We start from the raw sequence: 55,493 nt of genomic DNA, 5'->3' as shown, positions 1-55,493 counted from the left end.
GGAGCCGGACCAGACGACGAACCCGGACTCCCCGCTCACGCCCCCTCCGGTCGACCCCGACCTGCCCGGTCAGCCCGACGAGGACGCGAACACGTCGGGCGAGGCCAGCGGCAACGTCGAGGCCGACACCGCCTCCGGGGGTTCCCCGGATCGGTGAGGCGCGGGGGCGGGCAGACTCCTCCCAGACTGCTCGCCTCCCGTGGCTTGGCGTCAGCCTCGGCGTCAGCTCTCTCGGAGCGCCTCGACCAGCTCGGACTTCTTCTTGCCCGAGTACCCGGTGAGGCCGATCTCCTTGGCCCGCTTGCGCAGCTCGGGCACGGTCCAGTCCTCGTACGAACCGGATTCACCGCCCTTGCGACCCACGGCCGACCGACCGCGTTTCGCGGCCGCGTTGCTGATGCGGGCCGCCTTCTGCTTGCTGGCGCCGTCGGCGCGGAGCTCCTCGTAGAGTTCCGGGTCCTTCAGCGTCGAGTTGCGTTGTCCGGGCATCCCGATCTCCTTCCTTCTTCAGACCGTCACGTTAAGCCGGGCATCCGGCGCACGAAAGGGGCTTGAACTCATGGCCAAGACACTCGATGATGACCCGCGCAGCCGCTACCGCTCGGAGGCGTTCCCGAAGCAGGAGCAGGAGCAGCCCGGCCTCACCGGGGCGACCGAACCGGCGCCCGACCATGGCGAGGAGACGTACGTGGGCGCGGGCCGCCTGAGCGGCAAGCGCGCCCTCATCACCGGCGGCGACTCCGGCATCGGTCGCGCCGTCGCGATCGCCTTCGCGCGGGAGGGTGCGGATGTCGCGATCGTCCACATGCCCGAAGAGGAGGAGGATGCCCAGTCCACCGCCGCCCTCGTCACCGACGCCGGCCGCACCGCACTCACTCTCGCGGGCGACGTGCGCGACGAGGAGTTCTGCGTCGACGTGATCGCGCGTACCGTCGAGGGCCTCGGCGGTCTCGACATCCTCGTGCTCAACGCCGCGTATCAAAAGAACCGCGACGGGCTCGACTCGATCCCGACGGAGGAGTTCGACCGGGTGTTCCGTACGAACATCTACTCGATGATGTGGCTCGGTCGCGAGGCGATCCCGCACCTGCAGCCCGGGTCGTCGATCATCTCGACGACCTCCATCCAGGCCTTCAACCCCTCGCCCGGGCTCATCGACTACGCGATGACGAAGGCGGCGCAGGTCGCCTACACGAAGGCTCTCGCGGAGGAGCTCGGGCCGAAGGGAATCCGGGTGAACGCCGTAGCACCGGGGCCGATCTGGACACCGCTCATCCCCGCGACGAGCTGGCCCGACAAGCTGCCGACGTTCGGCCAGGACACTCCGCTCGGCCGCGCCGGGCAGCCCGCCGAGCTCGCGCCGGCGTACGTGCTGCTCGCGTCCGCCGAGGCGTCGTACATCTCTGGCGCGATCCTGCCGGTGACGGGCGGTAAGGGGCTCTAGCTGGCCTCGCACCCGTGGATTAACTCTCGAACGTGTGTTCTAATGAACGCATGCGGTGGAGTGGTCAGTCGGTAGGGGATGCAGCACCCGGTCTGTTCGGGATGGCGGGGCTCGTGCGCAGCGTGCGCACCCCCGAGTTCGCGGGGATGACGTTCCACGAGGTGCTCGCCAAGAGCGCGCTCAACCGCGTGCCGGCGGCGAGCGCCATGCCGTTCGAGTGGACCGTGAACCCCTACCGCGGGTGCTCGCACGCGTGCGTGTACTGCTTCGCCCGCAACACGCACACCTACCTCGACCTCGACGCGGGCAAGGATTTCGACAGCCAGGTCGTGGTCAAGGTCAACGTCGCGGAGGTGCTGCGCGCGGAGGTGTCGAAGCCGAAGTGGTCGCGGCAGCCCGTCGCGCTCGGCACCAACACCGACCCGTACCAGCGGGCGGAGGGGCGCTACCAGCTGATGCCCGGCATCATCGAGGCGCTCTCCGACAGCCGCACTCCATTCTCGATACTCACCAAGGGCACGCTGCTGCGGCGGGATCTCGGGATGCTCGTCGCCGCCGCGGACCGCGTGCCTGTCCACCTCGCGATGTCGATCGCCGTCTACGACGACGAGTTGCAGCAGCGGGTGGAGCCCGGCACCCCGACGACGGCTGCCCGACTAGCCACGGTACGAGCGGCGGCCGACGCCGGCTTCGACGTCGACGTGTTCGTGATGCCCCTGCTGCCGTACCTCACCGACACGGTCGACCACCTCGACCGCGCGTTCGCGGCAATCAGGGAGGCGGGCGCCGCGTCGGTGACCTACGGCGCGCTGCACTTGCGGCCCGGCGCGAAGGAGTGGTTCCTGCAGTGGATCGACCGCGAGCATCCGCAGCTCTCCGCGCGGTACCGCGCGATGTACCGCTCATCGTCGTCGGCACCCGAGGCCTACCGGCGGTGGCTGAAGGAGCGGGTGTCGGTGATCAAGAGACGGCACGGGTTCAGCGGCAAGCCGGGGTTCGAGCGGATGCGGTCGGCGCCCGCCCTCAAGTTGGCACCTCAGCCGACGCTGTTCTAGCTGCTCGGGTCAGCCGTCGATCCAGAACACGGGGTCGACCGCACGGGGTCCGTCGGCGGTCCCGATCACGGTGACCTCGTTGGTGAAGGGCGTACCGTCGACGTAGGTGCCGGAGAAGGTGAGGCGGTGCGTGCCATCCCCGACCGCCTCGATCTCGACCGTGACGGCGTCGAGGTCGGGCATCGGGGAGTTCTGCATCTCCCAACTCGCCCACGAGTTCTCGCACACGCCGACGTCGGCGGCGAGCACCTCGCACAGGCGATCGTCGTCATCCGACTCGATGGCGAGCTTCGCCGCAGAGGTCAAGGATGACGCGACGATGCGGGCCTGGGCGTCGGTGACGGGAGCCGCCCCGGAGCAGCCGCCGAGCAGCACGACGACAGCGAGCATCGGACCGCAGACCACCCCACCGCGCATTCCGACAGTGAATCAGCTTCGCGCGTTCTCACGACACCCCTCAAGCGGGGGGCGACAGATGCTTCTAGGGGAAACCGCCTCACTTCCATTAGGCTGTGTGGATTCCGCTCACATTCGAAGGATCTCCTATGCGCTCGTCCCTCGGACTCGGCCTCCTCGCCGGTACCACCGCCCTCGCGTTCGGAACGCTCGTCGTCGCCGCCCCCGTGGCCGCCGCAACCATCGCGAGCGGACAGAAGATCACCATCGTCGAGTACATCGACTCCTCCGACCCCGGGGAGGGCCAGTTCTACGGTGTGAACCCGGCCGATGCCGCATCCACCCCCGTGGGCACGGCGACGGACCAGGTCATCATCGGCCTCGAGGTGGGGGACGACGGGCTGGGAGCCGCCATCGGGCAGCTCGACAGCGAGTCCACGATCTGGACGGCCGACGCCAACACCGGCACCGTGAGCAACCCGCAGGCCATCACCCTCGGCGGCGACAACGTGCTCGACTCGTGCGGCGGCATCGACCTCGTCAATGGCACGTTCATCATCTCGTGCGTGCAGCCGGGCGACCCGGGGACGAGCTACGTCGGCCAGGTCAACCCCGCCACCGGCGACTTCATCCCCTTCCTCACCCTCACGGACGAGGACTACATCGAGTTCGATGCGCTCGCCAACGACGTCGTCACCGCGCAGCTGTGGGGCTTCGCCGAGATCGGCGGCGCCACGCACTCCTTCACGATCGACCTCGAGAACGACGTCGTCGAAGAGGTCGCCCTCATGGACGAGGACGTCTTCGCCGCCGACTTCGACCGTGATGGAAAGCTCTTCGTCAGCACGGAGGAGCTCTTCGGCGAGATCTGGCTCCCCGCCCTGGCGGTGGCCGACCCGTTCACCGGCACCTTTGCGTCGTCGGACGTCTACGTGTCGACCACGACGGAAGCGGCACTGATCTTCGTCGCAGCCCTCACGATCTGGGGTGCGGAGCCCGGCCCGGCCCTCGCTGCTACCGGCTCGGAGGTCGCCCCGGTCGCGATCGGCTCGGCCCTGCTCCTGCTCGCCGGCGGCGCGGTCGTGCTCCTGGCGCGCCGCTCGCGCCGCACCGCGTAGCCCACGACCGCCTGAGGATTCAACCCCGAGACAACCGGGGAGCGCGGAACTACCGTGAAGCCACATGGCCATCGGTTTCCACGCGTCGCATGAGCAAGTGCATCCGACCGCGCTCCTCGAGGCGGTGCAGCGCGCCGAGCAAGCGGGCTTCGCGGCTGCGATGTGCTCGGACCACCTCGCCCCGTGGAGCGAGCGGCAAGGGGAGTCCGCGTTCGCGTGGTCGTGGCTCGGCGCCGCCCTGCAGTCGACGAGCCTGAGATTCGGCATCGTCACGGCCCCCGGCCAGCGCTACCACCCGGCGATAACCGCGCAAGCGATCGGCACCCTCGCCGCCATGTATCCGGATCGTTTCTGGGCCGCGCTCGGCTCCGGCGAGGCGGCGAACGAGCACGTCACCGGTGGCGGCTGGCCGCGCAAGGAGCTGCGCAACCGGCGACTGCTCGAGTGCGCGACCGTCATCCGCGCCCTGCTCAACGGCGAGGAGGTCAGCCACGACGGGCTCGTGACCGTGGACCGCGCCCGCGTGTGGACCCTGCCGGAGCATCCGCCCGCCCTGCTCGCCGCCGCGGTCTCCCCCGAGACCGCAGGCTGGGCCGCCGGGTGGGCCGACGGGCTCATCACCGTGAACCAGCGACCGGATGCCCTCCGCGAGGTCATTGCGGCCTACCGCGGCAGCGGCGGCACGGGCCGCGTCGCCCTCCAGCTGCACGTGAGCTACGCGGCCAGCGACGAGGAGGCCCTCGACATCGCCTTCGACCAGTGGCGCAGCAACGTCTTCCCTCCCCCGCTGTGCTGGGACATCGACTCCGTCGAGGGGTTCGACGCGGCGTCCGAGACCGTCACGCCCGAGCGGGTGCGCGAGAGCGTGCTCGTCTCCGCCGACCTCGAGGTGCACGCCCGAGCCATCCGGGATGCCCTCGATCTGGGCTTCGACGACGTGTACGTGCACCACGTCGGCCAGCAGCAGCGCGAATTCATCGAGGCCTACGGTCGGGAGGTGCTGTCGTGAGGATCACCGACACGAGCGACCTGTGGTGGAAGACCGCTGTCGTGTACTGCCTCGACGTCGAGACCTTCATGGACTGGAACGACGACGGCGTCGGCGACTTCGAGGGCCTCGCGCACCGCATGGACTACCTCAACGAGCTCGGCATCACGTGCCTGTGGCTCATGCCCTTCTATCCGAGCCCGGGCCGCGACGACGGGTACGACGTGTCCGAGTACTACGGGATCGACGAGCGCCTGGGCAACTTCGGCGACTTCGTGGAGATGATCCGGATGGCTCGGGACCGGGGCATCCGCGTCATCATCGACCTCGTGGTCAACCACACCTCCGACGAGCACCCGTGGTTCGTTCAGTCGCGCTCGAGCCGGGACAACCCGTACCGCGACTACTACGTCTGGCGCGACACGCCGCCGCGCGGGAAGCAGGATGTCGTCTTCCCCGACGTCGAGGACAGCGTGTGGGAGCTCGACGAGACGACCGGGCAGTACTACCTGCACCACTTCTACTCGTTCCAGCCGGACCTCAACGTCACCAACCCGAAGGTGCGCGACGAGGTCGCGAAGATCATGGGGTTCTGGCTCGAGCTCGGGGTGTCGGGATTCCGGGTCGACGCCGTGCCGTTCCTCATCGACCCCACGGGGGTGGAGCACGCGGAGGGCGCCCTCGAGGACCCGCTCGACTTCCTGAAGTCGCTGCGCGCGTTCCTCGGCCGACGCTCCGGCGACGCCATCATGCTCGGTGAGGCCAACCTCCCGCACCGCGAGCAGGTGCGCTACTTCGGCGGCCGCGACGCCGATGGGCTGACCATGCAGTTCGACTTCATCGCCATGCAGAACCTCTACCTGTCGCTCGCGCGCGGCGACGCGAGGCCCCTCACGAAGGCGCTCCGCGGGCGCCCGCGCATCGCCGTCGAGGCGCAGTGGGCGAACTTCGTTCGCAACCACGACGAACTCACCCTCGACAAGCTGAGCGACGAGGAGCGGCAGGAGGTGTTCGCCGCGTTCGGCCCCGAGCCGCAGCAGCAGGTCTACGGCCGCGGAATCGTGCGCCGACTGCCCGGGATGCTCGGCGGCGACCCGCGCCGCATCCGCATGGTCTACAGCCTGATGTTCTCGCTCCCCGGCACCCCGGTGCTGTTCTACGGCGAGGAGATCGGCATGGGCGAGGACACGCGCGTGCACGACCGCACCTCGGTGCGCACGCCGATGCAGTGGACGAACGGCCCCAACGGCGGCTTCTCCAACGCCGACCCGGGTGCCCTCGCCGCCGCCATCCCCGACGACGGGTTCTCCCCGGCCCACGTCAACGCCTCCGAGCAGCGCCACGACCCGGACTCGCTCCTCCATTTCATGAAGCTCCTCATCCACCGCTACCGGGCGTCCGCCGAACTCGGCTGGGGCGAGCTCGAGATCCTGCGTCAGGGCTCGGCGTCCGTGCTCGTGCACACGGTCAGCGGAGGGGAGGGGCGGATGCTCGCCCTCCACAACCTCGCCGGCGACCCCGTCACCACCTCCTTCGTGCTCCCGGACTCCGGCCCCGACGACGTGCTCGTCGACCTCCTGGTGGACGGCCGCACGCTCACCCCCGGCGAGGGCGGGAAGCTGAGCATCCCGCTCGACGGGTACGGCTACCGGTGGTTCCGGGTGCTCCCCACGGGGAGCAAGCGGCTCGGCTAGCCCCCGGTAGAATGGGCAGTGGTGCGCCGGGAAGCCTGGTCGGCGGGCCGCCCAGTCCGGCGGCTCCGACCACCGACCCGTGCCGGGAGGCCGCACCATGAGCACGAAGCCCGACCCCACGCCGCAGCACCAGGCTCCGCACTCGATATGGCGGGGTATCCACCAGACACTGCAGAGCGACACGATCGGCGGCGCGCTGCTCCTCGGGGCGACGCTGCTCGCGCTCGTGCTCGCCAACACGCCCGCGGCCCCCGTGTACGAGGCGGTGCGCGACTTCACGTTCGGCCCGGAGCCGCTCCACCTCAACCTCAGCGTCGGGGCGTGGGCCGCGGACGGACTGCTCGCGATCTTCTTCTTCGTCGTCGGGCTCGAGCTGAAGGAGGAGTTCGTCGCGGGGGCCCTGCGCAATCCGCGCACCGCGGCGCTGCCCATCACGGCCGCGGTCGGCGGCGTCGTCGTGCCCGCCCTCTTCTACGTTCTCGTCAACCTCACGGCGGGCGGTGACGCACTCCGCGGCTGGGCGATCCCCGCCGCGACCGACATCGCGTTCGCGATCGCCGTACTCGCCGTCGTGGGGCGGTTCCTGCCGCCGGCGCTGCGCACGTTCCTTCTCACGCTCGCCGTCGTGGACGACCTGCTCGCGATCTCGATCATCGCGATCTTCTACACGGACTCCCTCGACCCGCTGCCGCTGCTGCTCGCGATCGTCCCTCTCGGGATGTTCGCGATCGCCGTCCGGCGCGGGGTGCGCAGCATCTGGGTGCTGCTGCCGCTCGGCATCCTCGTCTGGGCGCTCGTGCACGCGTCGGGCATCCACGCGACGGTCGCGGGGGTGGTGCTCGGCTTCGTCGTGCCGGTCATGGCGACCGAGAAGGCCCGTGTCGAGGTGGGCAAGGATGCCGACGGGGAGCCGCTGTACGACGGGATGGCCGCGCACTTCGCCGACCGCTGGGGCGTCGTCTCGACGGCGTTCGCGGTGCCCGTGTTCGCGTTCTTCGCCGCGGGCGTCTCGGTCGGCGGACTCGAGGGACTGCGGGAATCGTTCACCGACACGATCGCGATCGGCATCATCGTCGGGCTCGTGCTCGGCAAGGCGATCGGCATCACAGGGACGACGTTCCTCATGACCAGGCTGCCGGGGCTCCGGCTCGATCCGTCACTGCGCTGGATCGACCTCATCGGCATGTCGTTCGTCGCCGGAATCGGCTTCACGGTGTCGCTCCTCGTGGGGGAGCTGTCGTTCGGCGCCGGGAGCGAGAGCGACGACCACGTCAAGGTCGGGGTGCTCGCCGGGTCGTTCATCGCCGCCCTCATCGGTGCGGCGATCCTCGGCATCCGCAACCGGCGGTACGCGCGGCTGACGAGTTAGCTGCCGTCCTCAGCCTCGAGCCCGGCGTCGGCGAGGCGTTGGGCGAGAACGCGGTCGTAGTCCGCTTCGGAGATGTGGCCGACCGAGACATCCTGCTTCGTCTGCTCGACGATGCCGGCGCGCTTCTCATCGTCTGTCGCGTCGGTGCTGCCGTCTTCGACCGGCTGGTCCTGGATGCTCATGCGGTGCTCCATTCGGTCGGGGATTCCCACGCTCGCACCGGCGACGGGCTCGGCGCTACCGCTTGATTTCCCAGCTACGGGGTCGTCAGGATCACGAGCTCCTGCGTGGCCCGGGTCATCGCGACGTACCGGTCGACGGCGCTCCAGCGCTCGGGATCGACGAGGACGACGAGGTCGAACTCGAGCCCCTTCGACAGCTCCGGGGTGAGCGACCGCACGCGGGGGCGCGGCCCGGCGTCCTGCCCGCCGATGACGCACGCGACGCCGTCGGCGTGCGTCGCGAGCCAGGAGTCGAGGATGCCCGCCAACTCGCCCGGCGAGCCGTGCCGCACCGCGACCCCCGTCGAGCGCACCGATGTCGGCACGTTCGCGTCGGGGACAGCCGCCCGGATGACCGGTTCCGCCGCCGCCATCACCTCGGCCGGCGTGCGGTAGTTGATGGTGAGCTCGCTCACGGTCACCCGGTCCACGCCGACCCGCGCGAGGCGCTCCTGCCACGACTCGCCGAAGCCACGGCGGGACTGGGCACGGTCGCCGACGATCGTGAAGCTGCGCGAGGGGCAGCGGCGCACGAGCATCCCCCACTCCGCATCGGTGAGCTCCTGCGCCTCGTCGACGACGATGTGGGCGAAGGGGCCGGCGAGCTCGTCGGGCGCCGACACCGGGAGGGCGGTCTCGTCGATGAGCACCTCCTTGAGGTCGCCCGGGCGGAACATCGAGATGAGGTCCTCGCCGTCGTCCGCCGCGGCGACGAGGGTGTCGATGACCTGCTGGTAGCCCTCGTCCTGGGCGGCTCGGGCGGCACGGCGCTCGGCGCGGCGACGCTCGGCGAGGGGGTCGCCGATGCGCTGCCGGGCGGCGTCGAGCACGGGGAGGTCCACGTCGGTCCAGGCCCGGGCGTCCTCCCGCTGCAGCGCCCGGATGTCGGCCTCGCTCCACCCCGGGATCGAGCGCAGGAGCGCGGGGTCCGAGCGGAGGGCGGCGACGAGCGCGACGGGGTCGAGCAGCGGCCACGCCCGGTCGAACGCCGCTCGGAGCGCGTCGTCCTCGGCAATCGCGTCCGCGGGCACGCCGCTGCGCGAGGAGAGCAGCTCGAGCAGCTCGTCCCAGACCTGCTCGCGCGACTCGTTGTGCGGAATCGAGCGATCCGCCGCGTCGAACGCGTCGGCCCACTCGTCCGGCGTCACCTCGATCTCGGCCCAGTCCGTCTCCACGACGAGACCCCGGGTCGGCGGCTGCTCACGGCGGGCGACGAGGGTCTCGACCGCGTCGACCAGGGCGCCGGATGCCGCGAGCTCGCGCACTCGCGGGTCATCCTCGATCCCCGCCGAGCGTCCCTCGGCCACGAGGTCCCGCAGGGTGCAGATCTGCACACCGTCCTCGCCGAGGTTCGGCAGCACGTCCGAGACGTAGGCCAGGTACCCGGGATTGGGGCCGACGAAGAGCACTCCGCCGCGCGCGAGGCGCTGATCGGAGTACAGCAGGTACGCGGTGCGGTGCAGGGCGACGACCGTCTTGCCAGTGCCCGGCCCGCCGTCGACGACGAGAGCGCCGTGCGCGCCGGCGCGGATGATCGCATCCTGGTCGGCTTGGATCGTGCCGAGCACGTCGCGCATTCGTGACGACCGCGCGCCGCCGAGGCTCGCGAGGAACGCGGACTGGTCGTCGAGCGCGGCGTGCCCGGCGACCTCGTCGGTGAACACCTCGTCCCAGTAGTCGGTGATGCGGCCGAGGGTCCAGCGGTAGCGGCGGCGGCTCGACAGGCCCAGCGGGTTCGCGTGGGTGGCCCCGAAGAACGGCTCGGCGGCGGGCGAGCGCCAGTCGACGAGGATGCTCTCGCCCGAGTCATCCGTGAGCCCGATCCGACCGATGTACACGGTGCCGCTGCCTGAGACGATGCGGCCGAGGCACACGTCGAGGCCGAACCGCTGCAGCGTGCGCAGCCGAGCGCTCACGCGGTGGACCTCGATGTCGCGCTCCAGGGCGCGCTGGCCCCAGCCGCCAGGGGCGCTCAGCAGTCGCTGGAGCCGCTCGCTCGCCGTGCGGATCGACGAGTCGAGGGTCGCCGCGATCGTGGCGAAATGCCGCTCGTCAGCGGCGATGAGACGGGGGTCGGCCTTCTCGGAGAGGCGGTCGGGCAGGGCGAAGACGGAAGCGGCAGCAGACACGGTCGTCGATTCTGCGCCACGAGGGGGACCTTGCGGCAAGCCCCTCCCTGCCTCATAGTGTTAAGTAGGGAGAGGACATCGGTCCTCTCTTTTTCGTTGCGCCGCCTACTGCGAGATGGGCTCGTGGTGGTAGCCGAGCTGCGACACCCAGTCGCGCACGACCTGCGCCTGGTCGGCGTTGCACGTGTAGCCGTAGCCGACGCTGACCTCCCAGTACTCGTAGTCGCTCACCCAGATCGTGTGGTCGAGCGTCCAGCCGGGCAGGTAGGTGAGGGCGTAGCAGTCGGCCATCGTCTCCCAGTCGCCGCCGAACGCCTCGGCCGCCGTCTCGGTCGGCTCGGGGTTGGTCATCTGCAGGACGTGCGCGTACTCGTGGTACGCGAGACCGGTGCGCAGGAAGTCGTTCATGTACGGCTGGCCAGCGGTCTCGGCGTTGTCGTAGTGGATGGTGAACGGGTCCTCGCCGCTCACGCAGCCCCAGACATCCTGCTCGCACGCGGCGTCGGCCGTGTCGAGCGACGTGGCGACGAAGCCGGAACCGAGCGAGTCGGTGAGGGACTCGAAGATCGTGCCCGTGGCGTTCGAGGATGCTTGTGCCTCAGCCGCGGCGAGGGTGTCCTCGAGCTCGGCCGTCGCCGCCTTCACGTCCTCGGTGTCCTTGTCGAGGGCCGGACCGTTCCAGCGGTGAGACCAGCCGCGGCCGATGAGGCTCGCGTAGTAGTCGGGGGTGACGAGGGTCGCGTACGGCAGTCCGTCGAACTTCGCCGCCGTCGCCTGCAAGTCCTCGGCAGCCGAGGCGAAGGTCTCCTTCTTATCGATGAGCTCTTGCTGCTCCTCGATCTCCTGGCGGGCCTCCTCGAGCCGCTGCAGCGCGAGGTAGAGGAAGACGCCCGTCGCGATGAGGGCGATCACGAGCAGCACGACCGCGATCACCCAGCCGATGATGCGGCGCTTCTTCGGCGGCGCCGGAGGCGGGGTGTCGGCCGAGGCGATGGTGTCCGCCTCGGGGGCGGCTTCAGCCGGCGCGGCGGGAACGGCGGCGGGATCGGCGACGCCGGGGGTGGGGGTGGCCGTGGGCGCCGCGACCGGCGGGGTCGCAGCGGGCGGAACCGCAGGCGGTGGGAATGCCGGCGGCGGGAACTCGGCCTGCGGCGTCGGGTCCGTGGGCTCGGTCGGGTCGGTCGTGGAGATGATGAGTTCCTCTCGTCGTTACCCCGAGCCTAACCGCTCACACCCCGCGGCGGTACACGCGAGAGGCCCGCCCCGGGTGGGGGCGGGCCTCTCGACGACCGGACTGCGTCGCTACGCGCGCTTCGGCTCGCCTCCGAGCGAGCGGGGCACGAACGTCGATCGAGCGATCCGGGGCCCCGCGCCGGGAGTGAACCGGCGCTTGAGGTTCGGCAGCGCAATGCCCAGGGCATCCCGCCTCCGCACTGCGGGGCGCGGGCTCGGTACTGAGAACGTGGTCATGTCGTCGCCTCCTTGACTCGGTCAGTCGGGGTGGTGCACTTCTCATTCGACCGGATTGCGGGGGCGCGCAACCACCCGTTGACGCGCGACGGGCTCATCCGCTATCGGGCGGACGAGCCCCGCTCGACGTCCAGGTGCTCCCGCAGCGCGCGAGTGATGCCGTCGATGGCGTCGAGCTGCTCGGGCGAGAGGGCGTCGAGGAACAGCTCGCGCACGGCCCGAAGGTGCGGCACCGAGGCGGCGCGGAACAGCGACGCACCCGTCTCGGTGAGCACGACCTCGGCCCCCCGGTTGTCCGTCGCGCACGCCTCGCGACGCACGAGGCCCCGCGACTCCATCCGGCCCAGGTGGTGCGAGAGGCGGCTTCTCTCCCAGTCGATCGCGGCAGCCAGGTCCGACGAGCGGATGCTGCGGCCGTCCGCCTCCGAGAGCGCGAGCAGCACGGCGTAGTCGCCGCTGGAGAGCTGCGACTGCGACTGCAGCCGGGACGACAGCAGCGACCGCAGCCGGTCGCCGGTCTCGACGAACTCCCGCCAGACGACGAGATCCCGGCTCGTGGGCGATCGGCGCATGCTCTCCCCTAACTAATTGACATATCAATCATATCGGCGCATTATTGACACGTCAATTACTGAGGAGGACACCGTGAGCACCTTCGAGATCGGGCTCAACTCGTTCGGCGACGTGCCGAGCCGCGACGGACAACTCATCACCGACGCCGAGACCGTGCGACTGCTCGTCGACGAGGCGCGCCTAGCGGAATCCGTCGGACTCGATGTGTTCAGCGTCGGAGAGCACTACCGCGAGGGATTCGTCGACTCGGCGACGCCCGTGCTGCTCGCGGCGATCGCGACAGCGACGTCGACCATCCGGCTCGGCACCGCCGTCACCGTCCTCAGCACCAATGACCCCGTTCGGCTCTACCACGAGTTCTCGACACTCGATGCGGTCTCGAACGGTCGGGCCCAGGTGGTGCTCGGCCGGGCATCCGCGACCGAGTCGTTCCCGCTGTTCGGCTACGACCTCGCCGACTACGAGGAGCTCTTCGAGGAGAAGCTCGAGCTCTTCGTCCGGCTCCAGCGCGAGGAGTCCGTCACCTGGTCGGGGAGCACGCGGGCACCCCTGGCTGCGCAGACGCTGCACCCGAGGATGCGGGAGGGGGGCATCCCGACCTGGATCGGAGTCGGCGGCAGCCCCAACTCGGTGATCCGCGCGGCGCGCTACGGGCTGCCCCTCATGCTCGCGATCATCGGCGGGCAGCCCGAGCGCTTCGCGGGGCACGTGGACCTGTACTTCCGGGCGCTCGAGCAGTTCGGGATGCCGGTCCAGCCGGTCGGCCAGCATTCGCTCGGCCTCATCGCCGACACCGACGAGGAAGCCGTCGAGACCTGGTGGACCTCATGGCAGCCGATGGTGGAAAGGATGTCGCGCGAGCGCGGGTTCTACCCGCCGAGCCGCGAGCGCTACGAGCTCGAGGTGGCGACCGGCGCTCTGTTCGTGGGCTCGCCCGAGACGGTCGCGCAGAAGATCGCGCGGGTCGCTCGGTCGCTTCGCCTCAACCGCTTCGACCTCAAGTACGACGTGCTCGGTCTCGACGTGGCCGCGCGATCGCGCACCATCGAGCTCCTCGGCACCGAGGTCGCCCCGCGCGTGCGCGAACTGCTCACGGCGGAGGCGGCGGCCGCCTGAGGCCGGGACTAGATCGGCTCCGCCCCCGACGAGTGCCGACCGTGTCGGCGCCCGAGCCGCCCGTCGCGGATCTCGAGGATGCGGTCGGCGTGCGCCGCCATCCGCGGGTCGTGGGTCGAGACCACCGCCGCGACCCCGCGCTCGTGCACGAGCGACGAGATGAGCGACATCATCGCCTCCGCGTTGAGGCTGTCGAGCTGGCCGGTGGGCTCGTCGGCGATGATCACCCGCGGGCTGTTGGCGAGCGCGCGGGCGATGCCGAGGCGCTGCTGCTGGCCGCCCGAGAGCTCCCCCGGCCGCTGCTGCGCGTGGTCGGCGAGCCCCACGACCGCGAGGAGCTCGGCGGTGCGTTCGGCCCGCTCCGCGGCGGGCAACCCCACGAGTCGCATCGGAAGCTCGACGTTCTCCGCCGCGGAGAGCGGCGACAGCAGCGCGAACGTCTGGAAGATGTAGCCGATGTCCCGGCGACGGAGTTCGACGAGGTCGCGCTCGCTCGCGCCCGACACCTGCCTGTCGCCCAGCCACACCGCGCCCGAGGTCGGGGTGTCGAGACCGCCGAGGAGGTTGAGGAGGGTCGTCTTGCCCGAGCCCGACGGCCCGCGCAGCACGACGAGCTCACCCGCGTGCACCTCCAGCTCGGCGTCCACGAGTGCGTGCACCTCCGTCTCGCCCCGCCCGTAGGTGCGGGTGAGTCCCTCGCAGCGGAGTACGACGTCGCCGCTCATCGCTCGGCACCCTTCTGCTGGTCCGTCGGATGCACTTGCGCGTGATCATCCGCGAGCTCCACTCGAACGAGCCCCGCGAGCCCGAGGGTCTTCACGTACTCCTGGGGAAGCTGGAGCCGGCCCACGCGGTCGAGCACGACGAACTCCTGGGAGCGGTGCTGCTCCTCGCCGAACTCGTCGGTCTCGGTACTGCGATGGACCTCGGTCGAGAGGCGGCCGTCGCGGATCTGCACGGTGCGGCGCACCTTCGACGACACCTCCTCGTCGTGAGTCACGATGAGCACCGTGACGCCGAGCTCCCGGTTGACCGCTCCGAGCGCGTCGAAGACCACTTGCGAGTTCACGTCGTCGAGCTCGCCCGTGGGCTCATCGGCGAAGAGCACCTCGGGCTGGTTGACGAGCGCGACGGCGATCGCCACCCGCTGCTGCTGCCCGCCGGAGAGCTGCGCCGGTCGGCGACCCGCGAAGTCGCCGATGCCGAGCAGGTCGATGAGCGACTGAACCCGCTCCGCCCGCTTGGCGCGAGGCACCCCCGCGAGCGCGAGCGGCATCGCGATGTTCTGCGCGGCGGTGTAGTACGGCAGCAGGTTGCGGGAGGTCTGCTGCCACACGAAGCCGACGGTCTCGCGCCGATAGCGAGTGCGCTGGGCGGCGGTCATGGTGAGCAGGTCGTGGCCGGCGACGCTCGCCCGTCCGGCGGTCGGGATCTCGAGCCCGGTGAGGATGGCGAGGAGCGTCGATTTGCCGGAGCCCGATGCCCCGACGATCGCGGTGAGCTCCCCGGACTCCACCCGCAGGGTGAGTCCCTGGAGCGCCTGCACCTCCACCCCTTCGGCGGAGAAGATCTTGACCAGGTCGGAGCAGTCGATCTGGGGGGTCATGCGTCTCCCATCTTCAGGGTGGATGCCGGGGCGAAGCGCCGCCCGAGTGCCGTGGCCACGAGCACCGCGGCGAGCACGGCGAGGGCGTAAGCGCCGACGGCGACGATGATCCACAGCGGGTCGATCGTCGGTCGCGGCAGCGACGTGCCGCCGAAGAAGCCGCGGAGGTCGAGCACCGCGGTCACGAGGTACGGCAGGGCGAAGCCGAGGGCGACGCCGACGAGCATCGACCCGACCGCGACCGGCCCGAACTCCCACGCGACGAGGGCGCGCACCTGGCGCGGGCTCATCCCGAGGATGCGCAGCACGCCGACCACGCGGTTGCGGGTCGCCGCCGAGGCCGCCGCCGCGAGCGCGACGACGAGCATCGTGAGGGCGAGCGTCGCACCGGCGACGATGAGCAGGGACCATTCGAGCCCCGAGGTGATGGGCGCCGACCGGGCCCGCCCGAGCTCGGTCGCGATGTCGACGATCTCGGCGGAGCCCGCGAACTGCTCCGGCTGCACGGCGAGCACGGCGGCGCGAATCGCGTCGGCGGTCTCCGGTGGGGAGTCGTCGGCGAGGTCGATGAGCAGCCGCGAGGGCGGTTTGCCGTCGAGGTCGAGCGCGTCGATGGCGGAGGCGTCCGCGATGAGCCAGAGGCCGAGCATCCCGGGCATCGCGGTCTCGGGCACGACGCCGGCCACGGCGACCGGCGTATCGCCGAGCCGGAGATCGGTGCCCTGCAGCCGCGCGGCGAGCTCGGGCGACACGGCGATCGGGAGCGAACCGGATGTCGCGGGCCCGAGCGGCGGCAGGTCGGGCCGCACCGCCGCGAGGTCGTCGGAGTCGGCCAGCACGACGCCGACCTTCGTGCCCCCCGCGTCGTCGGTGAGGGTGACGCTCGCCCGATAGGTGAGGGCGACGACGCCGTCGACGCCAGGGATCGAGCGAAGCTCGTCGAGCAGTTCCTGCGGGAGGTCGTGCGCGTACACCTGCACATCGGCTCCGACCTCCTCGGCCGCTGCCCGCTGCAGGGCGGTGCCGACGGTGCTCACCATGATCGTCGAGAAGACGACGATGGCGACGCCGACGACGAGCGCGAGGCTCGCGATGGCACCGATCGCCGGCTCGCGGATGGCTCGAGCCGAGCCCACCTCGGCGACCGGGGCGGCACCGCGGCGGACCGCCCCCCGCAGCGCGCGCAGCGGGATCGGGTAGAGCCGCAGGGCGATCAACCCGACGGTCGCCGCGAGCAGCACTGGCGTAGCCGCGAGCAGCGGGTCGACTCCGACGACGTCGCTGGACGCGACGAGACCGCGCCGCTGCAGGAGCACGAGGGAGACGACGGCGGCGCCCGCGACGGCCGCCTCGAGCACCCAGCGGCCGCGCGAGCTCGACCGCACCGCGAGGTCCTGCCGCTCCTCGCGCAGGCTGCCGGGAGCCACGAGGACGGCGGCGAGGATGACCGGGACGACCGCCAGGACGACGGGCGCGAGCCATCCCTCGAGTCCGATGCGCTGCGGGACGAGCGCCGCCGCGACGACGATGGCGACCGCGGAGCCGGGCAGTGCGAGCACGGCCGCCTCGATCACCATGACGACGCGCAGCTGGCGCAGGGATGCCCCGCGCGCCGCCGCGAGCGAGAGCGAGGAGCGACGCCGACGGACGAGCGCCTGGATGCTGAGCGCATAGCTCGCGAGCAGCACCCCGAGGAGGCCAGAGGCGGAGAGCGCCACGAGGGCCGTCATCGCCGCGACCGAGGACTCGGTGCGGTCGAGCACCTCCGTGAAGGTCGTGTCGAGCGCGAGTGCACCGAAGTCCGGGAGGGGCGCGGGCGTCGCCGTCGCGTTGCGCACCTGGGAGCCGAGCGTCTGCAGGTCGGCGAACTCGTACACGGTCGGATCGATCGGCACCCACGCGGTGAGGATGCCCAGAGCGAACTGCTCGGGCAGGGCGACGGCCGTCTCGGGCGGCACGAACACGCTCGACTGGATTCGCGGCGGCTGCCCCGTGACGCGGATGACGGCCGCGCGGTCGAGGTCGTAGGCATGGCTCCAGTAGCTGAGGGACTCGTCGACCGGCTCGTAGAGACCGGTCACGAGGAGCGGCCCCTCGGAGTAGGTGATGACCGTGCCGACGGGGGCGTCCATCGTCTCGGACGCGCTCACCGAGAGGGCGACGGGGATCGGGTTGTCGACCGGCTCGACCTCCGGGTCGAACGCCCAGGGGCCGGGCTCCTCCCCCTCCACGAAGCGGATGCGGTCGGTCCAGCCGAGATCCATCGCCAACCGCAGGCTCAGCACGTAGGGGCTGCCCTCGATCGACCCGGTGCCGCTCGTGCTCTTGAGGATCCAGGTGGCGTCGCCCGCGCCATCCCGCAGCGGTCGGGGCAACGAGGCGGGAAGTCCGGTGATGGCCTTGTCGGTGCGGCCGAAGACGGCCTCCGGCGGCACCCCCTCGGTGTCCGCGGTGGGCCAGCCGATGCGACCCTCCCCGTGCAGGTCGAGCTGGGCGGGCACCTCCTGCGAGAGCTGGTAGCGCAGCTCGGCGGTCGCGACCTCGGCGAAGGCGCGCGGTACGAGCGCGACGACGAGCACGGTGAGCGTGACGAGGAAGGCGACGAGCGCCGACGCGCGCACGCCGGCGCGGAGGTGGTCGACGAGCAGCCGACCGGTCGAGAGGAGGTCGGTCACTCGCCCACCTCCCCCGGCAGCGCCGTTGCGGCGATCGACCGCACCCGGCGCGCGAGCGAGAGGAGCACGAGGCCGATGCCCGCGGCCACTGCGCCGAGCATGGCGCTCCAGCCGACCAGGTCGAGGGCGACGCTGAACTGAAGAGCGAGGTACGCGCGGTCCACGGCGGCGCGCGCGAGCTCGGCAACGGTGAGCAGGGTGACCGCCGCCCCCGCGAGGATGCCCGCCACCGCCGCGACTCCGAGCACGATGCCGAGCTCCCTCAGCGGCACCCCGGACTGCTCGCGCGGGCTCAGGCCGATCGCACGGAGCGAGGCGATGTCGTTGCGGCCCCACCGCAGCCTCGACCCGGAGGCGGAGCCGACGGCGACGACTGCGATGATCACGCAGCACGCGGCGGCAGCCCACAGGGCGATCGCCGCGGCGCCGAGCACCTGGCGTCCCACGGGGTCTGCCCGGGAGTCGATCCGCGTGTTGGCCGGGAGGAGGGAGCGCAACTCGGCGCGCACCTGCTCGGGCTCGTCGGTGGTCACCCACGCGTCGGTGAGCTCGAGCGCCTTCTGGCTGTTGCGCTGGTGCAGGTGGTTGGTGACGGCGAGGTCGATAAGCAGGGCCATGTCGGTGCGCGACCCGGGGATCGACGGCACGATCCCGGTCACGAAGGCGTTCACGTTCTGCGGGCTGTCGCGCAGGGCGAACACCACGAGGTCGCCGCTCTCGAGCTCGAGGAGGTCGGCGAGCCGCTGGGTCACGACGACACCCGGGCGCAGCACGTCGGCGCCGGTCCCATCGAACGTGGCCGTCATCCGCACGATCGGCAGCGGCGACTCGAGGGTGAACCCGTCGCCGTCGGGGAGGGGGATCGGCGGGTAGAACTGGCCGCGCAGAGAGTCGGTGATCCAGTACTGGTCGAGCTCGAGCTCGGTGCCGTCCGCCTGCATCGACAGCAGCCGGAACGTCGCGGGCTCCTCGAGCGACGGGGTCCCCGCCCGCACGTCGATCGACAGGAGCGTGCCGGATGCCCCGCTCGCGTCCGCCGGATACACGAGCACCCCGTCCGGCTCTGCCTCCGGCTCGCCGAACTCGACCGAGCGCAGGCTCCCGAACGAGTCGGCGACCCACGCGGTCAGTCGCGGCGCCTCGTCGAAGCCGATCGCCTCGACCCGCAGCTCGAGACCGCTCGTGCCCTCCGGCACGACGGGCCCGGGCTGGTCGACGGCGATCGCGTCGGCGGCATCGTCCGGCGAGAACGACCCGCCCGCGGTCGTCGCGAGCTCGCGGATCGTGTCCGGGGCGGCACCGAGCGTCACGCCCGTCACCGTGCCGATGCTGAGGTTCTGCACGTCGAAGGGCGCGGCCCGGCGCACGCCGTCGGCTGCGGCGATCGCATCCAGCTCGCTCGCGGAGAGCGGGTCGAAGCGCGAGGAGATCCGCAGGTCGGAGCCGGCGTGCAGGTCGGCGGTCTGCGTGAAGAGGCGATCCCAGGTGGCGGCGAACGCGGCGGCGAACGTCGCCGAGCCGACGGCGAGCGCGACGATGACGAGGGGGGCGGCGACGCGGCCGGTGTAGCGCGCGAGGGTCCGGAGGGCGAGGTGGGCCGGGACATCCGTTGCCCCGGCACGGCGCGCGAGCCGCCGCACGATCCACGGGAACGCGGCGAGGGCGGCGAGCACGATCGCGATGAGGGCGGCGGCGGGCGCGACGACCGCGACGGGGTCGATGCTCGGAGCGCCGGTCGCACTCGGAGTGACCGGCGACCCGTAGAGCCGCAGCTGCCAGACGGCGAGCGCGGCCGCGACCGTGACGAGAACGACAACCCCGGGCAGCGCAGCGCGGCGGACCCGGGCGCTCCCGCGACCGCCCTTGCTCGGGGTGGTGACGCTCACGACGGAGCGATAGGAGGCCGCCCCCGCGAACACGATCGCCCCGAGAACCACGACCGCGGGCACGATGACGCCGCTCGAGCGCACGGCGAGCAGCTCCCGCACATCCGACGCGATCGCGAAGCCCGCCGCGACCGCGCCGACGCCCAGTGCCGCACCGAGGAGGGAGCTCGCTCCAACCTCGACGGCGGTTCGCCGCGCGATCCCGAGGGGCGACTGGCCGCGCGCCCAGTAGAGCGCGCTCTCCCGCTCGCGCGTGGCGACGAGCAACTGCACGAGCTGCGACAGCACCACGAGCGCACTTCCCGCGACGAGCACCGCCGCGACCGGCTCGATGGCCCGCAGGCCCAGGATGCGCCCCGCGAAGTCCCCGAGCGTACGGGTGAGCCGTCCCTGGACCACGAGGCTCGGGTATTCCGGGACCTCGCCGCGCCACTGCTGCTCGACGCCCTGCCAGGAGATCACGACCGAGTCGCTGTTGGTCGCGGTGAACTCGTCGACCGACCTCGGCACGACTGTCCAGGTCGCGGTCGGCGCGGACTCGAACCGCTCCCACGCCTCCTCGGCGACGGCGAAGGGTCCGGCGCGCTCGGCGCCGCCCGTCACCACGGAGTCGTCGCCGTACCACCGAGGGTCGAGGGGGTCGAGCGCTGTCCACGTCCCGGAGACCGTGAACCCGACGTCGTTGAGCACGATCGAGTCCCCCACGTCGATGCCGAGAGACTCGGCGGCCACGGCCTGCACCGCCACCTCCGCGGGGCCCTCGGGCGCGCCGCCGCTGCCGAACTCCGCGCGAGCGGCAAGGTCGGGGATCGTGGCGAGCTGGGCGGGTCCGTCCAGCTCGTCGAACCGGTAGTAGGCCTCCGTGTCGATGGAGCGGGTGACGTCGAACGCGATACCCGTGGGCTGGAACGTGCGGTCGAGGGCGGCGCGCACCGCGTCATCCTGCGCCGCGGCATCCTCGGCCAGGTCGAAGGATGCCCGCAGCGCGAGGTCCGCGCCCGCCCGGGTCTCGAGCTCCGCGCGCAGCCCGGCGGTGCCCTGGTGGTCGATGTAGACGGTCATGGCGAGGGAGAGCCCGCACAGGAGCGCGACGACGGCCACGATCGCCGCCAGCATGGGAGCGCTCCCACGGAGTCTCGACAGTGACACCCTCGTCCCCCACATCCTCGCGCCCGCCTCGGTGCAGGTCGTCAGGAGAGTCTATGTTTCGTCACGTCCGGGCGCACCCCGGTTGACTCTCGGCACCGCGGAGCGAACGCAGCCATCCGCGGTGTTCGGCGCGATCCGCGCGCCGCGGCACACGGATACCGCCGAAAGTTGCAGGATGAGACTCAGAACGTCGAGCTCCGACTCACGCCGCGAGGCGGAACGTGCTCGCGAACCGGTCGAGCAGCGCGACCTCCCCGTGGGTCACCTCGACGACGCCGCTGGCGATGGCGCGATCGGCTGGCAGCTCCCCGAGGATGAGTCGACGGATGCCCGCGCCGGCCGTGAACCCGAGGTCGGCGGGTCCGTCGTCGCTCGAGACATCCAGTCGCGAGCCATCCACTCGCACCAGCAGCTCCGCTCCGCCGACGCGCGCCGCGTAGGCCGTGGGAGGCAGGCCGGCCGCGACCGACGCGCGGAACGCCGACCGCAGGTCGATCGTCATCGACTCGGGGGTGATGAGTTGCTCGTCGCGTGGGTCGTCGAGGGCGCGGTAACCCCACGCGCCGAGCGCGAGGACGACGGGCTCCAGTTCGCGGCCGTACTCGGTGAGCTCGTACACGATGACTCGGGAGCGGGGCATCCGACGGATGACCCCCGCGGCCTGCAGCTCCTTGAGGCGCGACGCGAGGATATTGCTGGGGATGCGCGACAGGCTCGCGGCGAGCTCGCCGTAGCGGCGCGGGCCGACGAGCAGGTCGCGCACGATGAGCATCGCCCACCGCTCGCCGACGAGTTCGAGGGCTCGCGTGATGCCCGAGTACTGACCGTAGTCACGCGCCGCCACGCGCTAGGCCTGCTGGGCGGCGAACGCCTCGGGACCCTGCTCGGCGGCGACGGGGTCCATCCAGCCGAACTCGATGAGGTTGCCGTCAGGGTCGGTGAGCTGGCGCTGGTACATGAAGCCGTAGTCGGCGGCCGGGCGCGCCTCGGTGCCGCCCGCGGCGAGACCCGCTTCGGCGGCGGCGTCGACCTCGGCGCGGGAGTCGACGAAGATCGCGGTCGCGACCGACGGCGACGTCGCGTTGTCCCCGAGCGGGAGGTCGGTGAACGTCTGGAAGAACTCGCGGGTGAGGATCATGAAGTAGTTGTGGCCCTCGTCGACGACGACGCACGCGGCGTTGTGGTCGGTGAACGCCGGATTGATGGTGAAGCCGAGCGCGGTGTAGAACGTCTTCGCGCGCTCGAGGTCGGTGACGGGCAGGTTGACGAACATCTGGGCCATGGGGTTCCTCTCGACGATGTGCGTTAACACTTGCAAAAAACAAGTAGATCGTCAATGCCGAGCGGCTGGCTCCGTGGCGGCGGGTTCCAGGGTTGCGGACGCGCTCCCCGTGGTCCGCACCCGCGCGAGGAGAACGATCGCCACCGCGAAGAGCGCGATCCCGAGCCAGTACGGCGCCGAGTGCGCGATGCTCGCGTAGAGGGCTCCCGCGAGCAGCGGCGCGACAACCCCGAGCCCCGAGTTGAGGGACTGGATGGCCCCCGCGATCCACCCCTGCTCGTCGTGCCCGACAGCGGTGGAGAGCACGGCGTCCATGGTCGCGGTCGCGGCGCCCTGGCCTGCGGCGAGGACGAGCGTTCCCACGATGAACACGAGCGGCTCGGCGAGCACGGATGCCACGAGCGCGAGCCCGAGCATCCCGACGCCCTGGGCGGCGATTCCCGCGATGAGCACGCCGCGCTCGCCGATGCGCTTGACGAGGATGCCCAGCAGCAGCCCCTGGATGACGATGTCGATGATTCCGACCGCAGCCGTGACGAGGCCGACTTGGGTGGCCGTCCAGGCGATCGAGTCGATCGCCAGCACACTGAAGTTGTTCACGAAGAACAGGAAAGGCACGGTCGTGAACACGAGGGCGAGCATGAGCGGCCGCAGCTCGCGGCGCGCGAACACCTCGCGGAACACCCGGAGCGGGTGCATGTCGCGCACCGTCAGCTCCGTGGCACGGTTCTCAGGGGCGAGGCTCTCGGGCAGCAGAACGAGACTGAGCACGGCGATGACGGCCGCGAAGCCCGCGGTCGCGAAGACGGGCAGCGTGACATCCACCGCGGCGAGCAGTCCTCCGAGGGCCGGACCGACCATGGTGCCGATGCCCGCGAGCGCGCCCAGGAGCCCGAAGCGCTTGGCGCGCTGCTCCGGCGGAGTGATGTCGGCGAGGTACGCGAACAGGGCCGGGAGGTCGCCGGCCGTGATGCCCTGGATGACACGGCCGAGGAGCAGCACCCAGATCGAGCCGCCGATGCCGAACAGGAGGTAGCCGACCACGGCGCCGAAGGCGGCGATCACGATGATGGGACGGCGTCCGACGCGGTCGGAGAGCCGGCCGAGGAAGGGCGCGACGAGGAACGCGCACAGCGCGTTGACCGCCTCGAGCACACCCACCCAGACGGCGAGGTGCGACTGATCGGGCACGTACCGCTGCACGACGAACGGCAGCACCGGGAGCACGACGGTCATGCCCGCCGTCGTGAGCATGGTGATGGCGATGAGCATGAACCAGGCCCGACGCCCGGTGCGAATGTCTTGAGTCATACCGTAACTGTACTCGTACCAGTTTTGTTGTCAATCCAGGTTTGCTATCCTGAGGGCATGGATGCTCAGCCCGGCCGCCGCGAGCGCAAGAAAGCCGCGACGCGCAAGGCGATCTCCAATGCCGCAACCGAGCTCTTCCTCGAGCGCGGCTTCGACAACGTGTCGATCCGCGAGATCGCCGACAAGGCCGATGTCTCCCCCACGACCGTGTTCGCGCACTTCCCGCAGAAGGAGGCGCTCGTCTTCGACGAGGACGACGAGCAGCGCGACGAGCTCGTGGCCGCCGTGCGCGACCGCGCGGAGGGCACGAGCATCCTGCAGGCACTCCACGCGCACTACCGCGCGGGCCTCCTCGAGCACGGCGACCGCGACGACCAGGTCAAGCGCTTCTGGGCCCTCGTCGACTCCACCCCCGCGTTGAGCGAGTACGCGCAGCGCATGTGGATCCGATACGAGGATGCCCTCGCCCAAGCCATCGCCGACGACCGCGGCATCCCCGAGCCCACGGACGAACAGCGCGCGTTCTCCCGCTTCGCGCTGCAGGTGCAGAACCTCATCGCGGAGTCGCCGCGCCCGTTCGACATGCTCGACGCGAGCTTCGCGATCCTCGAGCGCGGGTGGCTGGAGCGCTAGAGCGCCTGCGCCTTGCCCCGCAGCACCGCGGCTTCACGGGTGTTCGACGTGAGCGCCGCCGCCTCGAGCAGTGCGGCCCGGGCGTCCTCCGTGCGCCCCAGCCGTGACAGCAGTTCGCCGCGCACGCTCGGCAGCAGGTGCGAGCCGCGCAGCTGGCCGGCGTCGGCGAGGGCATCCACGATCCGCAGCGCGGTCGCCGGGCCGGTGGCCATCGAGACGGCGACGGCGCGGTTGAGCTCCACGACCGGGTTGGGAGCGAGGCGGCCGAGCGCCTCGTAGAGCAGCACGATGCGCTCCCAGTCGGTCGCCTCGACACTCGGCGCGACCGCGTGGCACTCGGCGATGGCGGCCTGGAGCGCGAACGGTCCGCGGCCGCGGCCCAGGGCATCCGCCCGCTGCAGCGCTGCTACGCCACGGGCGATCTGAGCGCGGTCCCAGCGGGTGCGGTCCTGGTCGGCGAGGAGGATCGGGCTGCCGTCGCGCGCGACGCGGGCGCCGAACCTCGACGACTGGAACTCCATGAGCGCGACGAGCCCGTGCACCTCCGGCTCACGCGGCAACAGCTCCGCGATCACGCGGCCGAGGCGCAGCGCCTCCCTCGCGAGGTCGGTGCGGATCCACCGGTCGCCGGATGTCGCGGCATACCCCTCGGTGAAGATCAGGTACACCACGCCCAGCACGCCGCCCAGCCGCGGCCCCCACTCGCTGGGGTCGGGCGCCTCGAACGGCACGTGAGCGGCGGCGAGTGTCTTCTTCGCGCGGGTGATGCGCGCCTGCACGGTCGCGACGGGGACGAGGAGCATCCGCGCGATCTCCTCACTCGTGAGCCCGCCGACGACGCGCAGGGTGAGCGCCACCTGCGACTCCCGCGACAGCACCGGGTGGCACGCGGTGAACACGAGGCGCAGCACGTCGTCGTCGATGGGCTGCCACTCCTCGGCGCCCTGGGTCTCAAGGTCGTGCGCGAGCGCGCGGTAGCGATCGTCGAGGCGCTCGCGCCGCCGCCACCCGTCGATCGCACGGCGCTTCGCCACGGCCGTGAGCCAGGCTCCCGGATTCTGCGGGATACCCGACTCCGGCCACTGGCGAAGTGCATCGACGAGCGCCTCTTGGGCGAGATCCTCCGCGAGACCCACGTCGCCGGTCATCCGCGTGAGGGCGCCGACGATGCGGGCGCTCTCGATGCGCCACACCGCGTCGACCGAGCGGGCGATGTCGGTCATGGTCTCGGAACCGAGCGGCTCAGAGGCCCTGGGCCCGCCACTCCGCTTCCTTCTGGATGTACTCGTTGTCGGCGAACGACTCGAAGTCCGACTCGTCGGTGATGCGCCGCACCTCGAGCTTCGAGCCGGGCCCCAGAGGAGCGCGGGATGCCCACTCCACGGCTTCCTCCTTGCTCGAGACATCCACGATCCAGAAGCCGTTGAACAGCTCGTGCGTCTCGCCGTAGGGGCCGTCGGTGACGATCGGCTTGTCGCCGGAGAAGTCGACGACGACACCCTCGGTCGCGGGCGCCAGCCCGTCCCCGCCCGCGAGCACGCCCGCCTTGATCATCGACTCGTTGTAGGCGCCCATGGCGTTGATGACCTCCTCGAAGTCGATCTCCTTGCTCGCCTCGAGTGCAGCGTCGGTGGTGCGCATGATCAGCATGTACTTCATGAGTGTTCTCCCTGTTCGGCGGGGCCGCGATTCGACCCTGTCATAGAACACGTCGAACGGGCAGGGGTGGAATCGACATCCGTGTGGGAGAAAGGCCGCCTAGTTCTGCATGCTGACCTGCTGGCCCATCACGAGGGGGAACGAGACGAGCTCGGTCGCGTCCAGGTCCTCCTTGTGCATGTCGACTCCGGTGATCTGGCTGTTCTCGTAGGTCGTGTAGTAGTAGATCCCGCGATCTGTGTTGCAGCACGAGGAGTAGATCGTGATCTCGAAGCCGTCCCCGACGCGAACGCAGCCGCGCTGTTGCGCGACCGAGCCGAGGATGTGGAAGAACTGACTGATCGACTCCGACTCCGACGAGCCCGCCACGGAGTTCACTCGCGTGAACACCGCTTTCGCGAACCGGGACGCGGACGAGAGGTCGCCCGGGAGGCCGATGGCCCCCATCCCCCGGCTGTAGGTCTCGAGCGGGATGCCCGGCGCCAAGCGATTCTCGGGCGGGTCCACCGACAGGTGCACGTAGTCGTTGATCCGGAAGGCCTGCATGTCGAACGGGGGATTGTTCGTCAGAACTCCGAAGGGGTTGTCGTGCACCCGCAGCCCCTCCTTCACGCTCTCGACCACGATCGAGCGGCTCTTGTCGGAGATGATCCAGTGCAGCGGAGAGAGGGGGAAGCGCTCGCTGAACGGGATCTCGACGAGAGTGACATCTGCCAGGGCCTCCTCCGCCTCGTCGACCGATGCGAAGCGACCGAGCACCCAGGGGATGAACTCGAACGGGGTGACGTTCGTGCCGCCAGGCGACTCGGGCTTGTAGTCCGCGGAACCGGGGAAGTTCAACCCGGCCATGCCCAGGCCCTTCTCATTGACCGCGTCGTAGTAGAGCGGGTACCCCTCCGAGACCGTCGCGATGCCGATGATCGCGTGGTGGCTGGAGAGCGGTTCCGTCCGGCGGAACTCGAAGGGAAACTGGCGAGGCGTCACCACGACGGTCTCGTGGTACGAGATCTCGAGGTCGAGGTTTCTGCCGAAGTAGTGATCCTGAGTGGTGTAGCTGACTGCGGTGCACATGGAGCGCCCTCTCGTCGTCCGGTCGTTGGTTGCTTCTCCCCCCGGTCTACCGCCCGGAGCATCCCCGATTAGGGGCTTTCGGCCCATCGGCGGCCTCCGTGCGGTGAAGGTCGGTCCGCTGTCCGTAGAGTCGGACCATGGCCGAACTCCTTGAAGGGACCCTGGACCGCGATGGCGCGACACTCGCCTACGACGATCGACCGGGCTCGGGTCCCGCCGTGATCGCCGCGCATGGACTGACCTCCTCGCGAGCCGCCGACGCGGCCGGCGGAGTGTTCGACTGGTCGCCCGTCTCCGCCGGGGGTCGCCGCCTCGTGAGGTACGACGCGCGTGGGCACGGTCATTCCACGGGCCGCCCGGTGCCTGCGGACTACGGGTGGTCGCGGCTCGCCGACGACCTGCTGGCCCTGCTCGATGTGGTGTCCCCGAACGAGCCCGTCGACGCGATCGGAGTATCGATGGGGGCGGGCACGATCCTGCACGCCATCGTCACGCGGCCCGACCGGTTCCGCCGCCTCGCCCTCGTCATCCCGCCGACCGCCTGGGAGACGCGGGCCGCCCAGTCCGCGAACTACCGGCAGGTCGCCTCCGTCATGCGGGAGCACGGCGTCGCCGCGGTCGCCGCGGCCGCGGCATCCCTCCCTCCCCTGCCGATCCTCGACGCCGGCGGCTGGGTCCTGCCGCCGTCGGAGATCGACGAGAGCATCGCCGCCGAGGTGATGCTCGGGGCGGCGGATGCTGACTTCCCGAGCCCGGACGCGGTCGCCGGCATACAGCAGCCCGTGCTCCTTCGACCGTGGGTCGGCGACCCCGGGCATCCCGTGTCGACGGCGGAGCGACTGCACGAGCTGCTGCCGAACTCGACGCTCGAGGTGCAGCGAACGCCCGACGACCTGCGGGGGCTCGGCGCCCGCATCGTGGACTTCTTCAGCTGACCGTCGCGCGACAGCGAGAAACCCCCGCAAGCAGTGAGGCTCCGGGGGTTTCGATCTGCGGAGACGGAGGGATTTGAACCCTCGGACCCCAATAAAGGGGTCTCCACCTTAGCAGGGTGGTGCACTCGACCGGACTATGCGACGTCTCCTGGCGTTAGCCACCAGCCATCATATGCGGTCGGCGCGGGGAGGGCGAACTGCTCCCTTGGGGAGCCTGAGGGAAGGGGGCATGCCTCAGGGAGCGAGCGTCCCGCCCGCTTACTCGTTCGCGACCGAGCAGGTGTACTGGGCGGCGGTCTGACCGCTCACGCCTTCGAGCACGGGGAGGCCCGTGTTGTCGACGGGCGGCGTGGTCGCGTTCGGGTCCGGCGCCGGCGCGTTCGGGTCGACCGTCGAGCCACGGTCGTCGCCCGCGGCGGTGAGTACGAAGGGCTGGTCGGCGCGGACGTAGGCCATGAGCTGCTCGCCCGCGTAGGTGTCGGGCTGCACCTTGCCGAGGTACACGCCGTCGCCGCCGGTCGTGCCCGGGTACTGGACGAACGTGACGCGCTCGACGGGGATGTCCTTGAGCGCGAGGGCGATCGACGCCATCGTGTCGAGGTTGCCGAGACCCTGCGAGAGCTGCATGTTCGTGAGCGCCGCCTTGGCGAGGTTGTAGACGCGCGTCGGGTCAGACAGAGTCTCGTCGGCCTGGAGCTTGCGCACGAGGGCGGACATGTAGACCTGCTGCGACGAGATGCGGGTGAGGTCCGAGCCATCCCCGACACCGGCACGGGAGCGCAGGAACGCGAGCGCGTCGAGTCCGCGGAGCTCGAAGGTGCCGGCCTGCGGGATGAGCAGACCCGTGTTCGGGTCATCGATCGGGCCCGTGAAGCACACCGGGACACCGCCGATCGCGTCGCCCATCGCGATGACGCCGGTGAAGGTGATCATGCCGGCGAACTGGATGGGCAGTCCCGTGAGCTCCTGCACCGTCATCACGACGCAGTTGAGACCGCCGTAGTACAGAGCCACGTTGATGGGCTCCGTCGAGTAGCCCTTGGTGTCGCCCTCCTCGTCCGGGCACTCCGGGATGCCGACGACCATGTCGCGGGGGAAGGAGATCGCGACCGCGTTGGTCTGGTCCTGCGAGACGTGCAGCAGGATGTTGACGTCGTTGAGGTTGCCCGACTCGTCCTCGTAGTCGCCGCCGATGCCGTTCTGGCCGAGGCGGGTGTCGGAGCCCACGATGAGGATGTTGAAGCCACCCTCAATCGCGCCGATCTGCGGCGGCGGGCCCTCGGTCTCGCCGATGATCGTGACGGTCTCGACCTTCGACGTGAGGCTGTTGACGACGACAGCGCCGACGGATGCCCCGCTCAGGAGCACCACGACGATCGCGGCGCCGAGGATCTGCAGCACGAGCGGCCACGCCCGCTGCTTGGGGAGCTGGCCGTGCCGGGCGAGTCCGGGGGTCGCCGAACGGAGCTCGGACCTCGGTCGCAACTCGCTCATGACACATCCCTTCGTACCCCGCGGCGGGGCGACAGTACAGCGGAGGGCGTGGGATTCGAACCCACGAGACATTTCTGCCCACCAGTTTTCAAGACTGGCTCCATCGGCCGCTCGGACAGCCCTCCCCGGCTAGACCAAGGTCCGAGTGTATCGGATGGGCTGAGCCCGACTCTGAAAAAACGTCCAGAGCGGGGCATCCGGATGCTCGCTCCTAGAAGTCGTAGGCGACCGAGCAGGTGTACTCCGACGCCGGCTGCCCGTGCACGCCCTCGAGAACAGGGAGTCCGCTCGTGTCCGCCGGCGGGGCGCTCGGGTCGGGAGCGGGGGCGTTCGGGTCGGCCGTGGAGCCCCCGTTCTCGGTGTCGGAGAGCACGAACGGCTGGTCGGCGGCAATGTACGCCATGAGCTGCGCCGCGGCCTCCTCGTTCGGCTGCACCTTGCCCTCGTACACCCCGGACCCGCCCGTCGAGCCCGGGTACTGGACGAACGTGATGCTGTCGACCGGGATGTCCTTCAGGGCGAGGGCGATCGACGTCATGGTGGGGATGTTGCCGAGCGTCGACGAGAGCTGCATGTTCGACAGTGCCGCGCTCGCGAGGTTGTAGATCTTCGTCGGGTCCGAGAGCGTGCCCTCCGACTGCAGCTTGCGCACCAGGGAGGAGAGGTACACCTGCTGCGAGGAGATGCGGGTGAGGTCCGAGCCATCCCCGACCCCCGCTCGAGAGCGGAGGAACGCGAGCGCGTCGATGCCGGTGAGATCGTAGGTGCCCGCCTGCGGGATGACGAGGCCGGTGTTGGGGTCGTCGATGGCGCCCGTGAAGCAGACCGGCACGCCGCCGATCGCATCGGCCATCGCGATGACGCCGGTGAAGGTGATCATGCCGGCGAACTGGATCGGCAGGCCGGTCAGCTCGCTCACGGTCTGCACCGCGCACGGCAGCCCGCCGTACGAGAGAGCGGTGTTGATCGGCTCCGTCGAGTACGGCTTCGTGTAGCCGTCGTCGTCGGTGCACTCGGGGATGCCCACCACCATGTCGCGCGGAATGGAGACCGCCACGGCGTTCGTCTGGTCCTGCGAGACGTGCAGCAGGATGTTGACGTCGTTGAGGGTGCCCTCGTCGTCCTCGAAGTCGCCGCCGATGCCGTTCTGGCCGAGGCGAGTGTCGGAGCCCACGATGAGGATGTTGAACCCGCCCTCGATCGCCCCGATCTGGGGCAGCGGGGCATCCGAGGGGTTGATCACGATCGAGTCGATCTTCGAGGTGAGGCTGTTCACGACGACGCCCGCGACCGCGGCCGTGCTGACGAGCACGACCGCGAGGGCGGCTCCGACGATCGACAGGATCGTCGCCCACGCGCGCGAACGCGGCAGCTGCCCGTGTCGTGCGAGGGTCTTCGACGGGTCCGTCGCCGATCGCCCCGACCGGGGCCGCAGGTCGCTCATGCCACTCCCTCCCGCGCGAAGCATCCGCGCGAAGCAGCTAGCGACGGTAGCCGTCGAGGCTGGGAGTTAGCGGCTAGAACGCTGCCAGAACGGATGCCGCGCCATCGTCGAGGTCGGTGCCGGTCACCTCGCTCGCGACGGCGAGCACCTCCTCGGGGGCCTGGCCCATCGCGACGCCGCGCCCCTCGGCCGACGCCCACTCGAGCATGTCGATGTCGTTGCGGCCGTCGCCCATCGCGAGCACTCGGGAGCGCGGGATGCCGAGGAGCCCGCGGACGCGCTCCAGGGCGGTGGCCTTGTTGATGCCGTCGGGGGCGATGTCGAGCCACGCCGTCCAGCCGACGTTGTAGCTGACCTTGTGGAGTCCCATCCGTTCCACGACCGAGAGGAAGTCCTCGATCGCGTGCTCGGGCGAGATCACGACGACGCGGGTAGCCGTGTCGGTGAGGAGCTCGTCGAACTCGACCTTCTGCGAGACCGCCCCGAGCGCGCCATCCGGGAAGTACCCCGTGTAGCGGTAGTGGCCCTCCTCGTCCTCGACGGCGTAGTTCGCCGACGCCAAGTTCTCGCGGATCGTCGAGAGCACCTCGCGCGGGTTGAACGTCTCGACGTGGAACCGCCGGTAGCCGAGCGTCGCATCCTTGTCCCGCTGCAGGGTGATCGCGCCGTTCGAGCACACCACGTACTCGGGCTCGATGCCGAGCCTCTCGAGGATCGGCAGCGTCATCGCGACCGAGCGGCCCGTCGCGAGGGTGACCTCGTGCCCGGCATCCCGCACTCGCGCGACGGCATCGATCACCGGCTCACCCATGCTGCCGTCCTCGCGGAGCACCGTTCCGTCGATGTCGAGGGCGATGAGCCAGCGCTCGGCGGCGGGGGCGGCGCTGCTCATCGGGCGAGGACCTCGAGGCCGCCGAGGTAGGGACGCAGGGCATCCGGCACCACCACGCTGCCGTCGGCCTGCTGGTGCGTCTCGAGGATCGCGACGAGCCAGCGCGTCGTCGCGAGCGTGCCGTTGAGGGTCGCGACGGGCGCGGTCTTGCCGCTCTCGGTGCGGTAGCGGATGTCGAGCCGGCGGGCCTGGTAGGTGGTGCAGTTGCTCGTGCTCGTCAGCTCGCGGTAAGTGCCCTGCGTCGGCACCCACGCCTCGACGTCGAACTTGCGGGCGGCGCTCGAGCCGAGGTCGCCGGCCGCCACGTCGATGACGCGGTAGGAGAGGCCGCACGCCTGCAGCATCGCCTCCTGGAAGGAGAGGAGCCGCTCGTGCTCCGCCTCCGCGTCCGACGGCCCCACGTAGCTGAACATCTCCAGCTTGTTGAACTGGTGCACGCGCAGGATGCCGCGGTTGTCCTTGCCCGCGGAGCCGGCCTCGCGGCGGTAGCACGTCGACCACCCCGCATAGCGGAGGGGTCCGTCGCTCAGGTCGAGGATCTCGTCGGAGTGGTACCCGGCGAGCGCCACCTCGCTCGTGCCCGTGAGGTAGAGGTCGTCGCCCTTGTCGAGGTGGTACACCTCGTCGGCGTGCTCGCCGAGGAAGCCCGTGCCCGACATGATCTCGGGGCGCACGAGCGTCGGCGTGATGAGCGGGGTGAAGCCGTGCTGGAGGGCGGTGTCAAGGCCGAGGTTCATGAGCGCGAGCTCGAGGCGCGCGCCGAGGCCCTTCAAGAAGTAGAAGCGGCTGCCCGAGACCTTCACTCCCCGCGCGATGTCGATCGCATCGAGGAGCTCGCCGATCTCCGCGTGGTCGCGGGGCTCGAAGTCGAAGGATGCCGGGCTCCCGTGCTCTCGGACGAGCACCCAGTCGTCCTCGCCGCCCGCGGGAACGCCGTCGATGGGCACGTTGCCGAGGGCGCCGACGATCCTCGAGAACGCGTCCTCGGCATCCGTCACCGCCTGCTGCGCCGCCTTCACTTTCGCGGCGAGCTCCTGGGCCTGCGCGACGAGCGCCGCCTTCTCCTCCTTGGGGGCGGCGGCGACCGTCTTGCCGAACGCGTTCTGCTCGGCGCGCAGCGACTCGAACTCGCCGATTCGCGCGCGTCGCTCGGCGTCGGCGGCGACCGCGTCATCCACGAGGGCGACGGATGCCCCCCGCAACTCCTGCGAACGCCGGACAGCATCGGGATTCTCGCGCAGCAACTGGGGGTCGATCACGCACCCAGCCTACCCAGGGAGGGACTACGGTTAGGTTCGTGGCGAACCCTCAGGACGGGCAGAAGAAGCCGATCGCCGCTGTCGTCTACAACCCCATCAAGGTCGACGCCGAGAAGCTCAAAGCCTCGGTGACGTCGGCGGCGGAGGACGCGGGTTGGGGTCAGACGGCGTGGTTCGAGACGACTGAGGATGACCCGGGCCAGGGCATCGTCGCGTCCGCGGTGCGGCGCGGCGCCTCCGTGGTGCTCGCTGCGGGGGGCGACGGCACGGTGCGAGCCGTCGCCGAGGGACTGCGGGACACGGGCATCCCGCTCTGCATCGTCGCGAGCGGCACCGGCAACCTGCTCGCCCGCAACCTGGAACTGCCGCTCACCGACCTCGACACCGCGATCGCCGCCGCGTTCACCGGTGAGGACCGCGTCATCGACCTCGGCATCTCGGAGATCACGCGGGCCGATGGCTCGACCGAGGAGCACGCGTTCCTGGTGATGGCGGGCCTGGGGCTCGACGCGAAGATGATCAAGAACACGTCGACGAAGCTCAAGAAGGCGGTCGGCTGGCTCGCCTACATCGACGGCATCGCGCGGTCGCTCCCGGAGCTCAAGCCCGTGCGCGTGCAGTACAGCCTCGACGGCGGGCCGCAGCGCGCCCTCAGCGTGCACACGATCATCATCGGCAATTGCGGCGTGCTGCCCGGCGGCTTCCTCCTCATGCCCGACGCGGAGCCCGACGACGGGATGCTCGACGTCGCCGCCCTCCGCCCGCAGGGGCCGTTCGGCTGGGCGAAGGTGTGGCAGAAGGTCGCGTGGGAGAACGGGGTGCTGCGCAAGTCCGCCCTCGGCCGCAAGCTCATCGACCTCTCCAAGGACGCGCGGGATGTCACGTACCTGCGCACCCGCGACATCACCATGACCGTCGCGACGCCGCAGGAGTTCCAGCTCGACGGCGACGAGTTCGGCGAGGCGAAGACCGTGCGCACGTGGGTGGATGCAGGGGCCCTCACCGTGAAGGTGCCCGCGGGCTCCTGAGCGCGGGCACGTGCCGCGCCCGCTCAGCCCGCGCTACCGCACAGCCCACGAGTGTTCCGATTTTGTCGGAATAGTCGCCCTCATAGCGACCAAATCGGAACACTCGGCGCGGTAACTGTGCAGAGCAATCCTCGCGAGGCTGCCCGGTCGGACAGGGTGTACCCATGCGTCTACCCCAGCCCCTCCCTCCCCTCCCCGAGCAGTTCTCGACGTCTGCGGCGATGGAGTCCGGGGTCTCGGCTCGTCGCCTTCGAGCGCGGGATCTGCATTCCCTCCACGGGCTCCGTCACGCGGGCGAGCGGCCCCCGACCGTGGAAGAAAAGTGCCGGATGCTCGCCCTGCGCATTCCCGCGCACGGGTTCTTCAGCCACTCAACAGCGGCACTGCTCTGGGGAGCGCCCCTCCCGTGGGGTCTGGAGTTGGAGCCGAAGGTGCACGTTTCTGTGGCGAGCCCAGCCGCCCGGCTCCACTCGCGCGACGTGATCGGACACCGGCTCGACATCGTCGATTCCGACGTCACGACGTGGGGCGGTCTCCGACTGAGCTCTCCGGCGCGGACCTGGGTTGATCTCGCGACCCAACTCGGTCTCGGCGACCTGGTAGCCGTGGGCGATTACCTGATCCACCACCGCGCCCCATTCACCGATCGGGTCGAGCTAGCACGGCTCATCGCGCGGTCTGAGGGCGCCCGCGGTATCCGCCTCGCGCGGGAAGCGCTCGCGCTGCTGAGCGAACGCGCGGAGTCCCGCCCGGAGTCGCTATTGCGGGTCATCCTCGCCAGGTCCGACCTCCCGACTGCGGAGATAAACCACGTCCTGGTGGATACCGACACCGGCCAGCAGACGAGGCCGGACTTCCTGTTCCGCGACCAACAGGTAATTCTCGAGTACCAGGGCGACTATCACCGCACGCGGGCTCAGTGGCGACGGGACATGACGCGTCGGACCCGCCTCGAGGCACAGGGCTGGAAGGTCGTCGAGCTCAACGCCGACGACTTGAGGGACCCCGCGGAGCTCGTGACGCGGATCCGGGCACTGCTGGCCCGCTGAATCGCGAATGTTCCGATTTGGTCGGAATGAGGGCCGTTATTCCGACCAAATCGGAACACTCGCGCGTATGGCAGGGACAGCTAGTGCGCGGAAGGCTCGCCCGCGATGAGGCCGCGCAGCCAGTCGCGCGCCTCCACGAACGACTCGTTCGAGTAGCGGTTCGTCACCGTGATGGCCTGCTTGTCGGCGCGCGGGTAGCTGCCGAGGAACACCACGTTGGGTGAGAAACGCTTGAGGCCGAGGAGGGCGTCCGCGACCCGCTCGTCGAGGATGTGGCCGTCGAGGTCGATGACGAACCGGTAGCGTCCGAGCGCATCGCCGATCGGGCGCGATTCGAGCAGCGACATGTTGACCCCGCGGGTGGCGAACTGCTCGAGCATCTCGAGCAGGCGGCCGGCCGTGTCATCCGGCAGCTCGGCGATGATGGAGGTCTTGTCGGCACCCGTCGGCTCCGGAAGCGCGGTCGTCCGCGAGACGAGCACGAACCGCGTGACGGCGTTGGGGTTGTCGCCGATGCCCTCGGCGAGCACGGTGAGGTCGTGGTGGTCGGTGATGCCGGGCGGCGCGACCGCGGCATCCGCCGTCGAGCCGTCGAGGAGGGATGCTGCGGCCGCGACGTTCGACGTCGCCGGGATGTGCCCGTGGCTCGGCAGTTCGCGCTCGAGCCAGCGGTGCGTCTGCGCGTAGGCGACCGGATGCGCGTTCACGACCTTCACGTCCGCGAGCGCGGTGCCCGGCCTCGCGACGAGCACGAAGTTGACGGGAACGAGGTACTCCCCGACGATCCGCAGGTCGGGGATCGTGGCGAGCGCGTCCTGGGTGGCGCTCACCCCGCCTTCGATCGAGTTCTCGATCGCGATCATGGCCGCGGTACTGCGTCCCGACGTGACGTCGTCGAGCGCCTCTCCGACATTGTTCACCGGGCGCCAGGCCTTGCCCGCGGCGGCCTCCACCTGCTTGAGCGCTGCCTCCGTGAACGTGCCCGCGGGACCCAGGTAGGAGTAGGTCTCTGCGGGGTCGGAGGCTGCGGGCATGTGGTCGAGTTTATGGCCCCGGTGACAGACTGGGCGCATGAACGATCGCGCAGGGACGCCGGCCACCTCAGACGACCTCATCGACGTGCACGCGCTCGTCGCGGCGTACTACAGCGGGGTGCCTGATGTCTCGATCCCCGAGCAGCGCGTCGTGTTCGGTACGAGCGGCCACCGCGGCTCCTCCCTCGATACGGCGTTCAATGAAACGCACATCGCCGCGATCACCCAGGCGATCGTCGAGTACCGGGCGGGGCAGGGCATCCAGGGGCCGCTCTTCATCGGCAAGGACACGCACGGGCTCTCGCGACCCGCGGAGACGACCGCCCTCGAGGTGCTCGAGGCGAACGGCGTGCGCGTGCTGGTCGACGAATTCGACGACTGGGTGCCGACTCCGGCTCTCAGCCACGCGATCATCGCCTACAACGCGGCGCTCGGTGCGGATGCCGCCGAGAGCGAGCGCGCCGACGGCATCGTCATCACCCCGAGCCACAACCCGCCCCGCGACGGCGGCTTCAAGTACAACCCGCCGCACGGCGGCCCCGCCGACTCCGACGCGACGACGTGGATCGCGAACCGCGCCAACGAGCTCATCGCGGCCGGCAACAAGGACGTGCGGATGTCCGAGCCGAGCGCCGTGGAGACCTACGACTACCGCTCCGCCTATGTCGACGATCTGAAGAACATCATCGACATGGACGCGATCGCGAGTGCGGGCATCCGCATCGGGGCCGACCCGCTGGGCGGGGCGAGCGTCAACTACTGGCAGCTCATCGCGGAGCGCTACGGGCTGGATGGCACGGACGGCCGCTCGCAGCTGACCGTCGTCAACCCGCTCGTCGACCCGGCGTGGGGCTTCATGACCCTCGACTGGGACGGCAAGATCCGCATGGACCCGTCGTCGCCGAGCGCCATGGCGTCGGTCGTCGCCCGGGCCGGCGAGTTCGACATCCTCACGGGCAACGACGCCGACGCCGACCGGCACGGCATCGTCACCCCGGACGGCGGGCTCATGAACCCGAACCACTTCCTCGCGGTGGCGATCCAGTACCTCTACACGCACCGCCCCGACTGGCGGCCGGATGCGGCGATCGGCAAGACCCTCGTGTCGAGCTCGATGATCGACCGGGTCGCGGCATCCCTCGGCCGTCGGCTGTGGGAGGTGCCGGTCGGCTTCAAGTGGTTCGTGCAGGGTGTCGTCGACGGCAGCGTCGGCTTCGGCGGCGAGGAGAGCGCGGGCGCGAGCTTCCTGCGGCGGGATGGCTCGGCCTGGACGACCGACAAGGACGGAATCCTGCTCGCCCTCCTCGCGAGCGAGATCCGAGCCGTCACCGGCAAGTCGCCGTCGCAGCTCTACGCCGAGCTCGTCGCCCAGTTCGGCGACCCGGCGTACGAGCGCGTCGATGCCGCGGCGACGAAGGAGCAGAAGGCGCGCCTCGGCAAGCTCAGCGGCGAGGCGATCACGGCGACGACCCTCGCCGGCGAGACGATCACGGCGAAGCTCTCACATGCCCCCGGCAATGGCGCGGCGATCGGCGGGGTGAAGGTCGTCACCGAGAACGCGTGGTTCGCGGCGCGCCCGTCGGGCACGGAGGACGTGTACAAGATCTACGCGGAGTCGTTCCGGGGCGTCGAGCACTTGCGAGAGGTGCAGGCGGAGGCGAAGAGCATCGTGGATGCGGCGCTCGCGGACTGACCGTCAGTAGGTCGGCGCGGGCGGCAGCCCGAAGAACTCCTCGAGGGTCGTGACCCCGGTGTTGTGCATCTCGGTGGCGAGCTCCACCCCCACGTAGCGGAGGTGGTACGGCTCGTACTCGTAACCGGTGATGGGGGTTTTGCCGTCCGGGTAGCGGACGATGAAGCCGAAGCGGTAGGCGTTCGCGGCGATCCACTGGGCGTGCGGCGTCGCTCCCCAGCACGGCTCGAGGGCGCATCCCTGATCCGGGAGCGCGTTGACGTCGATCGCGAGGCCCGTCTGGTGCTCGCTGTGGCCGGGGCGGGCGCTCGTGAGGTCGGCGCCTTCCTGGCCGAGGCTGTCGACCCACCCCTGGTACACGCTCACCTGGGTCGAGTAGCTGCGGTACGCGCTCTGCGCTTGCAGCTGCAGACCGGTCTCGGCGGTGATCGCCGCGAACATCTGCACGACGGCGTCGGACGCCGCCTGCCGCAGGTACGGCTCGTTGATGTACGGCACCGGGACGGCGACGAGGTCGACGGCCTCGTAGTCGGGGATCATGAGCGGCCGCTGCTTGTTGACGACGACCCAGTAGCTCGCCGGGTCGTCGATCGACTGGGCGGTCTTGTCGAAGCCCGCCGCGACGGGAGTGGGGGTCGGGGTCGGCGTGGGCGTCGCGCTGGGGGTGCGCGACGGCGTCGGCGTGGGCATGGGCGCGGGCGGGCTCGGCTGCAGGAGCGCGACGACCGCGACCGAGAGTCCGACGACGACCACGAGGGCGACGCCCGCGATCACGAGCGCGCGACGGCGGCGCACGGCGCGCGAGGGGCGGGTGCGGGGGCGCAGCTCGGTCGACACCCGTCGAGTTTAGGCGAGCGGCCCGATTACGGGATGCTCCAGAAGTACACCTGCGCGTTCGCGTGCCCCTGCGAGTCGAGCGCCTCCTCGATCGTGCGGTAGGTGCTGTCGAGGTTGTGGCCGACCATCGCGATCTCGGTCGCGCCATCGACGGTGTCGACACTCGACACGACCTGCGCGTGGTCGAGCGATCCGTCGCCCTCCCAGTCGAAGAGCACGACGTCGCCGATCTTCACGTCGCCGATGCGGTCGAGACCCATCCGCACCGCGCCGTACTCGGGATGCCCGGCGAGCCACTCGTCGAACGAGGGCACGTGCACGAACGCGGGTGCCCAGTCCTCCTGCGCGTCGTTGAACCACTCGTCGGTGACGGTCCACCCGCGCGCGACGAGGGTCTGGCTCACGAAGTTCTGGCAGTCCCCGCCCCACGCGTTGAAGTCGCCGTAGTACGCGGTGTTGTAGGAGTTCCAGTGCGCGAACGCGTACTCGAGCTGTCGGTCGACAGCGGTGAGAGTGCGGTAGGTGTAGTCGAACTCGGCGGCGGTGCCGAGCGAGTCGACCACCTCGATCGTCACGGTTTCGCCGTTGACGTAGGTCTCGGAGTGCGGGACGGCGAAAACCACGGTGTCGTTGGACTGGGACAGGAGCGGGGCATCCGACCCGCCGACCTCGATGGCGGTGACGTCGGACAGTCCGCCGCCGGTGATCTCGACGGTCTCGCCGCCGACGAGCGATCCCTCGGTCGCGGAGACGGAATCGACGTGCACGGGGTCGAGGCCGACGAGGCGCGCGGCGGCGTCGAGCGTGGAGCCGGTGCATCCGGTCAGCGCGACCGCCGCGACGGCGGCAGCGAGCACGAGGGAAATCCGGCGGAAAGACATCGCCATCCACGGTAGGCGCGGGCTTCACGGCGGTGAAGGCCGACGTCGGGATTCCCACCGGATCCATAGGTTTGCATGGAGTTGTGAGGATGCCCCGACATTGCACGAAGGCTGCGGCGGGTGTAACTTTGCACTCTACGCAAATTTTTCAGAAGGCAGAACTATGTCCAGTGCCCCCTCCCGCGGCCAGCAGCAGGCGCAGGCGATCGCCGACGCTGGCGGCGTCATGACCCACCGCCAGATCCTCTTCGTCATCTTCGGCCTCATGGCCGGCATGTTCCTGTCGTCCCTCGACCAGACCATCGTGGGCACCTCGATGCGCACGATCGCCGACGACCTCGACGGCCTCAGCCTCCAGGCGTGGGTCACCACCGCCTACCTCATCACCTCCACGATCGCGACGCCGATCTACGGCAAGCTCAGCGATATCTTCGGGCGCCGGCCCCTGTTCCTCATCGCGATCGGCATCTTCCTCGTCGGCTCGGTCGCCGCCGGCTTCGCCGACTCGATGTACCAGCTCGCCGCGTTCCGCGCCCTGCAGGGCCTCGGCGCCGGCGGGCTCATGGCGCTGCCGCTCGCGATCATGGGAGACATCCTCGCCCCGCGCGAGCGCGCCAAGTACCAGGGCTACTTCCTCGCGGTGTTCGGCATCTCGAGCGTCATCGGCCCGCTCGTCGGCGGCCTCTTCTCGGGCACTCCCGAGATCCTGTTCGTCACCGGGTGGCGCTGGGTCTTCCTGATCAACCTCCCGATCGGCGTTATCGCGCTCGCGATCGTGCTTCGGTTCCTCCACATCCCGCACACGCGACACTCCGTGCGCATCGACTGGTGGGGCGCGGCATCCGTCGTCATCGCCCTCGTGCCGCTGCTGCTCGTCGCGGAGCAGGGCCGCGAGTGGGGCTGGGACTCGCCCGGCGCCATCGCCTGCTACGTGATCGGAGCCCTCGGCATCGTCGCGTTCATCGTCGCCGAGCGCCTCATGGGCGACGACGCCCTCATCCCGCTGAAGCTCTTCACGCACCCCACCTTCTCGATGGTGACCGTGCTCGGCGTGCTCATCGGCTTCGGCATGTTCGGCGCGATGATGACCATTCCGCTGTACCTCCAGCTCGTCAACGGGGCCACCCCCACGGAGAGCGGCTTCCTCATGCTGCCGATGATCCTCGGCCTCATGATCGCCTCGATCGCGAGCGGCCAGATCATCGCGCGCACCGGCCGCTACGGGATCTTCCCGAAGATCGGCACCGCGCTGCTCGCGGTCGGCTACCTGTGGCTGACATTCCTGACGGCCGAGAAGCCGGTCGTCTGGATCATGACCGGGATGTTCATCATCGGGCTCGGCCTCGGCCAGCTCATGCAGACGCTCACCATCGCGTCGCAGAACTCGGTCGGCCCCCGCGACATCGGGGTGGCGACCTCCTCGAGCACCTTCTTCCGCCAGATCGGTGGAACGCTCGGCGTGGCCGTGCTGTTCTCGGTGCTCTTCACTCGTGTCGCTGACACGATCTCGGCCGCCTTCAGCCGCACCGACACGCTCACGAACGCCCTGGATGCCGCACTCGACCCGTCCGTGGCGAACGACCCCGCCAACGCCGGCGTCATGGACACGGTGTGGAGCAAGGTCGTCGACCCGATCGTCGCGAACCTGCCCGCGGGCGTCGACCTCTCCGACGCCACGGTTCGCGCCGGCATCGTCGACCAGGCGGTGCCGACGGTTCAGGATGCTCTCGCCAGCGGTAGCGCGGACACCAGCCAGCTCGGCGACTCCCTCAACGGCGACACGTCGTTCCTCACGGGCGCCGACCACCGGCTCACGGCGCCGTTCCTGGACGGGTTCAACGACGCGACCGTCACCGTGTACTGGGTGGGCCTCGCGGTCGTGCTCATCGCGTTCGTGCTGAGCTTCTTCCTCAAGACGCAGCCGCTGCGCGCGAAGTCGGCGCTGCAGGAGAACGCCGAGAACGAGGCGGCCATCGCGGCGCAGCTCGCGGCCGCGGAGGCGGGAGCGCTCGTCGCTCCGAACGCCGACACCTCGGACATCGAGCTGCCCGACGTCGAGGCGTCCAGCGCCGAGGCATCCACGCCCCCGAAGCGGTAGGAGCCCAGGTCGGGCTCCGAGCCCGCCCGCCCCTTTCCGTTTCCGACTTTCCCTTTCCCTTTCCCTTTCCGAAACGCTTTCCCTCTCCCTTTCCGAAACGACGGAGAATGCCGCGCGCTCGATCCGGGTGCGCGGCATTCGCCGTTCTCCGCCCCCCATCTCCGTCGTTTCGGAAGTGGCACGGGGTGCGAGGGAGTGTGGGCGGGCGCTGCGCGAGCGGGAATGCACGCGCCGAGCGGGGATGCGCGGGCCGGGACGGGGATGCGCGGGCCGGGACGGGGATGCGCGGGCCGGACGCGCCGCGTTCCGGGATGAGATTTCCGCGAGTTTTTGAAACGTTCCTCCCCAGCAACGGCGCGGGAGTAAGCGCTTGCAGTCGTGGGAGCGCTCTCACCCAGTACTTGACAGGGTTCAGACGGGCTCCTTAGTCTGTGCTCGACCCCGTGGGAGCGCTCCCAAGAACGAGCTTGGGAGCGCTCCCACCACACCTACGGGGTCGGCACCATCACCCATCCACGCACACAAAGGAGTGACCGTGAGAACATCACGACGCACTATCGCCGCGGCCGTCGCCGGCGCGGCAGCCTTCGCCCTCGTCGCCACCGGTTGTTCGCAGGGAGGTGGCACCGACCCGAACGAGCCGGTCACGCTCACCCTCGCGACGTTCAACGACTTCGGCTACACCGACGAGCTGCTCGCGCAGTTCACGGAGGAGACCGGCATCGAGGTCGTCCACAACAAGGCGGCGACGTCGAACGACGCCCGCGCCAACTACTTCCAGAAGCTCGGCAAGACCGGTCTCGCCGACGTCGAGGCCGTCGAGATCGACTGGTTCACCGAGGCCATGCAGTACGCCGACCTCCTCGCGCCGGTCCCCGCCGACCTCCAGGGCCGCTGGCTCGACTGGAAGGAAGCCTCCGCGACCGACTCCGCCGGCAACCTCATCGCGTACGGAACCGACATCGGCCCGCAGGGCATCTGCTACCGCTCCGACCTCTTCGCCGCCGCTGGTCTCCCGACCGACCGCGCCGAGGTCGCCGCCCTCTTCGACGGCGACTGGGACAACTTCTTCGAGATCGGCGCCCAGTACAAGGCAGCCACCGGCAAGCCGTTCATCGACTCGGCCAACTCGGTGCTCCAGGGCATCGTGAACCAGTACGAGCTCGCGTACGAGGACCCGGACGGCACCATCATCGCCACCGAGAACCCCGACATCCGCGCCGCGTACGACGCCGTCGTCGAGAAGGCCGTCCCGATCGCGGCCTACTCGGGCCAGTGGAGCGAGGACTGGTTCGCCTCCCTCGCGTCCGGCGAGTTCGCCGTCATGCTGTGCCCGGGCTGGATGCTCGGCGTCATCTCCGGCAACGCGCCGGAGACCACCGGCTGGGACATCGCTGACGCGTTCCCGGGCGGCGGCGGAAACTGGGGCGGTTCGTACCTGACCGTCCCGGCCAACGGCAAGAACGTCGAGGCGGCCCAGAAGCTCGCCGCGTGGCTGACCTCCCCCGAGGTCCAGCTCCAGGCGTTCGCGAACGCGGGCACGTTCCCGAGCCAGGTCGAGGCGCTGGCGAGCGACGAGCTCGCCTCGGCGACCAACGAGTACTTCAACAACGCCCCCACCGGTGAGATCCTCACCGACCGCGCGAACGCCATCACGGTCGCGACGTACAAGGGCCCGCAGTACTTCCAGTTCCACGACGCGCTCCAGAACGCCGTCACCCGCGTCTTCGATGGACTCGAGGACCAGGAGACGAGCTGGAACACGTGGGTGACTGAGGTCTCCGCCTTCTAGTGCACCACCCGGGGTGCGGGTCGTCCCCCGGCGACCCGCACCCCGATCCTTTCCCCTCGACCGCGCCGGACCGAAAGCCGAACCATGAGCACCGCCGCCCTGCCGACCGACAAGCCGGTCCGCGTCCTGTCGTTCTCCCAGCGACTGAGCAAGTGGGACCTCAAGGTCTCGCCCTACCTCTACATCTCGCCGTTCTTCATCATGTTCGCGATCGTCGGGCTCTTCCCCATCGCGTACACGGCGGTCATCTCCTTCATGGACTGGGACCTGGTCCGCAACAACGGCACGTTCATCGGCTTCGACCAGTACATCTGGATCCTCCAGCAGCCGCACTTCTGGACGGCACTGCGCAACACGTTCAGCATCTTCCTGCTCTCGACGGTGCCGCAGCTGATCCTCGCGATCTTCATCGCCGCGGTCCTCGACCGCAACATCCGCGCCAAGACGTTCTGGCGCATGGGAGTGCTGCTCCCCTTCGTCGTCGCCCCCGTCGCCGTCGGCCTCATCTTCAACGTGGTGTTCGCCGACAACTTCGGGCTCATCAACGGCATCCTGGGCGATCTCGGGCTGCCGGGCATCCAGTGGCACAAGGAGCCGTTCTGGAGCCACATCGCGATCGCCACCATGGTCAACTACCGCTGGACCGGCTACAACACGCTCATCCTCCTCGCGGCCATGCAGGCCGTGAACCGGGACTACTACGAGGCCGCGACCGTCGACGGCGCCGGACCGATCCGCCAGTTCTTCAGCATCACGCTCCCGTCGCTGCGCCCGACCCTCATCTTCGTGATCATCACCGCGACGATCGGTGGTCTGCAGATCTTCGACGAGCCGCGCGTCTTCGACCAGTTCGGTCGCGGTGGCGCGGGCCAGCAGTGGCTCACGATCACCCTCTACCTGTACGACATCGGGTGGGGCCAATGGAACTTCGGCCGCGCCGCCGCGATGGCCTGGATCCTGTTCATCATCATCGTCCTCATCGGACTCATCAACCTCCTCATCACGCGATCGCTCGTGCGGGATGAGGGACGTCGCGGGGCGCCCGTGTCCCGCCGCCAGCGCCGGAAGGAGGTCGCGCGATGAGCTCCACCACTCCTCCCCTCGCGATCGTCGAAGAGAGCATCCCCAACGCCGGCAAGCGCCGTCGCGGCGAACGCACCATCCGCATCCGCGGTGCCCGCCCCGGCTTCTGGACCTACGCGATCCTCACGACGGTCTTCATCAGCGCCGCGTTCCCGCTCTACTGGTCGTTCGTGATCGGCTCGGGCGACTCGTCGTCGCTGCGCGAGCGCCCCTGGTGGCCGGGCGGCAACTTCATCTCCAACGCGATCACCGTGATGACCAACCCGGCCGTCAACTTCTGGCCGGCGCTGTGGAACTCCATCTACTCGTCGTTCCTGATCGCCGCCGCCGTCGTGCTCACCTCGACGCTCGCGGGCTGGGCGTTCGCGAAGCTGCGCTTCCCAGGCGGACCGGGGATGCTCGCCTTCGTGGTCGCCACGATGGCGGTGCCGCAGCAGCTCGGCGTCGTTCCGCTGTACATCCTGTTCTCGGAGCTCGGCTGGACCGGCCAGATCGGCGCGATCATCGTCCCCGCGCTCACGAGCGCGTTCGGTGTGTTCTGGATGACCCAGTACCTGCGGCAGTCGGTGCCCGACGAGCTCATCGAGGCCGCTCGCGTGGACGGGGCATCCATGATCCGCACGTTCTGGACGGTGGGCGTGCCCGCCGCCCGCCCGGCCGCGGCGATGCTGTTCCTGTTCACCTTCGTGGGAGCGTGGAACAACTTCTTCTGGCCGTTCATCGTGCTCGACCCGCAGAACCCCACGCTGCCGGTGGCGCTCTCGCTGCTGCAGTCGAACTATTTCGTCGACTACTCGCTCGTTCTCGCGGGGGTCGTGCTCGCCACGATCCCGCTGTTGCTGCTGTTCATCTTCGCCGGCAAGCAGCTCGTGAGCGGCATCATGGCCGGCGCCGTCAAGGGCTGACGCGATGACGATCACTTCGGAGGAGTCTGCCCGCGTGCCCGCGAGCACTCCGCGCCCCTTCCCCGACGACTTCCTGTTCGGCGTCGCGACCGCCGCCTACCAGATCGAGGGGGCCGCCCACGAGGACGGCCGCACCGACTCGATCTGGGACGCGTTCAGTCGCGTGCCGGGCGCGGTCGTCGGCATGGAGAACGGGGATGTCGCGTGCGACCACTACCACCGCTACCGCGACGACGTCGCGCTCATGTCGCGGCTGGGCGTGCAGACCTACCGTTTCTCGACGTCGTGGTCGCGGGTCTGTCCCGACGGCGGCCCGGTGAACGCGAAGGGCCTCGACTTCTACTCTCGACTGACCGACGAGCTGCTGCAGCACGACATCCTGCCCTGGCTCACGCTCTACCACTGGGATCTCCCTCAAGCGCTCGAGGAGAAGGGCGGGTGGCCCAATCGCGACACCGCCTACCGCTTCCTCGACTACGCGACCGCCGTGTACGACGTCCTCGGGGACCGGGTCACATCGTGGACCACCCTGAATGAGCCGTGGTGCGCCTCGTTCCTCAGTTACATCGGCGGCGAACACGCGCCAGGCCGGCAGGACCCGACTGCCGGCCTGGCTGCGGGGCACCACTTGCTCCTCGGCCACGGACTCGTCGTCGACGAGCTCCGGCGCCGCGACCCCGGGCTGAGCCTCGGCATCACCCTCAACCTCACCGTCGCCGACCCGGTGGACCCGAACGATCCGGCGGACGTCGACGCCGCCCGGAAGATCGACGGCCAGTTCAACCGCTTCTTCCTGGACCCCGTCTTCCGCGGCGCCTACCCCGAGGACGTGCTGCGGGATGTCTCCGCTCTCGGCTTCGAGCCGGTCGTCCAGCCGGGCGACCTCGAGCTCATCTCGACGCCGATCGACATGCTCGGCGTGAACTACTACCACGGCGAGCTCGTGGGGGCGCAGCCGCCGGCGGGAGCATCCATGTCCACGGCGGCGCCGTCGGAGCGCCCGAAGCGCTCCCCGTTCCCCGCGGCGGAGGGCGTGTACTGGCACTTGCGCGACCTGCCCCTCACGGCGATGGACTGGGAGGTGCAGCCCGAGGGACTCACCCGGCTGCTGCGTCGCATCCACGACGAGTACACCGGGCCGGCGGGCGTCGCTCTCGCCGTCACCGAGAACGGTGCCGCGTACGCGGACGTCGTCGGGGCCGACGGGGTCGTGCACGACGTCGAGCGCACCGAGTTCCTGGAGCAGCACCTGGGCGCCATCCTCGACGCGATCGACGACGGCGTGCCGGTGCACGGCTACTTCTACTGGTCGCTCATGGACAACTTCGAGTGGGCCTGGGGCTACGACAAGCGGTTCGGTCTCGTGCACGTCGACTACGACACCCTCGAGCGGACACCGAAGGACAGTGCAAACGCTTACGCCCGCATAATCGCTGGGCGCACGCTGTAGCGCTGTGACTGGTTAGACTCAGCCCCATGACCCTCGAACTGCCCGGCCGGCGCGTTGCGCCGACGCTGGAAGCGGTTGCCGCGGAGGCGGGCGTGTCGCGCTCGACCGTGTCGCGCGTCGTCAACGGGTCGAGCCATGTCAGCCCCGACGTCGTCACCGCGGTGAACGCCGCGATCGACCGGCTCAACTACATCCCGAACCGTGCGGCGCGCTCCCTCGCCAACCGGCAGACGATGGCGATCGCCCTCGTCGTGCCCGAGGACACCCAGCGCTTCTTCGGCGACCCGTTCTTCTCCGAGATCATGCAGGGCATCACGAGCGTGCTCGAGGACTCCGACTACGTGCTCAACCTGCAGCTAGCCCGCCCGGACGCACCGTCGGAGAAGACCATCCGCTACCTCCTCGGCGGCAACGTCGACGGCGCGATCGTCGTCTCGCACCACTCCGGCGACGACTTCTTCACGACCCTCGATGCGACCATCCCCGTGGTCTTCGGCGGCCGCCCCTTCGACCCGGAGAAGCACCGCAACAACTACGTCGACGTCGACAACGCGGCTGGCGCGGCCCTCGGCACGAAGCACCTGCTGTCGCTCGGACGGCGCCGCATCGCGACGATCGCCGGCCCCGCCAACATGCAGGCCGCCATCGACCGGCACGACGGCTGGCTCGCTACGGTGCGCGAGGCGGGCCAGGATGACTCGCTCGTCGAGTACGGCGACTTCACGATGGCCGGCGGCGCAACCGCCATGCGCGCGCTCCTCGATCGCGCCCCCGACCTCGACGCGGTGTTCGTGGCGAGCGACCTCATGGCGACGGGCGCGGTGGCGGTGCTGCGGGCCCGCGGCAAGCGGGTACCGGAGGACGTCGCCGTCGTCGGCTTCGACGACAGCTCTGCGGCGACGAGCGGCGAGATCGCGCTCACCACCGTCCACCAGCCCTCCCGGGAGATGGGCACGGAGATGGCCCGGATGCTCCTCGCCCTGCTGCGCGGGGAGCGCCCCGACCCCGAGCGCGTGATGCCGACCCGACTGGTGATCCGCGACAGCGCGTAGTCTGGGGGCATGGCTACCGAGGTTGTGCAGGATGCGGCGATGAACCGCTTCGAGCTGCTCGTCGACGGGCAGCAGGCGGGCATCGCCGACTACATCGTCCGCGGCGACACGATCGTGTTCGTCCACACCGAGATCGATCCGGCCCACCGCGGTCAGGGCCTCGGCGACGAGATCGCCCGCGGCGCCCTCAACCTCGTGCGGGCCGAGTCCGACCTGCGGGTGGTGGCGAGGTGCCCGTTCATCTCGCAGTGGATCGCCGAGCATCCCGACTACCAGGACCTGCTGACCCGCTAGTCGCGCCCTGGTGATGCTCTAGCGGTCGCCGAGGTCGATCGTAACCTTGCCGTCGTAGACGCCCTTGTCGCCGTCCCCGGCGACCGGGGCGGGGGCGGGCAGCACGGTCTGCCGGTCGAGCTCGATCTGCGCCTCGTGGCGCGTGGGGTGGAACACCTCGTCGCCGATGCCCATCACGCTGCCGTGCGTGCCCGAGGTCTTCGACTTGTTGCTCAGGTCGATCCAGCCGAGCCGGTTCGCGAGATACGCGAGCGCGCCGACTCCCACGACGATGACAATGACGACCCAGGGCTCCACCACCCCGGCATCCTACGCCAGCGGTCTGGGTGGGCGCCCGGGCGTCACCCCGGTTTCACCGCCGCCGGGGAGTGCGCCCGGGCGGCCACCGGCGGTAGCCTTCCGGCATGACCGAGCTGCCTCGCGCGGCCCTCGCGTGGGCGGGGTGCTTCGACGCGCGGGAGGACGAGCGGGCGGGCATCCTCGCGCTGCCGACCGCGACGTGGCAGTCGGACGCCGCGACGCTGCTGCGCCTCGCCGCCACCCACCGCGCCGGGAACGCAACCCCGGGGCTCTCGCTCGAGTACGTCGCCGCTGCCGCCCAGTGCGAGGGCGCGCCGGCGTGGGCGGGGCCCGTGGGGGCGGTGCTGCGGGCGGATGCCCTGCGCGCCCTCGGCAGGCCGGCGGAGGCGGCAGCCGCCCTCGACGAAGCGCGCTCCGGCCTCGAGTCGCGCCGACTGGACCTCGGCGACCGGCTGCGCCTGTCGGGAGTGGTGCACGTGCGCGAGGGCATCGCGGCCGCGCTGTCGAGCGACTTCCCGGCGGCGATGGCCGCCCTCGAGCGCGGCCGTGAGCTCGTCGCCGACCTGCCTTCCGTGCACGCGGAGGCGACCGGGATGCTCGCCCTCATCGCGTTCCTCGTCGGCAGGCTCGACGACGCACGCACCCTGCTCGCCACGATCCGCTCGACCGCGAGCGGCACCGCACTGCTGCCCGCCGCGGCGACGGGCGCCCTGCTCGCGATCGAGACGGGCGCCGCGGAGGCGCACCTCGAGGAGATCGCGGCCGCCCGCGCCTCCGCCGCGGGCACCGAGTACCACGCCCTCCTCACGGCGGCGCACGCTGTCGCGCTCGAAGCGGCCGGTCGACCGGACTCGGTCACCCGCGCCCTGTGGGACCTCGACGCCGCCGCGGGCAGCGATGCGGCGACGGCCCGCTTCCTCGGATTGAGTGCCTGGCTCGCCGTCCAGGCGGGGGCGCGCCAGATCGCTCCCGCGCTCGCCGCCCTCGACGGGATCGACCCGGACCCCGCCCACTCAGTGTGTCCGGCGGCCTGGCGCGCGAGGCTCTACCTCGATACGGGCGACTGCCACCGTGCCCTCGCGGAACTCGCCCCGTGCGTCGCGCTCGGCCCGGCGCACGCGATGCGCACCCTCGTGTACGTGCTCGCCGTCTCGGCAGCCGCCTACGCGGGGCTGCGCGACACGGTGTCCGCCGACGAGACGTTCGCCCGCGCGCTCGACCTCGCCGCGCTCACGGGCCTGCGGCGCTACATCGTGACGCTGCCGCCGACGGCGCTCGCCGAGCTGCTCGGGCGGGCGGCCGGGTCCGCGTTGCCCGAGGCGTCCCAGCGTGTCGTGTCGGACGTCGCCGGGATGCTCCCGGCGGACCCGACCGCGCCACAGCCCCTGCTCAGCCCCCGCGAGCGGCTCGTGCTGCGCCACCTCGCCGAGGGCGAGTCGCAGCACCGCATCGCGTGGCTGCTGTCGGTGTCGCACAACACCGTGAAGACGCAGATCCGGAGCGTGTACCGCAAGCTCGAGGTCGATTCCCGGCAGGCGGCCGTCGAGCGGGGGCGGGTGCTCGGCTTCGTGGAGTGACGCCCTCAGCGGCGCGGCACCACCACGGGGCGGCCGTTCACGAGGTGCAGCTCGACGGGCAGGCCGTAGACGCGCTCGACGCGATCGGCGGTGAGCACCTCCGCGGGGGTGCCGATCGACTCGAGGCGACCTCCCGCGAGAAGGGCGAGGCGGTCGGCGTAGGCGCCCGCGAGCGACAGGTCGTGGAGCACGACGACGACGGAGCATCCCGAGTCGGCGAGCACGCGCGCGCGGCGCATGACGTCTTCCTGGTGCCGCAGGTCCAGGGCGGCGGTGGGCTCGTCGAGGAAGACGATCGGCGTGCGCTGGGCGAGCACGCGGGCGAGCGCCACTCGAGCACGTTCGCCCCCGGAGAGGGACGTGTAGCGGCGGTTGGCGAGGTGCGCGACGTCCGCGGCATCCATCGCCTCGTTCACGGCGGCGATGTCGTCGCGGCCCTCGAGGGTGCGCGCCCACGGGGCCCGACCCATCGAGACCACCTCGATCACGCGGAACGGGAAGCTCACCTGGTTCTCCTGCGTGAGCACGGCGCGCAATCGCGCGAGCTCCGAGTGCCGGATGCTCCCGAGCTCGCGCCCCTCGAGCGTGACCGTACCGGCGCTCGGGCGCCGTTCGCCGCTGAGCACCCCGAGGAGGGTGGACTTGCCCGCGCCGTTCGGGCCGACGAGCACGAGCACCTCCCCCGGCCGCACGTCGAGGGTCACGCCGTCGAGCACGCTGTGCCCGTCGAGTTGGACGCTGACGCCGTCGGCCCGGATGCCCGCGCTCACGCCCAACCCCCCGAGCGCCGCCGCTGTCGGAACAGCAGGAAGAAGAAGAACGGGCCGCCGATGAGCGACGTCAGGAGGCCGATCGGCAGGTCGGCGCCGGGGACCACGGAGCGGGCGAGCAGATCGGAGTAGACCATGAGCACCCCGCCGCCGGCCGCGCTCGCGACGATGAGCCCTCGGTGGGCGGGGCCGATGATCATGCGCACGACGTGCGGGATGACGAGACCGACGAAGGCGATGATGCCGCAGAACGCGACAGCGACGCCCGTGAGCAGGGCGACGAGAACGATCGAGCCGACCCGCAGCGCCTCGACGTTGACGCCGAGGTGGCGGGCGTTGCGCTCCCCCAGCGCGAGCAGGTCGTAGCGGCGGCCGAGTGCGACGGCGGCGATCGTACCGAGCACGGCGACGACGACCACGACGACGACCTCGCTCCACAGGGAGCCGTTGAGGGAGCCGAGCTGCCAGAACACGATCTGCTCGCGGCTGCCGGAGTCGGCGATGAAGATGAGGAACGCGAGGCCCGCACCCGCGAACGCGTTCACGGCGATTCCGGTGAGGAGGAGGGTGACGACCTCGGTGCGGCCGTTCGCGCGCGACACGAGATAGACGAGCAGAGTCGCGCCGAGTCCGCCCGCGAAGGCGAACAGCGCCGTGCCACCGGTGCCGAGCACGGTGACGCCGACGACGATGCCGACCGCCGCGCCGAGGGCGGCACCCGACGAGACGCCGACGACGCCGGGCTCCGCGAGCGGGTTGCCGAAGATCGCCTGCATCACCGCACCCGCGACGGCGAGCGCTGCCCCGACCGCGAGGCCCATCGCGATGCGCGGGAAGCGAACCACCCACAGCGTCGACTCGACGATCGGATCGGTCGGCGCCCAGCCGTTCGAGATGCCCAGCGCGCGCAGCACGGAGCCGACGACCTCCGCGGGCGACACCGCCAGCTGCCCGACGACCGCGGAGACGACGACACCCCCGACCAGCAGTACGGCGAGGGCGGCGGTGAGGATGACGGAGCGGCTCGCGCGGTTCACGGAACCCGGTACAGCCACTCTTCGGTGCTGAACTTGTCCGCGACGAGGCGGTGGGCCTGCTCGAACTCGTCCCGGGTGATCTCGCTCGGCGTGAGCCCGTAGAGGCCGCGGAACGTGTCCACCATGCGCTCGATGATCTCGGCGCGGGGCATCCCGGTCTGGCTCCGCAGCGGGTCGACGCGCTTGTTGGCGCTCACCACGCCCTTGTCGCTGATCTTCTCGCGGCCGATGCGCAGCACCTGCACCATGCGGTCGCCGTCCATGTCGTAGCTCATGGTGACGTGGTGGAGCACCGCGCCCGAGCCGAGCCGCTTCTGCGCGGCACCGCCGATCTTGCCCGTCGGGCTCGTGATGTCGTTGAGCGGCACGTAGCTCGCCTCGATGCCGAGCGACTTGAGGGCGACGATCACCCACTCGTCGAGGAACGCGTAGGAGTCGGCGAAGCTCATGCCCTGCACGAGGTCGATCGGCGCGTAGATCGAGTAGGTGATGACGGTGCCCGCCTCCATGAACATCGCCCCGCCGCCGGAGATGCGGCGCACGATGTCCATGCCGTACTTCTTCGCGTTCTCGAGGTCGACCTCGTTCTTGACCGACTGGAAGCTGCCGAGCACGACCGCGGGCTTCTCCCACTCCCAGATGCGCAGCGTCGGCTTGCGGCGACCCGCGCCCACCTCGGTCGCGAGCACCTCGTCGAGCGCCATCTGCACCACGGGGTCGACCGCGGGCCCCTGGATGAGCTGCCAGTCGTAGTCGCGCCAGCCGGTCGCCTTCTGCAGCGCGCGGCGCACAGTCGTCGCCACCGCCTCGGGGGAGAACCCGAGCAGGAGGGCGTCGGTGGGGAGGGCCCGGCGCACGGCGGTGGCGATGGCCTGGGCATCCGCGTCCGCCGACAGTCCCGTGAGCGCGGCGTTGATGTCGTCGAGCGCGGAGTCGGGCTCGAGGAAGAAGTCGCCCGCCACGCGAACGTTCGCGAGCGCGCCGTCGACCACGTCGAGGTCGACGACGACCAGCTTGCCCCCGGGGACCTTGAACTCGCCGTGCATTAGGCCAGCCTAACTTGCGAGGGCACTCTCCCGCGCGATGGCTGCCCTGCCGGAGAATACCGGGTGAATTTCCCCCGGTCGGCGGGATCGGAGGCAGACTGGAGAGCGTGAAACGTCTCGTCGCCTTCGTCTCGGCTGCAGCCCTCGGGCTCACCGTGATGCTTCCGGCGACCGCGTTCGCCGACCCCGAGGACCTCGTGCCGGCGCAGACGTATGTCCCGGCGGGGGAGGCGCAGACGCTCGTCGCCAACCAATACGACGCGGCGCCGCTCATCCGCGACTCGTTCAGCGCCGAGATCCTGAAGCCCCCGGAGCCCCCGCAGTTCACGGGGACGCCGATCGCGGGCATCCTCACCACCTGGGGATGCTCCGCGCCCGTCAACGACGGCTTCGGCCCCCGCGAGAGCGGCATGCACAACGGCATCGACGTCATGTGCGGTCACGGCACGACCGTGGTCGCCTCCGCGGCGGGGACCGTGATCGAGTCGGAACTGGGCGGCAGCTGGGGTCAGTACATCAAGATCGACCACGGCGGCGGAATCGCCACCCTCTACTCCCATCTGATCGAGGGCTCGCAGATGGTCGCCGTCGGACAGGTGGTCGCCGCGGGCGAACCGATCGGTCTCGTCGGAGCAACGGGCAACGCCTCGGTGTCGCACCTGCACTTCGAGGTGTGGGTCGACGGCATTCGGGTGGACCCGATTCCCTGGCTCCCCTGAGGCCCGGATGGCACGGCTCGCCGGACGGCCCTAGGGCACGAACTCGCCGTGCCCGCGCGCGATCAGCCGCGCCCGCAAGCGCCGCGCGGCCTCGTCGAGATCCTCCGGCTTCGCGGTGCGGTCGATGCCGGTGTGCGAGTACTCGTAGACCGTCCACGACGGCCAGACGTGCAGGTGGGCGTGCGGCACCATGTAGCCCTCGTACATGACGCCGACGCGCGTGGCATCCCACTCCTCCTGCTGGGCGAGGCCGATGAGCCGGCCGACGCGGAAGATGTGGAGGGCGTCCTCCTCGGAGAGGTCGGTCCACTTGTCGACCTCGGCGAGCGGGATGACGAGCGTGTGGCCGGGCCGCCGCGGCTCGATCGTGAGGATGGCGAAGCAGCGCTCGTCGCGCCAGATGAAGCGGCCCGGGGCGCGGCCCTCGAGGATGTGGGTGAAGACGGAGCTCATGAGGGCAGGCGCGAGTCCAACCACGCGAGAAGGTCGGCGACGACCTCGTCCTTGTTCGTCTCGTGGAAGAGTTCGTGGCGGGCACCCGGGTAGACGACGGCCTGCACGTCGGTGAGGCCCGAGCGCTTCACGTAGTCCCGCGCGAGCAGCTCCACCGAGCGCTCGCCGCCGAGGGAGTCCTCGCTGCCGATCATGATGAGCAGCGGGATGTCCGCGCCCAGTTTCTTCGCCGGCCGTCCGAGCAGCCGTGCCCCGTCGACGAGGCCGAAGAGCTTCGAGGCCATGGCGGCGAAGTTCAGCGGGTCGTCCGAGAAGGCGGTGTGGACTGCGACGTCGCGGCTCAGCCACTCGTTGCCGGTCGTGCCGAGGTGCTTGTGCTTCTTGTTGAGGTCGCCGGAGTTCATGTGGCGAACGCTCCGGTACGCGGTGCCGGTGAGCACGAACGCGTCGTAGTCGCCGGGCCACCGGTTGAGGATGACCTGCCCGAGGAGCGACCCCCACGACTGGCCGAGGAACACGATCGGCAGTCCCGGGTTCGCGTCGCGGATGATGCCGGTGAACTGGTGGATGCCCTCGACGGTCGCGCGGTTGCCCCCGACGCCGAGCCGACCGAGGCGCGAGCGGTCGCCGTCGTGCTGCCCCATGCCGGTGGCGCCGTGCCCGCGGTGGTCGTCGGCCCAGACGGAGTACCCCGCGGCGACGAGCTTCGGCACGAGGCCGGCCTCGTAGCGCAGGGCGTGCTCGCCGAGGCCGTGGGCGAGCTGGATGACCGCGCGCGGCTTGGCCGCCGCCCAGGCGTAGTAGTGGATGGTCACGCCGTGCGCGTCGACGTACGAGCCATCGCGCCGGATCGGGGTGAATGTGGGCATCGCGGCCTCCTCGTGAGCCCATCGTAGAGCGGCCGGGAATACTTAGCGCAGCTAATTTGCTAGGCTAAGTAATGATGATCGATCCCTCCACACCCGAGCACCTGGCCAGCGCAGACGACCTCCGCATCGCCGTCATGCGCCTCGCGCGACGGATGCGCCTCGAGCGGGTGGACGGGGATGTTTCCGACGGGCAGCTGTCCGTGCTCTTCGTGCTCGCCAAGCACGGGCCTCAGACGCTCGGCTCGCTCAGCGACATCGACCGCGTGAGCGCACCCTCCATGACGCGCACGGTGAACGCCCTCGTCGACGCCGGGCTCGTCTCGCGCTCCGCCGCCCCCGACGACGGACGCAAGGTGCTCATCGACCTCACGGACTCCGGCACCCGAATCGTCGACACCACGCGGGAGCGCCGCGCCGCCTGGTTCGACACGCACCTCGCGGGCCTCAGCCCCGAGGACCGCCGCACCCTGCTCGAAGCCGCCCCGATCATCCGCGCGCTCGCCGACTCGTGAGCGCCATGTTCCGCAGCCTGCGGGTGGCCAACTACCGCTGGTGGTTCGCCGGAGCGCTCGTCTCCAACACCGGAGCCTGGATGCAGCGCACCGCCCAGGACTGGATCGTGCTCACCGACCTCACCGACAACGACGCCGCCGCCCT

General features: G+C 70.3%; 54 protein-coding genes and 2 tRNA genes (2 of these 56 only partly in view). 24 read left to right on the top strand and 32 right to left on the bottom strand.

Annotated features, from left to right (window positions below):
- Nucleotides 1–157, top strand: partial view of a hypothetical protein gene (locus Q5716_RS01040; protein WP_305001235.1) — the 3' portion only. It extends 38 nt beyond the left edge of the window; only the last 157 of its 195 coding nucleotides appear in the window; the start codon falls outside the window, past its left edge; its stop codon occupies nucleotides 155–157.
- 65 nt (nucleotides 158–222) lie between these two features.
- Here the strand turns inward: Q5716_RS01040 and Q5716_RS01035 are convergent, their stop codons facing one another.
- Nucleotides 223–489: a DUF7218 family protein gene (locus Q5716_RS01035; protein WP_305001234.1), complete on the bottom strand. Its 267-nt coding sequence runs from the start codon at nucleotides 487–489 to the stop codon at nucleotides 223–225.
- A 70-nt stretch (nucleotides 490–559) separates the two neighbouring features.
- Between Q5716_RS01035 and Q5716_RS01030 the strand changes: the two genes are divergently transcribed.
- Both Q5716_RS01030 and Q5716_RS01025 read left to right on the top strand, forming a co-directional pair.
- Nucleotides 560–1,444 carry an SDR family oxidoreductase gene (locus tag Q5716_RS01030; RefSeq protein WP_305001233.1) on the top strand — a complete coding sequence of 295 codons (885 nt, stop codon included), beginning with the start codon at nucleotides 560–562 and terminating at the stop codon, nucleotides 1,442–1,444.
- Nucleotides 1,445–1,494: 50 nt separating this feature from the next.
- A complete protein-coding gene (locus Q5716_RS01025) occupies nucleotides 1,495–2,499 on the top strand; it encodes an Rv2578c family radical SAM protein (protein ID WP_305001232.1) in 1,005 nt (334 codons plus the stop codon).
- A 9-nt stretch (nucleotides 2,500–2,508) separates the two neighbouring features.
- On the opposite strand, the gene Q5716_RS01020 is transcribed toward Q5716_RS01025, so the two are convergent.
- Complete coding sequence (locus tag Q5716_RS01020) at nucleotides 2,509–2,904, bottom strand: hypothetical protein (protein WP_305001231.1); 396 nt, start codon at nucleotides 2,902–2,904, stop codon at nucleotides 2,509–2,511.
- A gap of 140 nt (nucleotides 2,905–3,044) precedes the next feature.
- Here Q5716_RS01020 and Q5716_RS01015 point away from each other — a divergent pair, with 140 nt between their 5' ends.
- The 4 genes from Q5716_RS01015 (at nucleotide 3,045) to nhaA (ending at nucleotide 8,064) form a co-directional block, all read left to right on the top strand.
- The gene (locus Q5716_RS01015; protein WP_305001230.1) at nucleotides 3,045–4,013 is read left to right on the top strand and encodes an LAVTG motif-containing sortase-dependent surface protein; all 969 of its coding nucleotides are present in this window, start codon (nucleotides 3,045–3,047) and stop codon (nucleotides 4,011–4,013) included.
- Between the two features lie 64 nt (nucleotides 4,014–4,077).
- A complete protein-coding gene (locus Q5716_RS01010) occupies nucleotides 4,078–5,022 on the top strand; it encodes a TIGR03885 family FMN-dependent LLM class oxidoreductase (RefSeq protein ID WP_305001229.1) in 945 nt (314 codons plus the stop codon).
- Complete coding sequence (locus Q5716_RS01005) at nucleotides 5,019–6,695, top strand: alpha-amylase family protein (protein ID WP_305001228.1); 1,677 nt, start codon at nucleotides 5,019–5,021, stop codon at nucleotides 6,693–6,695. The genes Q5716_RS01010 and Q5716_RS01005 overlap by 4 nt, the downstream gene beginning before the upstream one ends.
- A 97-nt stretch (nucleotides 6,696–6,792) precedes the next feature.
- The gene (gene nhaA / locus Q5716_RS01000; protein WP_305001227.1) at nucleotides 6,793–8,064 is read left to right on the top strand and encodes a Na+/H+ antiporter NhaA; all 1,272 of its coding nucleotides are present in this window, start codon (nucleotides 6,793–6,795) and stop codon (nucleotides 8,062–8,064) included.
- Here the strand turns inward: nhaA and Q5716_RS00995 are convergent.
- The 5 genes from Q5716_RS00995 to Q5716_RS00975 all read right to left on the bottom strand — a co-directional run bounded on the left by Q5716_RS00995 (nucleotide 8,061) and on the right by Q5716_RS00975 (nucleotide 12,456).
- The gene (locus Q5716_RS00995; protein WP_305001226.1) at nucleotides 8,061–8,246 is read right to left on the bottom strand and encodes a hypothetical protein; all 186 of its coding nucleotides are present in this window, start codon (nucleotides 8,244–8,246) and stop codon (nucleotides 8,061–8,063) included. The genes nhaA and Q5716_RS00995 overlap by 4 nt on opposite strands.
- Nucleotides 8,247–8,320: 74 nt before the next feature.
- On the bottom strand, nucleotides 8,321–10,414 hold the full coding sequence (gene helR / locus Q5716_RS00990) for an RNA polymerase recycling motor ATPase HelR (RefSeq protein WP_305001225.1): 2,094 nt from the start codon (nucleotides 10,412–10,414) through the stop codon (nucleotides 8,321–8,323).
- Between the two features lie 105 nt (nucleotides 10,415–10,519).
- Nucleotides 10,520–11,347, bottom strand: coding sequence for a hypothetical protein (locus Q5716_RS00985; protein WP_305001224.1), 828 nt, complete (start codon nucleotides 11,345–11,347; stop codon nucleotides 10,520–10,522).
- A gap of 369 nt (nucleotides 11,348–11,716) precedes the next feature.
- A complete protein-coding gene (locus Q5716_RS00980; protein ID WP_305001223.1) occupies nucleotides 11,717–11,884 on the bottom strand; it encodes a hypothetical protein in 168 nt (55 codons plus the stop codon).
- A gap of 101 nt (nucleotides 11,885–11,985) precedes the next feature.
- Entirely contained in the window at nucleotides 11,986–12,456 is a 471-nt protein-coding gene (locus Q5716_RS00975; protein WP_305001222.1) for a MarR family winged helix-turn-helix transcriptional regulator, read from the bottom strand.
- Nucleotides 12,457–12,529: 73 nt separating this feature from the next.
- Between Q5716_RS00975 and Q5716_RS00970 the strand changes: the two genes are divergently transcribed.
- On the top strand, nucleotides 12,530–13,573 hold the full coding sequence (locus Q5716_RS00970; RefSeq protein ID WP_305001221.1) for an LLM class flavin-dependent oxidoreductase: 1,044 nt from the start codon (nucleotides 12,530–12,532) through the stop codon (nucleotides 13,571–13,573).
- A gap of 8 nt (nucleotides 13,574–13,581) precedes the next feature.
- Here Q5716_RS00970 and Q5716_RS00965 read toward each other — a convergent pair whose 3' ends face one another.
- The 7 genes from Q5716_RS00965 to Q5716_RS00935 form a co-directional block, all read right to left on the bottom strand.
- The gene (locus tag Q5716_RS00965; protein ID WP_305001220.1) at nucleotides 13,582–14,298 is read right to left on the bottom strand and encodes an ABC transporter ATP-binding protein; all 717 of its coding nucleotides are present in this window, start codon (nucleotides 14,296–14,298) and stop codon (nucleotides 13,582–13,584) included.
- Nucleotides 14,295–15,179, bottom strand: a complete 885-nt coding sequence (locus Q5716_RS00960; protein ID WP_305001219.1) for an ABC transporter ATP-binding protein — start codon at nucleotides 15,177–15,179, stop codon at nucleotides 14,295–14,297. Before Q5716_RS00960 ends, Q5716_RS00965 begins: the two co-directional genes overlap by 4 nt.
- On the bottom strand, nucleotides 15,176–17,854 hold the full coding sequence (locus tag Q5716_RS00955) for an ABC transporter permease (protein ID WP_305001218.1): 2,679 nt from the start codon (nucleotides 17,852–17,854) through the stop codon (nucleotides 15,176–15,178). The genes Q5716_RS00960 and Q5716_RS00955 overlap by 4 nt, the downstream gene beginning before the upstream one ends.
- A complete protein-coding gene (locus Q5716_RS00950; protein WP_305001217.1) occupies nucleotides 17,851–20,856 on the bottom strand; it encodes an ABC transporter permease family protein in 3,006 nt (1,001 codons plus the stop codon). Before Q5716_RS00950 ends, Q5716_RS00955 begins: the two co-directional genes overlap by 4 nt.
- A gap of 235 nt (nucleotides 20,857–21,091) precedes the next feature.
- Nucleotides 21,092–21,733 (bottom strand): winged helix-turn-helix transcriptional regulator, encoded by a 642-nt coding sequence (locus tag Q5716_RS00945; RefSeq protein ID WP_305001216.1) that lies wholly within the window; start codon nucleotides 21,731–21,733, stop codon nucleotides 21,092–21,094.
- 3 nt (nucleotides 21,734–21,736) lie between these two features.
- Nucleotides 21,737–22,171 carry a VOC family protein gene (locus Q5716_RS00940; RefSeq protein ID WP_305001215.1) on the bottom strand — a complete coding sequence of 145 codons (435 nt, stop codon included), beginning with the start codon at nucleotides 22,169–22,171 and terminating at the stop codon, nucleotides 21,737–21,739.
- A gap of 51 nt (nucleotides 22,172–22,222) precedes the next feature.
- A complete protein-coding gene (locus Q5716_RS00935) occupies nucleotides 22,223–23,482 on the bottom strand; it encodes an MFS transporter (RefSeq protein WP_305001214.1) in 1,260 nt (419 codons plus the stop codon).
- Between the two features lie 57 nt (nucleotides 23,483–23,539).
- On the opposite strand from Q5716_RS00935, the gene Q5716_RS00930 reads away from it, so the two are divergent.
- A complete protein-coding gene (locus Q5716_RS00930) occupies nucleotides 23,540–24,115 on the top strand; it encodes a TetR/AcrR family transcriptional regulator (RefSeq protein ID WP_305001213.1) in 576 nt (191 codons plus the stop codon).
- Here Q5716_RS00930 and Q5716_RS00925 read toward each other — a convergent pair.
- The 3 genes from Q5716_RS00925 to bsh form a co-directional block, all read right to left on the bottom strand.
- On the bottom strand, nucleotides 24,112–25,338 hold the full coding sequence (locus Q5716_RS00925; RefSeq protein WP_305001212.1) for an RNA polymerase sigma factor: 1,227 nt from the start codon (nucleotides 25,336–25,338) through the stop codon (nucleotides 24,112–24,114). The genes Q5716_RS00930 and Q5716_RS00925 overlap by 4 nt on opposite strands.
- A gap of 19 nt (nucleotides 25,339–25,357) precedes the next feature.
- On the bottom strand, nucleotides 25,358–25,774 hold the full coding sequence (locus Q5716_RS00920) for a YciI family protein (RefSeq protein WP_305001211.1): 417 nt from the start codon (nucleotides 25,772–25,774) through the stop codon (nucleotides 25,358–25,360).
- Nucleotides 25,775–25,873: 99 nt separating this feature from the next.
- The gene (gene bsh / locus Q5716_RS00915; RefSeq protein ID WP_305001210.1) at nucleotides 25,874–26,845 is read right to left on the bottom strand and encodes a choloylglycine hydrolase; all 972 of its coding nucleotides are present in this window, start codon (nucleotides 26,843–26,845) and stop codon (nucleotides 25,874–25,876) included.
- A 137-nt stretch (nucleotides 26,846–26,982) separates the two neighbouring features.
- Between bsh and Q5716_RS00910 the strand changes: the two genes are divergently transcribed.
- The gene (locus Q5716_RS00910) at nucleotides 26,983–27,780 is read left to right on the top strand and encodes an alpha/beta fold hydrolase (protein WP_305001209.1); all 798 of its coding nucleotides are present in this window, start codon (nucleotides 26,983–26,985) and stop codon (nucleotides 27,778–27,780) included.
- Between the two features lie 58 nt (nucleotides 27,781–27,838).
- Here the strand turns inward: Q5716_RS00910 and Q5716_RS00905 are convergent.
- From Q5716_RS00905 to serS, 6 genes are all read right to left on the bottom strand, one after another.
- Nucleotides 27,839–27,929 (bottom strand) — tRNA-Ser (locus tag Q5716_RS00905).
- Between the two features lie 109 nt (nucleotides 27,930–28,038).
- Entirely contained in the window at nucleotides 28,039–29,274 is a 1,236-nt protein-coding gene (locus tag Q5716_RS00900) for an LCP family protein (protein ID WP_305001208.1), read from the bottom strand.
- 40 nt (nucleotides 29,275–29,314) lie between these two features.
- Nucleotides 29,315–29,399 (bottom strand) — tRNA-Ser (locus Q5716_RS00895).
- Nucleotides 29,400–29,485: 86 nt separating this feature from the next.
- Nucleotides 29,486–30,718, bottom strand: a complete 1,233-nt coding sequence (locus tag Q5716_RS00890; RefSeq protein ID WP_305001207.1) for an LCP family protein — start codon at nucleotides 30,716–30,718, stop codon at nucleotides 29,486–29,488.
- 73 nt (nucleotides 30,719–30,791) lie between these two features.
- A complete protein-coding gene (locus tag Q5716_RS00885; RefSeq protein ID WP_305001206.1) occupies nucleotides 30,792–31,610 on the bottom strand; it encodes an HAD family hydrolase in 819 nt (272 codons plus the stop codon).
- Nucleotides 31,607–32,869: a serine--tRNA ligase gene (gene serS / locus Q5716_RS00880; RefSeq protein ID WP_305001205.1), complete on the bottom strand. Its 1,263-nt coding sequence runs from the start codon at nucleotides 32,867–32,869 to the stop codon at nucleotides 31,607–31,609. The genes Q5716_RS00885 and serS overlap by 4 nt, the downstream gene beginning before the upstream one ends.
- Nucleotides 32,870–32,907: 38 nt before the next feature.
- Here serS and Q5716_RS00875 point away from each other — a divergent pair, with 38 nt between their 5' ends.
- Together Q5716_RS00875 and Q5716_RS00870 are read left to right on the top strand one after the other, a co-directional pair.
- Complete coding sequence (locus Q5716_RS00875; RefSeq protein WP_305001204.1) at nucleotides 32,908–33,897, top strand: diacylglycerol/lipid kinase family protein; 990 nt, start codon at nucleotides 32,908–32,910, stop codon at nucleotides 33,895–33,897.
- A gap of 164 nt (nucleotides 33,898–34,061) precedes the next feature.
- Nucleotides 34,062–34,946 (top strand): DUF559 domain-containing protein, encoded by an 885-nt coding sequence (locus Q5716_RS00870; RefSeq protein WP_305001203.1) that lies wholly within the window; start codon nucleotides 34,062–34,064, stop codon nucleotides 34,944–34,946.
- An 80-nt stretch (nucleotides 34,947–35,026) separates the two neighbouring features.
- Here the strand turns inward: Q5716_RS00870 and pheA are convergent, their stop codons facing one another.
- On the bottom strand, nucleotides 35,027–35,980 hold the full coding sequence (pheA, locus tag Q5716_RS00865) for a prephenate dehydratase (RefSeq protein ID WP_305001202.1): 954 nt from the start codon (nucleotides 35,978–35,980) through the stop codon (nucleotides 35,027–35,029).
- Between the two features lie 37 nt (nucleotides 35,981–36,017).
- On the opposite strand from pheA, the gene pgm reads away from it, so the two are divergent.
- Nucleotides 36,018–37,673 (top strand): phosphoglucomutase (alpha-D-glucose-1,6-bisphosphate-dependent), encoded by a 1,656-nt coding sequence (gene pgm / locus Q5716_RS00860; protein WP_305001201.1) that lies wholly within the window; start codon nucleotides 36,018–36,020, stop codon nucleotides 37,671–37,673.
- Between the two features lie 3 nt (nucleotides 37,674–37,676).
- Here pgm and Q5716_RS00855 read toward each other — a convergent pair whose 3' ends face one another.
- Both Q5716_RS00855 and Q5716_RS00850 read right to left on the bottom strand, forming a co-directional pair.
- On the bottom strand, nucleotides 37,677–38,510 hold the full coding sequence (locus tag Q5716_RS00855; RefSeq protein ID WP_305001200.1) for a M15 family metallopeptidase: 834 nt from the start codon (nucleotides 38,508–38,510) through the stop codon (nucleotides 37,677–37,679).
- A 26-nt stretch (nucleotides 38,511–38,536) separates the two neighbouring features.
- The gene (locus Q5716_RS00850) at nucleotides 38,537–39,391 is read right to left on the bottom strand and encodes an amidase domain-containing protein (protein WP_305001199.1); all 855 of its coding nucleotides are present in this window, start codon (nucleotides 39,389–39,391) and stop codon (nucleotides 38,537–38,539) included.
- 226 nt (nucleotides 39,392–39,617) lie between these two features.
- Here Q5716_RS00850 and Q5716_RS00845 point away from each other — a divergent pair, with 226 nt between their 5' ends.
- The 7 genes from Q5716_RS00845 to Q5716_RS00815 all read left to right on the top strand — a co-directional run bounded on the left by Q5716_RS00845 (nucleotide 39,618) and on the right by Q5716_RS00815 (nucleotide 48,065).
- Nucleotides 39,618–41,489 (top strand): MDR family MFS transporter, encoded by a 1,872-nt coding sequence (locus tag Q5716_RS00845; RefSeq protein ID WP_305002942.1) that lies wholly within the window; start codon nucleotides 39,618–39,620, stop codon nucleotides 41,487–41,489.
- Between the two features lie 529 nt (nucleotides 41,490–42,018).
- On the top strand, nucleotides 42,019–43,281 hold the full coding sequence (locus tag Q5716_RS00840) for an ABC transporter substrate-binding protein (RefSeq protein ID WP_434056573.1): 1,263 nt from the start codon (nucleotides 42,019–42,021) through the stop codon (nucleotides 43,279–43,281).
- Nucleotides 43,282–43,365: 84 nt separating this feature from the next.
- Entirely contained in the window at nucleotides 43,366–44,364 is a 999-nt protein-coding gene (locus Q5716_RS00835) for a carbohydrate ABC transporter permease (protein WP_305001197.1), read from the top strand.
- The gene (locus Q5716_RS00830) at nucleotides 44,361–45,269 is read left to right on the top strand and encodes a carbohydrate ABC transporter permease (RefSeq protein WP_305001196.1); all 909 of its coding nucleotides are present in this window, start codon (nucleotides 44,361–44,363) and stop codon (nucleotides 45,267–45,269) included. Before Q5716_RS00835 ends, Q5716_RS00830 begins: the two co-directional genes overlap by 4 nt.
- Nucleotides 45,270–45,273: 4 nt before the next feature.
- Complete coding sequence (locus tag Q5716_RS00825; protein WP_305001195.1) at nucleotides 45,274–46,719, top strand: GH1 family beta-glucosidase; 1,446 nt, start codon at nucleotides 45,274–45,276, stop codon at nucleotides 46,717–46,719.
- Between the two features lie 26 nt (nucleotides 46,720–46,745).
- Nucleotides 46,746–47,771, top strand: a complete 1,026-nt coding sequence (locus Q5716_RS00820; RefSeq protein WP_305001194.1) for a LacI family DNA-binding transcriptional regulator — start codon at nucleotides 46,746–46,748, stop codon at nucleotides 47,769–47,771.
- A 9-nt stretch (nucleotides 47,772–47,780) separates the two neighbouring features.
- Nucleotides 47,781–48,065, top strand: a complete 285-nt coding sequence (locus Q5716_RS00815) for a GNAT family N-acetyltransferase (RefSeq protein ID WP_305001193.1) — start codon at nucleotides 47,781–47,783, stop codon at nucleotides 48,063–48,065.
- 18 nt (nucleotides 48,066–48,083) lie between these two features.
- On the opposite strand, the gene Q5716_RS00810 is transcribed toward Q5716_RS00815, so the two are convergent.
- Nucleotides 48,084–48,365, bottom strand: a complete 282-nt coding sequence (locus Q5716_RS00810) for a hypothetical protein (RefSeq protein ID WP_305001192.1) — start codon at nucleotides 48,363–48,365, stop codon at nucleotides 48,084–48,086.
- Nucleotides 48,366–48,469: 104 nt separating this feature from the next.
- Here Q5716_RS00810 and Q5716_RS00805 point away from each other — a divergent pair, with 104 nt between their 5' ends.
- On the top strand, nucleotides 48,470–49,942 hold the full coding sequence (locus Q5716_RS00805) for a LuxR C-terminal-related transcriptional regulator (RefSeq protein WP_305001191.1): 1,473 nt from the start codon (nucleotides 48,470–48,472) through the stop codon (nucleotides 49,940–49,942).
- A 5-nt stretch (nucleotides 49,943–49,947) separates the two neighbouring features.
- On the opposite strand, the gene Q5716_RS00800 is transcribed toward Q5716_RS00805, so the two are convergent.
- Genes Q5716_RS00800 through lplAB form a run of 3 tightly spaced genes read right to left on the bottom strand, consistent with a single transcriptional unit; the run spans nucleotide 49,948 to nucleotide 52,795 of the window.
- Nucleotides 49,948–50,712, bottom strand: a complete 765-nt coding sequence (locus Q5716_RS00800) for a heme ABC transporter ATP-binding protein (RefSeq protein WP_305001190.1) — start codon at nucleotides 50,710–50,712, stop codon at nucleotides 49,948–49,950.
- On the bottom strand, nucleotides 50,709–51,749 hold the full coding sequence (locus tag Q5716_RS00795) for a FecCD family ABC transporter permease (protein ID WP_305001189.1): 1,041 nt from the start codon (nucleotides 51,747–51,749) through the stop codon (nucleotides 50,709–50,711). Before Q5716_RS00795 ends, Q5716_RS00800 begins: the two co-directional genes overlap by 4 nt.
- Complete coding sequence (gene lplAB / locus Q5716_RS00790; protein ID WP_305001188.1) at nucleotides 51,746–52,795, bottom strand: lipoate-protein ligase LplAB; 1,050 nt, start codon at nucleotides 52,793–52,795, stop codon at nucleotides 51,746–51,748. The genes Q5716_RS00795 and lplAB overlap by 4 nt, the downstream gene beginning before the upstream one ends.
- Before the next feature lie 107 nt (nucleotides 52,796–52,902).
- Here lplAB and Q5716_RS00785 point away from each other — a divergent pair, with 107 nt between their 5' ends.
- Nucleotides 52,903–53,514: a M23 family metallopeptidase gene (locus Q5716_RS00785; protein WP_305001187.1), complete on the top strand. Its 612-nt coding sequence runs from the start codon at nucleotides 52,903–52,905 to the stop codon at nucleotides 53,512–53,514.
- Nucleotides 53,515–53,544: 30 nt separating this feature from the next.
- Here the strand turns inward: Q5716_RS00785 and Q5716_RS00780 are convergent, their stop codons facing one another.
- Both Q5716_RS00780 and Q5716_RS00775 read right to left on the bottom strand, forming a co-directional pair.
- Nucleotides 53,545–53,967 carry an HIT family protein gene (locus Q5716_RS00780; RefSeq protein ID WP_305001186.1) on the bottom strand — a complete coding sequence of 141 codons (423 nt, stop codon included), beginning with the start codon at nucleotides 53,965–53,967 and terminating at the stop codon, nucleotides 53,545–53,547.
- A complete protein-coding gene (locus Q5716_RS00775) occupies nucleotides 53,964–54,836 on the bottom strand; it encodes an alpha/beta fold hydrolase (RefSeq protein WP_305001185.1) in 873 nt (290 codons plus the stop codon). Before Q5716_RS00775 ends, Q5716_RS00780 begins: the two co-directional genes overlap by 4 nt.
- 71 nt (nucleotides 54,837–54,907) lie before the next feature.
- Here Q5716_RS00775 and Q5716_RS00770 point away from each other — a divergent pair, with 71 nt between their 5' ends.
- Nucleotides 54,908–55,348, top strand: a complete 441-nt coding sequence (locus Q5716_RS00770) for a MarR family winged helix-turn-helix transcriptional regulator (protein ID WP_305001184.1) — start codon at nucleotides 54,908–54,910, stop codon at nucleotides 55,346–55,348.
- Nucleotides 55,345–55,493 carry the 5' portion of an MFS transporter gene (locus Q5716_RS00765; RefSeq protein ID WP_434056572.1) on the top strand. Its footprint extends 1,198 nt past the window's final position, so 149 of the gene's 1,347 nt are visible here — the first part of the coding sequence; the start codon lies at nucleotides 55,345–55,347; its stop codon lies off the right edge, out of view. Before Q5716_RS00770 ends, Q5716_RS00765 begins: the two co-directional genes overlap by 4 nt.

The organism is Antiquaquibacter soli, from assembly GCF_030580675.1.
Taxonomy (GTDB): Bacteria; Actinomycetota; Actinomycetes; order Actinomycetales; family Microbacteriaceae; genus Rhodoglobus; species Rhodoglobus soli.
This window is presented reverse-complemented; position numbering and strand designations above follow the sequence as displayed.

Coding starts and splice junctions, on each gene's coding strand:
- Q5716_RS00805 (WP_305001191.1), top strand. CDS start 48,470: ATGACCGAGCTGCCTCGCGCGGCCCTCGCGTGGGCGGGGTGCTTCGAC.
- Q5716_RS00885 (WP_305001206.1), bottom strand. CDS start 31,610: ATGAGCAGCGCCGCCCCCGCCGCCGAGCGCTGGCTCATCGCCCTCGAC.
- Q5716_RS01030 (WP_305001233.1), top strand. CDS start 560: ATGGCCAAGACACTCGATGATGACCCGCGCAGCCGCTACCGCTCGGAG.
- Q5716_RS00930 (WP_305001213.1), top strand. CDS start 23,540: ATGGATGCTCAGCCCGGCCGCCGCGAGCGCAAGAAAGCCGCGACGCGC.
- Q5716_RS00910 (WP_305001209.1), top strand. CDS start 26,983: ATGGCCGAACTCCTTGAAGGGACCCTGGACCGCGATGGCGCGACACTC.
- Q5716_RS00950 (WP_305001217.1), bottom strand. CDS start 20,856: ATGCTGGCGGCGATCGTGGCCGTCGTCGCGCTCCTGTGCGGGCTCTCC.
- nhaA (WP_305001227.1), top strand. CDS start 6,793: ATGAGCACGAAGCCCGACCCCACGCCGCAGCACCAGGCTCCGCACTCG.
- Q5716_RS00770 (WP_305001184.1), top strand. CDS start 54,908: ATGATGATCGATCCCTCCACACCCGAGCACCTGGCCAGCGCAGACGAC.
- Q5716_RS01035 (WP_305001234.1), bottom strand. CDS start 489: ATGCCCGGACAACGCAACTCGACGCTGAAGGACCCGGAACTCTACGAG.
- Q5716_RS01015 (WP_305001230.1), top strand. CDS start 3,045: ATGCGCTCGTCCCTCGGACTCGGCCTCCTCGCCGGTACCACCGCCCTC.
- Q5716_RS00980 (WP_305001223.1), bottom strand. CDS start 11,884: ATGACCACGTTCTCAGTACCGAGCCCGCGCCCCGCAGTGCGGAGGCGG.
- Q5716_RS00830 (WP_305001196.1), top strand. CDS start 44,361: ATGAGCTCCACCACTCCTCCCCTCGCGATCGTCGAAGAGAGCATCCCC.
- Q5716_RS00820 (WP_305001194.1), top strand. CDS start 46,746: ATGACCCTCGAACTGCCCGGCCGGCGCGTTGCGCCGACGCTGGAAGCG.
- bsh (WP_305001210.1), bottom strand. CDS start 26,845: ATGTGCACCGCAGTCAGCTACACCACTCAGGATCACTACTTCGGCAGA.
- lplAB (WP_305001188.1), bottom strand. CDS start 52,795: ATGCACGGCGAGTTCAAGGTCCCCGGGGGCAAGCTGGTCGTCGTCGAC.
- Q5716_RS01010 (WP_305001229.1), top strand. CDS start 4,078: ATGGCCATCGGTTTCCACGCGTCGCATGAGCAAGTGCATCCGACCGCG.
- Q5716_RS00975 (WP_305001222.1), bottom strand. CDS start 12,456: ATGCGCCGATCGCCCACGAGCCGGGATCTCGTCGTCTGGCGGGAGTTC.
- Q5716_RS00920 (WP_305001211.1), bottom strand. CDS start 25,774: ATGAAGTACATGCTGATCATGCGCACCACCGACGCTGCACTCGAGGCG.
- Q5716_RS00780 (WP_305001186.1), bottom strand. CDS start 53,967: ATGAGCTCCGTCTTCACCCACATCCTCGAGGGCCGCGCCCCGGGCCGC.
- Q5716_RS00835 (WP_305001197.1), top strand. CDS start 43,366: ATGAGCACCGCCGCCCTGCCGACCGACAAGCCGGTCCGCGTCCTGTCG.
- Q5716_RS00775 (WP_305001185.1), bottom strand. CDS start 54,836: ATGCCCACATTCACCCCGATCCGGCGCGATGGCTCGTACGTCGACGCG.
- Q5716_RS00870 (WP_305001203.1), top strand. CDS start 34,062: ATGCGTCTACCCCAGCCCCTCCCTCCCCTCCCCGAGCAGTTCTCGACG.
- Q5716_RS01025 (WP_305001232.1), top strand. CDS start 1,495: ATGCGGTGGAGTGGTCAGTCGGTAGGGGATGCAGCACCCGGTCTGTTC.
- pgm (WP_305001201.1), top strand. CDS start 36,018: ATGAACGATCGCGCAGGGACGCCGGCCACCTCAGACGACCTCATCGAC.
- Q5716_RS00925 (WP_305001212.1), bottom strand. CDS start 25,338: ATGACCGACATCGCCCGCTCGGTCGACGCGGTGTGGCGCATCGAGAGC.
- Q5716_RS00890 (WP_305001207.1), bottom strand. CDS start 30,718: ATGAGCGACCTGCGGCCCCGGTCGGGGCGATCGGCGACGGACCCGTCG.
- Q5716_RS00965 (WP_305001220.1), bottom strand. CDS start 14,298: ATGAGCGGCGACGTCGTACTCCGCTGCGAGGGACTCACCCGCACCTAC.
- Q5716_RS00825 (WP_305001195.1), top strand. CDS start 45,274: ATGACGATCACTTCGGAGGAGTCTGCCCGCGTGCCCGCGAGCACTCCG.
- Q5716_RS00940 (WP_305001215.1), bottom strand. CDS start 22,171: ATGGCCCAGATGTTCGTCAACCTGCCCGTCACCGACCTCGAGCGCGCG.
- Q5716_RS00845 (WP_305002942.1), top strand. CDS start 39,618: ATGACCCACCGCCAGATCCTCTTCGTCATCTTCGGCCTCATGGCCGGC.
- Q5716_RS00850 (WP_305001199.1), bottom strand. CDS start 39,391: ATGTCTTTCCGCCGGATTTCCCTCGTGCTCGCTGCCGCCGTCGCGGCG.
- Q5716_RS00815 (WP_305001193.1), top strand. CDS start 47,781: ATGGCTACCGAGGTTGTGCAGGATGCGGCGATGAACCGCTTCGAGCTG.
- Q5716_RS00935 (WP_305001214.1), bottom strand. CDS start 23,482: ATGACTCAAGACATTCGCACCGGGCGTCGGGCCTGGTTCATGCTCATC.
- Q5716_RS00900 (WP_305001208.1), bottom strand. CDS start 29,274: ATGAGCGAGTTGCGACCGAGGTCCGAGCTCCGTTCGGCGACCCCCGGA.
- Q5716_RS00995 (WP_305001226.1), bottom strand. CDS start 8,246: ATGAGCATCCAGGACCAGCCGGTCGAAGACGGCAGCACCGACGCGACA.
- Q5716_RS00960 (WP_305001219.1), bottom strand. CDS start 15,179: ATGACCCCCCAGATCGACTGCTCCGACCTGGTCAAGATCTTCTCCGCC.
- pheA (WP_305001202.1), bottom strand. CDS start 35,980: ATGCCCGCAGCCTCCGACCCCGCAGAGACCTACTCCTACCTGGGTCCC.